Origin of the sequence: Sphingobacterium sp. GVS05A (genome assembly GCF_019969845.1) — a bacterium.
GTDB lineage: Bacteria > Bacteroidota > Bacteroidia > Sphingobacteriales > Sphingobacteriaceae > Sphingobacterium.
This window is the reverse complement of sequence record NZ_JAHXYR010000011.1, coordinates 115343-173013: the sequence shown is the minus strand read 5'-3', so window position 1 is coordinate 173013 and position 57671 is coordinate 115343. Positions and strand designations below refer to the sequence as shown.

At 44.0% G+C, this 57671-nt stretch carries 32 protein-coding genes (2 of these 32 running past the window's edge); 23 read left to right on the top strand and 9 right to left on the bottom strand.

Translation table 11 applies throughout. The features are described from left to right. The 4 genes from LC454_RS23880 to LC454_RS23865 form a co-directional block, all read left to right on the top strand. Positions 1-1198, top strand: the end of a protein-coding gene (locus LC454_RS23880) for a SusC/RagA family TonB-linked outer membrane protein (RefSeq protein WP_223584961.1). It extends 1892 nt beyond the left edge of the window; only the last 1198 of its 3090 coding nucleotides appear in the window; its start codon lies off the left edge, out of view; it ends in the stop codon at positions 1196-1198. Between the two features lie 15 nt (positions 1199-1213). Further along, positions 1214-2929, top strand: a complete 1716-nt coding sequence (locus LC454_RS23875; RefSeq protein ID WP_223584960.1) for a RagB/SusD family nutrient uptake outer membrane protein — start codon at positions 1214-1216, stop codon at positions 2927-2929. 102 nt (positions 2930-3031) lie between these two features. Further along, on the top strand, positions 3032-4933 hold the full coding sequence (locus LC454_RS23870) for a family 43 glycosylhydrolase (RefSeq protein WP_223584959.1): 1902 nt from the start codon (positions 3032-3034) through the stop codon (positions 4931-4933). Positions 4934-4966: 33 nt separating this feature from the next. Next, positions 4967-7468, top strand: a complete 2502-nt coding sequence (locus LC454_RS23865; RefSeq protein WP_223584958.1) for a sugar-binding domain-containing protein — start codon at positions 4967-4969, stop codon at positions 7466-7468. A 5-nt stretch (positions 7469-7473) separates the two neighbouring features. Here the strand turns inward: LC454_RS23865 and LC454_RS23860 are convergent, their stop codons facing one another. Beyond that, a complete protein-coding gene (locus LC454_RS23860; RefSeq protein WP_223584957.1) occupies positions 7474-9837 on the bottom strand; it encodes a glycoside hydrolase family 127 protein in 2364 nt (787 codons plus the stop codon). Between the two features lie 565 nt (positions 9838-10402). Between LC454_RS23860 and LC454_RS23855 the strand changes: the two genes are divergently transcribed. From LC454_RS23855 to LC454_RS23845, 3 genes are all read left to right on the top strand, one after another. Then, positions 10403-13510: a SusC/RagA family TonB-linked outer membrane protein gene (locus LC454_RS23855; protein WP_223584956.1), complete on the top strand. Its 3108-nt coding sequence runs from the start codon at positions 10403-10405 to the stop codon at positions 13508-13510. Positions 13511-13526: 16 nt separating this feature from the next. Further along, a complete protein-coding gene (locus LC454_RS23850; protein WP_223584955.1) occupies positions 13527-15131 on the top strand; it encodes a RagB/SusD family nutrient uptake outer membrane protein in 1605 nt (534 codons plus the stop codon). Positions 15132-15331: 200 nt separating this feature from the next. Continuing rightward, on the top strand, positions 15332-16966 hold the full coding sequence (locus LC454_RS23845; RefSeq protein WP_223584954.1) for an alpha-L-fucosidase: 1635 nt from the start codon (positions 15332-15334) through the stop codon (positions 16964-16966). 76 nt (positions 16967-17042) lie between these two features. Here LC454_RS23845 and LC454_RS23840 read toward each other — a convergent pair whose 3' ends face one another. The 8 genes from LC454_RS23840 to LC454_RS23805 all read right to left on the bottom strand — a co-directional run bounded on the left by LC454_RS23840 (position 17043) and on the right by LC454_RS23805 (position 32267). Next, positions 17043-17903 (bottom strand): sialate O-acetylesterase, encoded by an 861-nt coding sequence (locus tag LC454_RS23840; RefSeq protein ID WP_223584953.1) that lies wholly within the window; start codon positions 17901-17903, stop codon positions 17043-17045. 65 nt (positions 17904-17968) lie between these two features. Further along, a complete protein-coding gene (locus LC454_RS23835) occupies positions 17969-19699 on the bottom strand; it encodes an RICIN domain-containing protein (RefSeq protein ID WP_223584952.1) in 1731 nt (576 codons plus the stop codon). Positions 19700-19729: 30 nt separating this feature from the next. Next, positions 19730-21415 (bottom strand): endo-1,4-beta-xylanase, encoded by a 1686-nt coding sequence (locus tag LC454_RS23830; RefSeq protein WP_223584951.1) that lies wholly within the window; start codon positions 21413-21415, stop codon positions 19730-19732. Between the two features lie 23 nt (positions 21416-21438). Continuing rightward, positions 21439-22464, bottom strand: a complete 1026-nt coding sequence (locus LC454_RS23825) for a DUF5627 domain-containing protein (RefSeq protein ID WP_223584950.1) — start codon at positions 22462-22464, stop codon at positions 21439-21441. Between the two features lie 16 nt (positions 22465-22480). Continuing rightward, positions 22481-24244, bottom strand: a complete 1764-nt coding sequence (locus tag LC454_RS23820) for a RagB/SusD family nutrient uptake outer membrane protein (protein WP_223584949.1) — start codon at positions 24242-24244, stop codon at positions 22481-22483. 21 nt (positions 24245-24265) lie between these two features. Then, positions 24266-27145, bottom strand: coding sequence for a SusC/RagA family TonB-linked outer membrane protein (locus LC454_RS23815; protein ID WP_223584948.1), 2880 nt, complete (start codon positions 27143-27145; stop codon positions 24266-24268). Between the two features lie 27 nt (positions 27146-27172). Continuing rightward, positions 27173-29071 (bottom strand): RagB/SusD family nutrient uptake outer membrane protein, encoded by a 1899-nt coding sequence (locus LC454_RS23810; RefSeq protein ID WP_223584947.1) that lies wholly within the window; start codon positions 29069-29071, stop codon positions 27173-27175. Between the two features lie 13 nt (positions 29072-29084). Then, complete coding sequence (locus LC454_RS23805; protein ID WP_223584946.1) at positions 29085-32267, bottom strand: SusC/RagA family TonB-linked outer membrane protein; 3183 nt, start codon at positions 32265-32267, stop codon at positions 29085-29087. A 430-nt stretch (positions 32268-32697) separates the two neighbouring features. Here LC454_RS23805 and LC454_RS23800 point away from each other — a divergent pair, with 430 nt between their 5' ends. From LC454_RS23800 to LC454_RS23725, 16 genes are all read left to right on the top strand, one after another. Further along, a complete protein-coding gene (locus LC454_RS23800) occupies positions 32698-36774 on the top strand; it encodes a two-component regulator propeller domain-containing protein (protein ID WP_223584945.1) in 4077 nt (1358 codons plus the stop codon). A gap of 183 nt (positions 36775-36957) precedes the next feature. Beyond that, on the top strand, positions 36958-37626 hold the full coding sequence (gene fsa, locus LC454_RS23795) for a fructose-6-phosphate aldolase (RefSeq protein WP_223584944.1): 669 nt from the start codon (positions 36958-36960) through the stop codon (positions 37624-37626). A gap of 7 nt (positions 37627-37633) precedes the next feature. After that, the gene (locus LC454_RS23790; protein WP_262903141.1) at positions 37634-38491 is read left to right on the top strand and encodes a transketolase; all 858 of its coding nucleotides are present in this window, start codon (positions 37634-37636) and stop codon (positions 38489-38491) included. 28 nt (positions 38492-38519) lie between these two features. Further along, positions 38520-39485, top strand: coding sequence for a transketolase family protein (locus tag LC454_RS23785; RefSeq protein WP_223584943.1), 966 nt, complete (start codon positions 38520-38522; stop codon positions 39483-39485). A 48-nt stretch (positions 39486-39533) separates the two neighbouring features. Next, complete coding sequence (locus LC454_RS23780) at positions 39534-40367, top strand: alpha/beta hydrolase (protein WP_223584942.1); 834 nt, start codon at positions 39534-39536, stop codon at positions 40365-40367. A 210-nt stretch (positions 40368-40577) separates the two neighbouring features. Further along, a complete protein-coding gene (locus LC454_RS23775; protein WP_223584941.1) occupies positions 40578-42128 on the top strand; it encodes a glycoside hydrolase 43 family protein in 1551 nt (516 codons plus the stop codon). Between the two features lie 6 nt (positions 42129-42134). Then, positions 42135-43517, top strand: coding sequence for a glycoside hydrolase family 43 protein (locus LC454_RS23770; protein WP_223584940.1), 1383 nt, complete (start codon positions 42135-42137; stop codon positions 43515-43517). Between the two features lie 6 nt (positions 43518-43523). After that, positions 43524-45428 (top strand): sialate O-acetylesterase, encoded by a 1905-nt coding sequence (locus LC454_RS23765; protein WP_223584939.1) that lies wholly within the window; start codon positions 43524-43526, stop codon positions 45426-45428. A 127-nt stretch (positions 45429-45555) separates the two neighbouring features. Next, a complete protein-coding gene (locus LC454_RS23760) occupies positions 45556-47622 on the top strand; it encodes a hypothetical protein (protein WP_223584938.1) in 2067 nt (688 codons plus the stop codon). Positions 47623-47870: 248 nt separating this feature from the next. Beyond that, positions 47871-49283 (top strand): MFS transporter, encoded by a 1413-nt coding sequence (locus LC454_RS23755; RefSeq protein WP_223584937.1) that lies wholly within the window; start codon positions 47871-47873, stop codon positions 49281-49283. Positions 49284-49302: 19 nt separating this feature from the next. Next, positions 49303-50445, top strand: coding sequence for an endo-1,4-beta-xylanase (locus LC454_RS23750; RefSeq protein ID WP_223584936.1), 1143 nt, complete (start codon positions 49303-49305; stop codon positions 50443-50445). Between the two features lie 8 nt (positions 50446-50453). Next, positions 50454-51425 (top strand): glycoside hydrolase family 43 protein, encoded by a 972-nt coding sequence (locus LC454_RS23745; RefSeq protein ID WP_223584935.1) that lies wholly within the window; start codon positions 50454-50456, stop codon positions 51423-51425. A 35-nt stretch (positions 51426-51460) separates the two neighbouring features. Beyond that, positions 51461-53500 carry an alpha-glucuronidase gene (locus LC454_RS23740; RefSeq protein WP_223584934.1) on the top strand — a complete coding sequence of 680 codons (2040 nt, stop codon included), beginning with the start codon at positions 51461-51463 and terminating at the stop codon, positions 53498-53500. Between the two features lie 172 nt (positions 53501-53672). After that, the gene (locus LC454_RS23735) at positions 53673-54260 is read left to right on the top strand and encodes an RNA polymerase sigma factor (protein ID WP_223584933.1); all 588 of its coding nucleotides are present in this window, start codon (positions 53673-53675) and stop codon (positions 54258-54260) included. A 65-nt stretch (positions 54261-54325) separates the two neighbouring features. Beyond that, on the top strand, positions 54326-55519 hold the full coding sequence (locus tag LC454_RS23730; protein WP_223584932.1) for a FecR family protein: 1194 nt from the start codon (positions 54326-54328) through the stop codon (positions 55517-55519). A 91-nt stretch (positions 55520-55610) separates the two neighbouring features. Beyond that, positions 55611-57671 carry the 5' portion of a SusC/RagA family TonB-linked outer membrane protein gene (locus tag LC454_RS23725; RefSeq protein ID WP_223584931.1) on the top strand. Its footprint extends 1314 nt past the window's final position, so the window shows 2061 of its 3375 coding nt (coding positions 1-2061); the start codon lies at positions 55611-55613; its stop codon lies off the right edge, out of view.

Sequence of the window (57671 nt, the reverse complement as noted above, 5' to 3'; positions counted from 1 at the left end):
TGCAGACAAGATCGGATTTTTAGATGACCTAAAACTTCGCGCCTCTTATGGTACCCTTGGTAACGATAATGTCGACGGATTCCAATTCTACGATAACTATACCTTGGTAGGAAATGGCCTGGTCGCGCTTCTCAATGATAAAAGCCAGATAGAACCCAATGTTAAATTGTCCAAATTAGCAAATCCGGCGATTACTTGGGAGGTGTCCAAGAAGCTCGATGTAGGATTAAATGCACAATTTCTCAAGAATTTCACGATAGAGGCCATTTATTTCAAACAAAAGAGATCGGATATTCTGACGGAAAGAAATGCGTCGATTCCGGCAACTTCAGGTATTGTCAATCCATACAAAGAGAACAGCTCCAAACCGCTGGTCCCTTCGGAGAATATTGGCAAGGTGAATAGCGAAGGATTTGAAGGAACTTTTTCGTATCAAAAACCGGGCGATTTCAGCTGGGGAGTATCCGGTAATTTTACCTTTGCCAAAAGTAAAATTATCTTCATTGATGAGGCCAGCGGTACGTTGGATTATCAGCGCAAGACATCAAGACCGCTGGGAACCTATCTGCTCTATAACGCCATTGGATTAAACCGGACCGAAGCAGATCTCGCTGCGGCCCCACAGGCACCCGGAGCACAGGTCGGGGATTTGATTTATCAGGACTACAACCAAGATGGTAAGATAACGGCAGATGATATGATACGGACAAAATATGGAAATATTCCCCAGATTACATACGGCTTTAATCTGAATGCCGCTTATAAAAATGTAGATGTTTCCATTCTTTTTGCCGGGCAGGCTAAAGTAAGTCAGCACGTGCTTCCAGAGTCCGGAACAGTAGGGAACTTCTACAGTACCTGGGCCGACAATCGATTCAATGAAGTCAATAATCCGAACGGAAACTATCCGAAAGTACCTGAACGCGCCTCTTCGGCTGTAAGCGGTGGCTTGTATAATAGTACATTTTGGTTGAATAATGCTTCCTTTTTACGTTTAAAAAATGTCGAGATAGGGTATACATTGCCCAATGAGGTCTTATCGAGATTGAAACTGGGTGGACTTCGATTTTATGTCAACGGATTTAATCTATTGACTATCACAAAAGTGAAGGATTATGATCCAGAAGGGGATAGCGGTAGCGGTCAATTCTATCCGCAGCAACGTATTATTAATGTAGGTGCAAATTTAAAATTCTAAAGAGGAACTTAAGCAATGAAATCTATAACTAAGTATATTGTGCCTTTGGGCTTGGGACTGACAATCTTCTCCGCATGCAACAAAAATCTACTGGATGTTACGGCGACAGACAGAATATCGACAGAAGCAATTGAGACAGATACAGCTGTATTGGAAGCTTTTATTATCAACAGATACATCGGTGAAAAAATTATATCAAATGAGGCTGACGGGACTAATCCGGGGTTTGGACGTGGATTTGAATACGCCCTTTGGTCTTCACTGTCTGATGAATCCATGTACACCAATGATGATAATACTTGGCTCATTATTCGGGGGCAGTTATCGCCTGAAAATTTAGGCGCTGCCGGATCACTTTGGGCCCGTAGCTACCGCAGTATCCGTGAGTGTAATTATGCGAAAAAAGTACTAACTTCTATTCAGATGAGTTCTTCACATAAACGGCATCTGGAAGGTGAACTACAGTTTATCAGGGCATTTCGGTATCATGATCTCATTCGTAACTTTGGTCGGGTTGTCTTGATGGGCGATACCGTGTATGGTCTGAAAGATGACTTAAGTGCTGCAAGCCTTTTTGAGCGGAAGTCTATTCAGGAAGGAATGGATTATGTGATCAGAGAATTGGACGAAGCGATTGAAAAACTTCCGCTGGATAACAATGACAACAACTGGGTTACCGGCCGGGCTACGAAGGCTGCCGCAATGGCATTAAAATCAAGACTATTGCTGTATGCAGCGAGCCCGCTTTATAACGCGGGTACCTGGGCTGCTGCGGCTCAGGCAGCACAAGAGTTGATTGCGCTAAATAAATACAGCCTGTATACAGGCGGATACCAGTCTCTATTTTTGACTGACCGGAATCCGGAAACTATTTTCGCCCGTTATTATACCAAAAATGCCAATCATGTGCATTTAGAAATTGCTAACGGACCGAACGGCTATGGGGGTTGGGGTGGAAATACGCCTTACCAGAATCTGGTGGACGCTTATCAGATGAAAAATGGTCTAGCTCCCTTGAATGAGGATGGAACTGTCAATACTGCTTCAGGATACGATCCCAATAATCCCTATATAAATCGTGATCCACGCTTTGATGCAACAATCTTACATAATGGTTCAATGTACAGAGGGCGCGCGGTTGAAACATTTATACCGGGCGGACAGGATAGCAGGGAGGGAAGGGATAACTGGAACACATCGAAAACCGGTTATTATCTGCGCAAGTTTATGAATGATGCATATCCCCTGGAAAATCCTTGGGGAAATGCGGGATTTCAACCGTGGAATTATTTTCGTTATGCTGAGATCCTGTTAAATTTTGCAGAGGCGGCTAATGAAGCCTACGGTCCGGATATGCTACCCGCAGGTAGTAGTCTTACAGCTAGACAGGCGTTAAATCTAGTTCGGACAAGACCTTCTGTAGAGATGCCTGAAATCCCTGTTGGACAATCGAAAGATGAATTTAGAAAATTGTTGCGCTACGAGCGCCGGATAGAGCTGGCCTTCGAGGAACACCGTTTTTATGACGTAAGAAGATGGAAAATCGCCAACATAACAGAAAATGTACCAGCCTCGGGAATGACGGTGACAAAAGGAAACAATGGGCTTACCTATACGCGAAAAGAGGCATTATCGGGCCGCCGGTTTGAAGAAAAACATTATTGGCTCCCGATACCGCGTGCAGAGATTTTGTCCTCGAACGGACAACTGGAACAAAATCCCGGTTATTAATTTTAATTAATCAAAAAGAGACTTACTCGATGCGCTGGGACCCTTTTCGGAACCAGTGCATCTTTGTCAGATCAAGCAACCTTTTACTAAATTATTTTATACATGCGATTTACGATTATAGCATTTTTATTGATGAATATTGTGGTATCGGCATACGCGCAGGAATATAGGCAAGGGCCGACCGAAAAGGATTTTGCCGGTTATTTATTCGCTTATTTTAAGGGCAATGCTGTGGCAGATGAAGCGGTCTGTTTTGCCATTAGTACCGACGGCTATACCTACCGTGCGTTGAACGGTAATCGGCCGGTACTGGATTCGAAGACCATCAGTAAAACCGGGGGTGTCAGGGATCCGCATATTCTACGTGCTGAGGATGGAAAGACATTCTATATGGTGCTGACCGATATGACCTCCTCCAAAGGCTGGGATTCCAATCGCGGTATGGTGCTGCTAAAATCGCAAGATCTGCTGCACTGGTCACATCGGGCCATTGATTTCCAGCAGCGATTCAGTGGGCAGGAAGATCTGAAGCGCGTATGGGCGCCACAGACAATCTTTGATTCGGCAGCAGGAAAATATATGGTCTATTGGTCCATGCAGCATGGGAATGGTCCGGACATCATCTATTATGCCTATGCGAATAAAGATTTTACCGATTTTGAAACGGAACCAAAAGTGCTCTTCGTACCTAAAAATGGTAAATCCTGTATTGATGGCGATATTATTGAGAAGAATGGCCTCTTTTACCTCTTCTACAAAACTGAAGGGCACGGTAATGGGATCAAGCTTGCCATGACCGATTCCCTGACTTCGGGAAAATGGATCGAACAAGATGGGTATAAGCAGAAAACAAAGGATGCCGTGGAGGGATCAAGTGTCTTCAAGCGAAACCAGTCGGACCAATATATCCTGATGTATGATGTGTATGGTAAAGGAAAATACCAATTCTGTATTTCCGATGATCTCGATCGTTTTAAAGTGATCGATCAGGAGATTGATATGGATTTTCACCCCCGTCATGGAAACATCATACCCCTTTCCCGAGAGGAGCTTTTTCATTTGACCTCTCATTGGGGCAAACCCAAGGATATACCTTTTGCGCTGAAAAGGAACCCCATTCTGGACGGCTTCTATGCAGATCCCGATATTCTTTACGCCAACAAAACCAAAAGATATTATATCTATCCAACAAGTGATGGATTTGATGGCTGGGGTGGCTTCTATTTTAAAACCTTTTCCTCGGTCGATCTTATCCATTGGAAGGATGAGGGCGTCATCCTGGATCTTAAAAAAGATGTTGCCTGGGGACCACGGCATGCCTGGGCACCAACGATCACCGAGAAAAAAGTCAAAGGCGACTATAAATATTACTACTATTTTACGGCGGCGCAGAAAATCGGTGTCGCCGTAGCGGACCAGCCAACGGGACCCTTCAAGGACTCGGGCACCCCCATGATCGATTTCAAACCTCCCGGCGTAACTGGCGGGCAGGAGATCGATCCCGCAGTGTTCAATGACCCCCGCTCAGGTAAAAGTTATTTGTATTGGGGGAACGGCTACCTTGCCGTTGCCGAACTAAATAAAGATATGGTCTCCATCAAAAAGAATACAATAAAGGTATTGACACCCGACAAAACATTTCGTGAAGGGGTATATGTGATCTTTCGCAATGGAATATACTATTTTCTTTGGTCAGAAGATGATACCCGCAGCGAGAATTACCGGGTTCGCTATGGGACATCAACCTCTCCCTATGGGCCAATCCAGGTGCCTGAGAACAATCTGATCTTGCAAAAAGATCCGGCGAAAGGAATCTATGGTACTGGTCATAACTCGGTCTTGCAGGTGCCCGGAACCGACGAATGGTATATTGTCTATCATCGGTTTAATTATCCAAATGGGATCAGGATGGGGGATGCAGCAGGTTTCCATCGGGAAGTATGCATGGATCGGCTTTATTTCGATGCGAATGGCCAGATCGTACCTGTCATTCCAACCCATTAATAGCAATCAGATCAACCTAAACGACTACATAACATGAGCATAATAATTAAAAATATAGCGATCCTTGCGGCGTCAGTTTTAATCGGGCTGAGCTCCGTTTACGCACAGCCGGGTTTTGGTGTCGCGCAGCGTATCAATGCAGACTGGCAGTTCCAGTTAGAAACCGCAGGAGCAGGGCAAAGCGCAACAGCACTAAACGAGCAGGCCTGGAAATCGGTTAGACTACCCCATGATTGGGGCGTAAAGTACCCCTTGAGTCCAAATCTGGCCAGCGCCACGGGATATTTACCCGGCGGGATAGGTTGGTACCGAAAACAGCTGACCATACCTGCTGAAGACCAAGGAAAGAAGATCTTTCTTTATTTTGAAGGTGTTTACAACCGCAGTGAAGTCTTTGTCAATGGCAAATCTGTCGGTAAGCGCCCCAATGGCTATGTATCATTTTCCTATGATATCAGCCCGTATATTGAATTTGGGAAGGAAAATACCATTGCGGTCAAAGTCGACCATAGCAAAAGCGCGGATTCGCGCTGGTATACTGGATCTGGCATCTACCGGGATGTTTGGGTCGTCAAGGCCAATCAGGTACATCTGGATCAATGGGGGGTATACGCCTATCCGGAACTTAAGGGTGGAAAAGGAGTACTCAATACCGAAATTACGGTGGTCAACAGTTCGTCCTTGCGAAGCCCAGTTACCGTGCAGCAGGAGCTCATTGATGCCGAAGGCAGGCTCGTTGAGAAAAAATCCGGGCAGCTTACTATCGCTGCTGCTGATAGAGCACGCCTAGATCTGAAATTGACAGCATCAAATCCAAAGCTGTGGAACTTAACGCAGCCTATACAGTACACCTTGCGGACAACACTGTGGCAAAAAGGTAAACAGATAGATCAGTCCGAAGTAAAGACCGGTTTTAGGACCTTTACCTTTGATCCGGATAAAGGCTTCGCCTTAAACAACCAATGGATGAAAGTGAAAGGTGTCTGCTTGCATCACGATGCCGGCGTACTGGGTGCCGAGGTCTATACCGAAGTGTGGAAGCGTCGCTTACTCACACTGAAATCTCTTGGTGTTAACGCCGTGCGTACGAGCCATAATCCACAGGCGACCTCACTTTATAATTTATGTGATGAGCTGGGCCTGTTGGTCATGGATGAAGCATTTGATGAGTGGGAATTTCCGAAGCGAAAGTGGCTGCAGGGCTGGAATGCAGGGGTACCCGGTTTTGAGGGAGCTTACGACTTTTTTGAAGAGTGGGGGGAGCGGGATTTGGCCGATATGGTTCAAAGGGACCGGAATCACCTGTCGATATTTGCCTGGAGCATAGGCAATGAAGTGGATTATCCCAATGATCCCTATTCCCATCCGATTTTGAATGGCGAGAAAAAAGAAGGTGGTTTTACCCAGGCCTCTTATGGCGGTTATAAGAAAGATGCACCGGACGCCATGCGTTTGGGGGATATTGCCAAACGCCTGGTTGCTGTGGTAAAAAAATACGATCGCAGCCGGGCGGTAACAGCAGGCCTGGCGGGTGTAGCGATGTCTAATGAAACGGCCTACCCCGGAGCGCTTGATATTGCGGGATACAATTATACGGAGAGCCGATATCAGGAAGACCACCAGCGTTACCCAACGCGTGTCATATTTGGCAGTGAAAATCGGCATGATCTTCCGGCGTGGCTGGCTGTACGCGACAATGCACATATATTTGGACAGTTCCTGTGGACGGGGATCGACTATCTGGGCGAATCGGGCCGTTGGCCTTCGCGCGGTTTTTATTCGGGCTTACTTGATTTTGCTGGCTTTATCAAGCCCAGAGGATATTTTCGCCAGTCTTTGTGGGCAGAAAAACCCATGGCTTATTTGGGAACCTATCCATTGGCCGGGGCAACTGGTACAACAGATGTGTGGTCCGCTCTGGAAGCTCAGCAGGAACAACGAAAGAACGAAAGCCCCTCCATGGATGCCTGGCCGATCTGGAATTATCAGGACGGTCAGCTGATCCGGGTGGTCTGCTATACCAATAGTGCTGCAGCCCGACTAACACTGAATGGGCAGACCGTGGGTGATGAGAAAAAATACGATGCGAAAACAGGAATTATCTTTTGGGATATCCCTTATGCCACTGGTAAACTGGAAGCGATCGGGCTGGACAGCAATGGAAAAGAAGTTGTCCGCCATGCAATTCAATCTAGCCAGCGGCCAGCATCCATTCAGGCTATGCCTGTTGGGGATCCGTTGATCAAAGCAGGGGAGATGCTGCAGCTGATGGTGCAGCTTGTCGATGATAAGGGCATTCCCGTGGTTCTTTCGGAGGATGAAATTACCTGCGATATTGCCGGGAATGCGCGTTTATTGGGTATGGAGGCCGGAAATAATGCTGATATGGGCGATTATACGGATAATAAACAACGGGGCCATCAAGGCAAAATGATCGTTTATGTACAATCAACGGGCAAATCAGGTGACCAGATTACCATTCGGTTGAGCTCCCCCTGGCTGAAAGCCGCCACGGTATCCTATAGCGTTAACTGATGGGCTTATTCATCCGAGCGGAGTGTCCGTATTTCTAAAATTTTATGACTGGGGGACGTTAATGTCCCCTTGATTTTTACCTCTATTGTCGACATAGCGGTACTTCCTTTGGGAAGCTTTATGCGCGAGGTTGTAACAATAGCACTGCTATCGGTGCTCTTTAGGGTTTCAACAAGGATTCCATTGACGATGATTTCGGTACTTCGCAGCGCAGTATCTGTCATAAATTTCAGGTATAGTGCATTAGCGTCTGTATTTTTTAGCTGGTAACTGAACCAGCCGGTGGTTTCACGCCAGCGCGTATCGTCAGTGCTCCCGGCCTTGCTATTTTCTTCCCGAAAGAAGTGATCCGATTCCGGCTGTTGTTCACCCGCAATCACCTTGTCCACCGTGATTGCAGTGAGGGCAAGGCTTTCGCGTTCATCCCTTTCAATTTTATCCTGCAGGAGTTGAAGTTGGCTGGCAGTTGTTTGTGGCCAATACAGAATATATCTACTATCATGAAGACTATAGAAAGGTTCAAGTTCCATGTTTAGTGTGTCTTTCCCTTGACGAAGTCCTCTGAGTGTAAAATGCAATGGTCTGCCAGGGATCGGATGAATAAGTGTCGGGATCGCTTTAGGATCAGTGACAAGGATAGGGATATCGCGCAATGGGATCTGTTTTCCGGATGCGATATGACCCATCCGGCTATCGTCGGCCTTTAGTCCTGTGAGATCACTCGTTCCCGAACGTGCAGCGAGCACAACAGGCCCATAGGATATGCTGTAATAGTTACTCTGGTCAGGTAACTGTTCAATCTGGATTTCCATCGGCAATTCCATACGCAGGCGATCACCGGGCTTCCAGACTCGTTTTATGATGACATGTGTTTCCGTGGAATCCGTAGCGGGATAAGGTTTTCCGTTTATTGAAATTATAGGATTATCTTTGAGCCATTTAGGTTTACGTAGATAAAGTGTAAATTCATGTTTTCTTTTGGAATTAATGATCAGCGAGGTATACGCTTCTTTTGGAAAGTTGTTGTCCTGAATAATCTCGATGCCCTTTTCTTTCCAATGTAATTGGGAGGGAACAAAGAGATTGACGTACAAGTCATCCTGTTTGTGCGCATAAATCATTTCGCCATACTTGGCGTGGTTTTCCATGCCCGACCCAACACAGCACCACATACTCGTCTGCGGTTGCGAATAGACGCGATAATGTCCTGGACGGATCTGCGTAAAGTATACAAGCCCCCCATGTTCGGGATGCTGGCTCGACAAAATATGATTGTATAATGCCCTTTCGTAAAAATCAATGTACTTGGCCTGTGGATCTGTGCGGTATAGCATTTTCGTGAGCCGCAGCATATTGTAGGTGTTACAGGTCTCGGGGCCTTCGATGCTCTGAACCATCTTTGAGAAATCGTTTGTTGGATTAAAATGTTCACTGACGCTATTTCCGCCGATGGCAATGGATCTATGCAATACTACATTATCCCAGAAGTAGCGTATGGCGCCGGTCCATTCCACATCCTTGGAGAGTTCCCCAATCCGGGCGAAACCCAGGACTTTTGGAATCTGTGTATTGGCATGTAAGCCCGTTAATTTATCCTGGTGTTTTGTTAAGGGAACCAGGATAGACTGATGAGAGAATTTTCGCGCAAGCTCCAGGTATTTGGGATTTTGGGTAATTGCAGCAACATCCGCAAAACTTTCATTGAGTCCACCGTGTTCACTGCGCAGCATATCCTGTATCTGCGTGTCTGAGAGATGAGAAACTAATTTGCAGGCCCAATCAGTCATCTCGATAAGCATATTTTTAGCGCTTTGGTTGGCGGTCAGCAAGTAGACATCGCGCAGGCCAGCATAAGTCTTATGAATATTATACAAGGGTACCCATTTGCCATTTAGGCTAAACGTACTCGATTGGATATTTCCGGCATGAATTTCTTCCCAGATACGTTTGCCGCCCGGAACACCGCCTATATAGCCATTTCCATTTGCATCCTGACAGCGCTTCAGGTTTACAATCATGTAATCAAGCCGTTCTTTGATACGTAGATCTCCAGTGGAGGCATACATATTGGCGAGCGCGGAAAGATAATGACCACCAATATGTCCATCCAGGCCCGTATTTTCCCAGTTGGTATATGACTCTTTAACGACTTTTAATCCCGCTTCCCTCAAGAATGGAGCGAGGAGACGATCGGGATCCATATCCAATAAATACTGCAAATCAAGCTGTTGGGCGTGATAAAAGGGGCTTGGTAATAATCGGACATCCTGTAGATCGAAATAATTGAGCTCTTTGGAGGCCTGTGCAAATAAAGAGGAACAAAAGAACAATGCAAGGATCGTGTGGGAAAGACGGCTGTTTAATTTCATTTTAAATTTATGATATCTAATCAGCTGAATGATAAAAATATACAGCTATTTGGTTATTGGTTATGATGTACTAATGTACTGGTACTCCAAAGATATAAATTACGAAATTATTTTTAAGTGTTTTTTTTACATTTATTATTTTCCTATTTTTCAGGTCAAATACCGCCTTTTAATTTGTGGCAAATTTATCGGTGAATATGACCCAGCATCTATTGATGCGTTATTGGTTATGTCTCTTGTGGATCAAATTGGGGGAAGGGAATAACTTGCATTGAAAAAACCCGGGATTAATCTGTTATTTACTGGTTTTAGACATTTTTACCCTTCTTTTAATTATTTGTTGCAAGGTCATTTTTTTGAAACCTATAGCTTTGCTTAATAACCAATTGGCGAATAGCTAGCTCATTCTTATGAATGATCGGATAAAGGGAACAATGAATTTTTAGCGATGCATCTTGTATATTTTAGCGCCTACAGTCAGCATGCTAGTAATAACCAATTCGTGTAAATAAATAACCAAGTACTCGCCTCTAGGGGCAAAAAGACATTTATCTTAAATAAGATTATGAACAGAAATTATGTGTCTTCTTTCTTTTGTTTTCCTAAAGAAAGGAATAGGAAAGTGAAGTGGTTGTTAATGGCTTCCATGTTAATGTCCATTGGCCGACTGTCCGCTCAAGAAAAGGTCATCCATGGAAAGATCGTAAGTGATCAAGGGAAACCCATAATAGGGGCATCGATCAAAGTGAAGGACAAAACCCTCAGTACATCAACAAATGAGAAAGGCGAATTTGTACTCAAGCTCAATCCAGGCGAAATCATTATTGTATCCAATGTAGGGTATAACCATGTTGAATATGTAATCGGTAATTCATCAGAAATCAGTATCCCGCTTGTAGCCGCAGAAATTGCGGTAGATGAGGTTGTAGTGGTGGGATACGGTAAGCAGAAGAAGGTCGATCTGACGTCTTCTATTGCTGTTGTTGACACCAAAGATCTTGTAAAAGTACCCGGAGGAACAATTGCCACGCTTCAGAGTGCTGTGCCCGGGGTGCAGGTAACCAATGGTGCTATCCGCATCCGTGGCGTTGGATCCATTAACGGAACTGATCCGCTCTATGTGGTGGACGGAATGATCGGAGGAGCGATGCCCGACGAAAATAATATCGCTAGTATTCAGGTATTGAAAGATGCTGCATCAAGCGCTATTTATGGTGCCCGTGGGGCCAATGGCGTTATTTTGGTCACCACAAAACGCGGTAAAGCCGGGGATGTGAAGCTCGATTACAATGCTTTCGCCGGCACCAAAAATATTTCCCATAATGTACCCCTGCTGAACGGACAGCAACTGGCTGAATTGATTAATGAGGAAATGTACAATAAAGATCCTTCGCGCAAAGACTATCTGGACGCGCTGTCTAAACCGTCAGCCATCGGGCAAGGGTATAATATGATGGATGAACTGTTACAAACGGGCAATTATCAAAGGCATAATCTCTCGGTCTCGGGTGGCTCTCAAAATGCCAATTTTCGGCTGAGCGGTATTTATGCAACAGATAAATCCATTATTATTCAGGACAAGAACAAGTATTATGGAGCCCAATTCATCTCTGATTTTACCAAAGGAAAACTTAAGATAGGCGAAACACTTTCCTTAGGTTATACCCGCCGCAACTGGAGCGACAAAAATATCATCGATGCGCAAAAGTGGTCCTCCACATTACCGTTATATGATGCTAACAGTAGTACCGGCTTTGCTGGGGCTGGCAACGGAACTGATGTGCAGAGTGCTTTGGCAAATGCGTACCTCAACAAAAACGTCAATGACAATTTTTCGGTCAACGGCAATGCCTGGGCTACCTATGAGATCATAAAAGGACTGGTTTATAAATTTAATATGGGGGTAGATCTCAGCCGCGTACGTAATGAAGGCTATATAGGTAACTACTCCGTTGGTCAATATCAGAACCATAGCCCTGATGAACTCAATATTTCTAGCAGTCAGAATAACCGCTGGCTATTTGAAAATACGCTGACTTACGAAAATAATTTTGGTAAACATGCGATTTCGGCCTTGGCGGGGATTACTTCCGAAGAATCCAGGTACAATGCGGTCAATGCCGGTGCCCGTGGTTTGCCAAGTCCAGATGTTTTGATCCTCAATTCGGCTTCCTTGGCAAGTTCCCGCCTGGTGGGGTCGGGTGTAGGACAGTCGGCTATGTATTCCATGCTGGGCCGTGTCAACTATAATTATGACAATCGTTATCTCTTGACATTTAACATGCGGCGAGATGGATCGGCCAACTTCAGTAATCAATACCGCTATGGAAATTTTCCTTCGGTATCGGCAGGATGGCGGATCAGTCAGGAATCATTTATGAAAGCATTTCCTGCAATCAGCGAATTGAAGCTCCGTGGTAGTTATGGGCTTCTGGGTAATTCGGATATCGCACAATATCAGTATCAGCGGACGGTTAGTTTCGACCATGTCTGGTATTATCTGAACAATGTGATGGTTACCGGTGCGCTGCCGCAGACACCCTCCAATCCGAATGTAAAATGGGAAAGTCAGTACTCAACTGACCTTGGTCTCGATCTGGAACTCTTTGATCATAAATTGGCTCTGACTGTCGATTACTATAATAAAAAGACGGAGGACATGCTGATCAATGTACCCATTTCGTTCACAGCCGGGTATGTCAACAACTTTCCCGTGCTGAATGCCGGCAGCATACGGAATCGGGGCTGGGATATCCTGGCATCGTATAAAGATCAGGTCGGTAATTTCGGCTATCATATCGGTGCCAATATTTCTTTTGTGAAAAACCGCGTCCTGAGCCTGGGTAACAATAATGAAATTCTATGGGGAAGTATTTCGCCTGGGGGAGAAAATGTCACAAGGACCGCCGTTGGCCGTTCGATAGGGGAATTTTGGGGCTATACAACCAACGGTCTATACACCAGCCAGACGCAATTGGATGCCGATAAAGCTTTTGCACCCCATGCAGCACTGGGCGATGTACGCTTCAATGACCGAAATGGAGACAAGGTCTTAAATGATCAGGATAAGGACTTTTTAGGAAGCCCAATACCTGATTTTAGCTACGGTTTCAATGCTGATGTCAACTACAACAGTGCTATTGGGATCTTTGATCTGTCAATGATGTGGCAGGGGAGCAAAGGAAACGACATCTACAACAATAGCCGCTACTGGGGCGAGGGAATGTACCATTACTACAATAATTTTGCCTCAACGTTAGATCGCTACCGCGCAGAAGAACTTGTCTTCAAAAATCCGGTATCCGGTGAAACGACCGTCTATCCAAAAAATACAGACACCAATATTCCTCGTGCTGTACTCGGCGATCCCAATCAGAATTTAAGGGCGTCTAATAGGTTTGTGGAGGATGGTTCTTATCTGCGGCTCAAAGTCGTCAACATTGGCTACAGCTTTTCTAGCCCGAGGCTTGAACGCTGGAAGATCGACCGATTGCGGTTTTATGTCGGCGCAAAAAACCTGCTGACCTTTACCAAGTACTCGGGTTATGATCCAGAAGTGGGGTCGGGAGATACCCGCTCCAATCTGAGCCGCGGAATCGATGGACAAACACCATGGGGACTGAGCTTCCCAAATTCAAGAGAGTATTTTATGGGTATTCAATTTACATTCTAACCGCTTTATCGACATCATGAATAGACAGTATATAAAACTCGCAGCTGCTGCTTTGTTGATACAGTTTTCGAGCTGCAAGCCGAATCTGGATCTCTCCAACCCGCAGGAATTGTCGACAGACACCTATTATAAGACAGCAGATCAATTGGAAAACTCGGTCATACCTGCCTATCAGGCCCTGATCGGCCGTACGCAGGGGGGATATGCACGTAGTTTGTATTTTGAGCTTTTAGCGCCTGGTGATGATTACAATCATACCTTCAAATGGGAACCCATGTATCAGGATAGCTACAATACCCCTGCAAGCGATGGGATGACAGCCCAGACCTGGAGAGATTTTTGGAACGGTGTGTTTGCGGCTAATTTAGCCATCGACCGTATTCAGAAGTTTGAGGGCGAAATAGACCAGAATAGAAAGAATAGACTCTTGGGGGAAGCGCATTTTTTGAGAGCGCTGAACTATTTACACCTGGGAATGTTGTTTGGAGAAACTATTCCGCTAATGAATAAACCTGTTGAAACAAATGAAGATTATTATCCAGGCAACGCACCTACGGGTGCAGTATATGCGCTGATCGTGGATGATTTTAAGAAAGCATCAGAATTGTTGCCAACGCGCGCAGCACTTTATGCCGACAGTAAAATGATCGGTAGGGCAACCAAAGGTGCTGCTCAGGCTTATCTAGCTAAAACTTACCTTTATAAACCCATCCTAGCAAAAGGACAAACCGCGGATTTTGCAAATGCCGAAATCCAATTGAAAGGCGTTATTGAGAGCAAGGAGTATCAATTGATGTCTTCTTACAGAGATAATTTTTTGGAAACGAAAGAGAATAATCAGGAGTCTGTTTTTGAGATACAGCTTTATAATGGGCCAGGTTGGCTAGGGGACGATATTTCAAGTTCATGGCGCTGGCAGGAAATCGGAATGTTTGACGGAACAGGTGGTGCCTGGTGGAATCTGGCTCCCAATAAAATGGCTCACGATGAATTTGAAGATGGAGACCCTCGCAAATATATGACGTTATGGTGCGAGAATGGCGCAAAGTTTACACAACTGGATGGTAAGGTCACGAACTATACAGACTGGATGAAAAACCTGGCGACCAATAAAGATTACTTTGGTACACGGAAATATTGTCCGGATGTTCAGATAGCGGACTTTGATAATGGCAACAATGATCGTATTTTTCGCTATAGTGATGTGCTGCTACTGTATGCCGAGTGTCTCAACGAACGTGGCGACATAGCCGGAGCAAAGCAATACATCAACCTGGTGCGTAAACGCGCCAATAATATCGTTCCCGATGAGCAGCCACACCTGTGGTACCAAAAATCCAATGGGACGATCCCCGACGTAGACGGATTGATCGCGCAGGGTTTAGTAAAAAATGGTATTCCTTTAAATACGATCAAAAATATTATCGTGCATGAGCGATTTGTTGAATTTTTGGGTGAATATCAACGGTATTTTGACCTGTTGCGATGGGGGATGGCCAATCCAACCTGGCTGGAACCCTTAAAAAAAGGAGGCTGGTCCGCCAAAGCGATGTACTATCCTTTTCCGCAGTCCGAATTGGACAATAACAAAAATTTGAAAGGTAATGACATGAACAATTGATCTGGAAAATATATGTTTTATTTATTCGTAGTTAGTGTTAGGTGGGGGTGTCCTTTTTAGGGCACCTTCTTTGAAGAGCAATCGAATGAAAAGGTTCAATACAACTACTTTTGGTATTCAAAAAGATAACAAATTATAAACTAAATCTCTTTGTCGGGCACGTTTGGTGTGAGGCATTGTGATCAAAAAATCATCCTACAATGGACAGAAGAACAGCTATTAAGTTTCTCGGTGCAACTATTCCGACCCTTTTCCTTGGTAAATTTAGCGCTGCACATGCGTATCTGGGGAAAGCTCCTTTTCATCCCGACTGGCGCTCACTTGAAAACTATCAGGTACCTGATTGGTTCAGGGATGCCAAATTTGGTATATGGGCACATTGGGGGCCGCAGTGCCAACCCGAAAGGGGCGACTGGTACGCACGCGGCATGTATCAGGAAGGATCCGATCAATACCGCTATCATCTCGAAAAATATGGCCATCCGTCCATTTTTGGCTTCAAGGATGTGATCCATCAATGGAAAGCTGAAAATTGGAATCCCGAAGAGCTGATGGAGCTCTATAAAAGTGCGGGTGCCCAGTATTTTATGGCCCTGGCCAACCATCACGATAATCTGGATCTTTATCGTAGCAGTCATCATCAATGGAATAGTCTCAACGTTGGCCCTAGGAAAGATATTGTTGGCGGCTGGGAGCGTGCTGCTAAAAAACGAGGGCTCAAATTTGGTGTGAGCGTTCACGCAGCGCATGCCTGGACCTGGTACGAAACAGCGCAACGAAGTGATAAAGCTGGAAAGTTTGCCGGAGTACCTTACGATGGGAAGTTGACAAAGAAAGATGGCGCTGGAAAATGGTGGGCAGATTACGATCCACAGGAACTCTACGCACAGGATCATGAGCCTAGTTTGGATAGCAAAGACGACAACACGGTTCATCGGCAGTGGCATTGGGATGTCGCCTCCGGCGTGAGCGTACCTAACAAAGCGTACTGTGAAAATTTTAAAGCACGCACCCTGGAACTGATGGACAACTACAAACCTGACATGGTTTACTTTGATGATACTGTGCTACCACTTTATCCAATAAGTAATGTTGGACTGGAGATCGCGGCCGATTTTTACAATAAGAGCATGCATGCCAATAAGGGTAAGGTCAATGTGGTGATCAATGGCAAAATTCTGAACGAACAACAACGGAAATGCCTGGTATGGGATATCGAACGGGGTCAAAGCAATACTATTGAACCACAGCCCTGGCAGACCTGTACTTGCATAGGCTCCTGGCATTATGACCGCCGGATTTATGATAATAATCAATATAAATCGGCTAAAACCGTCATTCATATGTTGATTGATGTGGTCAGTAAAAATGGTAATTTACTATTAAGCGTACCCTTGCGCGGCGATGGTTCTATCGACGATAAAGCAAAGGAAGTGGTACAGGGAATAGGAAACTGGATGGATGTACATAAAGAAGCCATCATTGGAACGAGACCATGGTTTATCTTTGGCGAAGGACCCGCGCAGGAGGAGGCTCCTTCATTGAGTGTACAGGGCTTCAACGAAGGAAAGGGAAAGGCTTTTACCAGCGATGATGTCCGTTTTACGACAAGGGGAAATGTCTTGTATGCCTTTATTATGGGGATGCCGACCGAAAAACAAATTAAAATTAAGTCATTGGGCCGTTCGGCACCCAATTCCCGGACAATTAACTCTATTCGCCTACTTGGAAGCGCTGATAAAATAGGATTCAGACAGCTTGATAATATGCTGGAAGTCACTTTGCCGGATCATTTTATTCAAAACAACATAGCTACTGTTTTAGAAATCGCTTAGCGACCTGTAAGTTGCTATGTTGTTGTTTGATTGAACATAATTTTAACTGCGCCTGACAGCCTACCGCGTCCATGCTTTATTTTTTCTGTAGCAATTTAAGCATGCTTGCCGCGTAATTTTTGCCTAGCTGTCGGTACCCCGCAGGGCTGAAATGCAGTCCGTCGCCGATACCTTCACAGCCTGTGGAGGAGATGATATGGGCAGTTGGGATCGTAGCGGGCAGTGTTTGGATGATTGTATTCATGCTCGCACATTTACCTCCGGCTTCGGCCGATAGGAGTTCGCCGGCAAGTAGCGGAACATCTTTGGCTTTCAGGTGCAAATCGTGCAAGAGGTTTTCATAGACTTTTTTTACTTTATTGGGCCATTGCCGATCACCAGTGTTGGACTCGCCCTGATGAAGTAAAATACCTTTGATAACACCTTTCTGCTGTGCTATCCTGGCTAGCGCGACCAGTCTCTCATAGGGATTGTTGTCATAAGCAGCAAGCATGGATTTCATCCACTCCGGTGCCCTGGTGACATAGTTTGCCGTGCTATCCTGATCAAATAACTGAATATGGCAACCGCCAACCGAAACGTTGATGACACCGATCTCGATATTTTGGGGAAGGTTTTCCAAAAGCGTTCTGCCAAAATAATCTGCAGGTGTAAGTCCGGTGTGGCAACGCGTGAGCGGCGCGCGGGCGGGAGACCACTTGCTATACTGCCGTCCTAATTCGGGGCAGTCTACTGCCGACAGCACACGGAATCGCTTGCGAGCAATGGTATCCTGTGGTTCGAATTGGCCATGTCCCTCCATATTGGATTGACCAAAACAAAGATAGATATGGAAATTCTTGTCTTGGGCAAAGGTGGATGTACCCGAAAAAATGCATGCTATGAAGATCAATAGCAGAATTTTAAATTGTGTTTGCAGCATCGTGAAGCTTTTCATGTTTTAAAATTAAAGTATTTCGCGATAAGTAATACTTACCGCGAAAAAAGTGTAAGGGATGATAATTAGTTCATAGCGATAAATTTGAACTTAAACAACTGACAGGATGTGCCGTAATAATCCCAAAGCCGTAAGTTCGAATTGCCGTCCATGGTACAGTTGGGCACATCCCAACCACGTGTGGCATCTACCTTTGAGGTAATTTTGTAATAGCCGTTGGCTACAGCCGTTACCTTCCAGGCCTGAGCATCATTGCCATAGTCCTGCCAGAGCCGGATAGCCGTTCCGAGCGCATTGCTGTTACTCGCCAGATCAACGCATCGATTGCTCGCACTTGCTTTGGAAACAAAGCGCCAGTACCCGTTGCCCGCATCTATGGCTACCCAGCGCTGTGCATTTGCGCCATTTCTGGTCCAGGGTCTGAGTACTGCGCCGTTGGAATCTTCCCCTGATTTTAAATCAAGGACTTTGTTGGCATCGGTCTGAAATTCAATCTCGTAAATGCCATTATTGACCAGACTAGTGACGGTGCAGTTAGACATAGGATAATTGGAGGCGGCATATTGCTGAAACCACTGTTTAGCAGGAGCAGCGCAAGCCTCCCAATCGTTGTTATAGGCTGTGCCAGCATTGGGATCTCCTTTGTGAAGCAGATTGTCCGGAGCGAGAAGGTTCCAGCTCACATTGCCGGATTGATCGACGATATATTTTAGATTGGCACCAAAACCGTTTCCGCCCGCTGTACCAGTAGTTCCGGTACCGAAGGTACCGTATCCCTGTGGGGCCCAATCGGTTTCGGTAATGGCTATCGGGGCGATGTCAGCAATAGGCTTAACATTGGTATTCCATGCATTCTGAAAAGCTTGATAGGTATTGACACCACCCCAATATCCCGGATAGATATGTACGGCGTAGCCGATGTTGCCGCCGGTAATCTGATTAGTGACATAGCCCTGATAATGGGACTGCCAACCGGTACCTGGTATCCAGCAGACATTATTGGCACCGTTGTTACGGATGATATTGACCAATGGCTGAAAGAAATTTTTCAGCGCAGCAAAATGCTCATTGCCTGTCATCCCCCAGCTACCATTTGTTCCGAGGATTTCAACCGGTTCGTTGGCCAATTCAAACATCACGTTGTCTGCATTTTTCAATGCAGGATGCTGTGAAAGGAAAGTCCATACGGTTTTGAGATAAGTATGATAGGCATCATTTACTGCAATACGGTGCGGACATACACCCGGAGGGCGCAAGATAACATACATACCCCGGCTGCGGGCATGATTGATCAAAGGAATAATGACCTGGTCGGTGTAGGTAACCAGGCGATTGTAGTTGAACCTTGAAATATTGTCTTCGGGAATGGGAGCTCCCGGATCATTGGTCCAATAAGGATCAATGTGTAGACGAATGTAATTAAGATACCAGCCATCTGCAGCACTGCTCAGCTTGTCCATGACCGCTTTGTTGTAATTGAGTGCTCCCTGCACATTGTAGTTGTCCCAGGTGCAGTAGCCCGAGTTGGCGCCATACTGACAGCCATTGAACCAGGGGCTTGGCGTAATGGCTACCCCATGCAAGACAACGTTATTGTCGCAGGGATCTTTGAGGTACTTTCCGCCTACATGCAGGGTCGGGGTTGGCCGTGGCCAGCTTGCAACAGCTTGGGCGGAAACATTGGATTTAAGACTTCTTTCGGATTCGCTGGTTAGCGTTTTTTCTTCCAGCCGCGAACAGCTGGAAAAAATAGCTAATAAAAAGACCAGCAATAACCACATGTTGTTTGTTCTCATAATTTAAATATTTAAGGGTGATTAATGATCTTATTTTTTAGCCAACAATGCCTCAGCAACTGCCTGATAGGCTGGCTTTCGAACAAATCCTTCGGTCCATAAACCGATGGGCTCCCCGCGTCTCCAGAATGAACTTTCCTGGTCTGGACTATCCAATGGACTCCAGATGGTAATACCGTACTGCTTATCCTTGGGAATAATTTCGAGGTATTTCGCAACGACAAATTTGTACAGGTCAGCTTGTTTCTGATACATTTCAGCTGTGGCATTGCTGGTCATTATGCCGTTTCCAAGACCAATATCGAGCTCAGACACTTTGATCAGCTTGCCAGTGGCGGCCAATAGATTGAACATAGTGACGATATTGTCTTTGCTGGTATTGATATCGATGTGCATCTGGGTGCCGATCCCATCAACTTTGGCCCCTTTGCTTTCGATGTAGTTAACATAGGCGATCAGCCCTTTACATTTGTTGCCACTGCCTTCTAAGCCGTAGTCATTGATGAATAGGAGGTCATTGGCATTGCCATATTTGCGGGCAAACTGGAGGGCTTTGACGGCATAATCTTTTCCTAAGTAATCCTGCCAGTAGAATTCGTCATCGGCCAGGTCGGTTTTTCCGATGCCGGTCTTTAAGGCATATTGGTCCGGCCAGTCGGCCATCGGTTCGTTGACCACATCCCAGGCTTTGATGTAGCCTTTGGTTTTCTCAAGCATGCCAGCAATAAATGTCTCCAGCGCTTTGGTGAGTATGGCTTCTTTCTCGGCAGGAGTTTTCTCGATCGTACTGCCCCCAGGGCTGCCATAACCTTCACCATTGGCGGACTGTGCTCTTAAAGAATTGTTTCCCCAGCCAAACCAGCCGTCAATATTGCTTTCAAAATCACTGTTGGCAATAAGGCTTGCGGAACTACCTGTTTTTGTCAGCACGACCTTGTCGATGAAAATGGTACCATCGTATTGGCCAAAATTGATGATAAAACGATTCCGCGCAGCAGTTACGGTAACTTTGAGTTCGTATTCTTTGTAGCTTGTTGTTAATGCTAATGACCCCATATTGTCACCAGTATAATTGGAGGTGCTCTGCAGATCGATACCCATGTTGCCCGCTTTACTACCCCGGGCCACAATCTTCAATACATATTCTTTCCCTACTTCCGTCGGGTTAATGTCTGTGGCTGTCTGTGCTTCCCAGGCATTGACAACTGAAGGATTGCTCATTTTTAACGCATGACCAGCGAGGGCTGGTCCCCCCGAACCGGGTATCACCACAGGGGCGATTAACTTATTCAGGTAAGTGGCATTCTGTCCCGAATGCCAGCACAGCGTGTGGCCATACAGTGCCATATTATTTTCCTGTGCGGCCGCGATAAGCTGCTCTACGCGCGCCAGATTAAGGCTTCCGTCGGCCTGTACAATGGAGCCATGCTTCATTTCATAGCCCATGACCATCTCTTCAAAATTACGGTTGGCCAGACGGTAAAGAACCCCTTTGTTAAAATAGTCGTTCATATTGAGCGCCACACCAAGCTTAAAGCCTGGGTTTGCCTGTTTATCCAAATAACTTTTCAGGGGATCGTAGGCGTTTATATCTTCCTGCGCCAGCACTTTCTCCGGTTTTTCGACGGCATATTCCAGAGGTTGATATTTGGAACAGGAACTCCAGACGGTGCCGAGAGAAAGTAGCATGACGATAGTTTTATTGATTTTTTTCATCGTTGTTCTTTATTGAATTGATACTACTTTTTGATGGGCGTAAAAGTTTCCATTTTGACGGATCTGTCCCGCATTACCAGAGTATCCTTGCTTGTGATGCTCATTTGTGCCATATCGATCGTATAGGATAGATAAAGTGCATCTCTGTCTGTATTGCCCCAGCTGTTTTTTTCGCCCCGTTTGACAAACTTTCCAGTTCCTGTAGCGGATATGCCCGCACTTGCCGAGCTAATGCTGCAATTGTTGTCGTCATCAAAAGATAGGTTCAGATTGACATTGATATTGATATCACCAGCTCCCTTAAAAGATAGCGGCAAGATCGATTTCTTAAGTGCGGCCGTACTGATGTTTTTGACTTCATCTTTTTCGACATAGGCCTGATGTCTGACAACATTTTTAGTCAAGCTGCTATTGACTCCTTTGCCAAGGATCTGATCGGTGCCGCGGCGAAGGTAATTGCCATGCCAGGGATTGATATATTTGAGGGCATAGAAGATAAAATCTTTCGGCGCGGCATCCCAGTCGGATGCTATCGCCCTATTGGCGGTCTGTAAGGAAGTTTTACCGGAGAGGATAGAATCGGCATTGACAACCTTTGTCATCCGGAGCGGTAAAACGTAATAGGTTTCCAGGGATTTGGGATCGGCAAAAAATGCGTCAGTCAGTTGCACCTCTACGCCGCCTGTGAGACTACCACTCGGAATGCTGATCTGGTTGCTGGCAAGCTGATAATAACTATCAGGCAACGCGGTAACTGCCTGGCCATTTGGGTAGCTGAGTCCACGCGTGAGACTGTTGTCGACAACGAAGTCAATACGAATGTCTTTCTTGTTGTTATAGACGCCACCCGTGGTTGCCATGACTTTGACCTTATGTTGGTTGTCAAGGCTGTTGTCAAAGATGTCTTCGCCCAGAGTTACTGTTCTGACGGGTGTCTGATAAGCGAAGTATACCGATTGAAATTCAAAGTCCGGGAACTCCCAGTCATTATTTTTGCAGGACGCTAGGCTTACTAAAGCCATCGCGTACAGGATATTGATCTTTTTCATCGTGTGCATGTTAAGTTTAATTCCAGCCTATATTCTGTGCAAGATTGCTGTATTTGAGTACTTCACTGTAGGGGATCGGACCGTAATTCATATAGGTTTCATAAAGTCTATTCTCTACAGGTATTTCGGTATAGTTGTTATTGGTGATACTAATTCCCTTTGCGGCGACATTGATATCCATTTTCCAACGGCGGAGATCCCAAAAGCGGAACCCTTCAAAACAAAGCTCCAGTCGGCGCTCGTTTCGGATCAGCTGCCGCATTTGATCTCTATTGTTTTTTACCTGCTCTAGGTAAGGATCGCCATTGTTGGTGCCTACACCTGCACGTCTGCGAATAGCTTTGATGATATCGTAGGCCGAGAACGTAAAGGTACCCATACCCGTAGGACCCCAAGCTTCATTAGCCGCTTCGGCATAGGCCAGATACATTTCCGTCATGCGTATACGTGCATTGAAATGCATTTGCTGGGTAGAAGATGACGGATTGAGATTGACGTCCTGACGCAGAAGCTTTTTCAGGTAATAACCCGTCCGTGTGGATGTTTCGACTTTGTTCAAGCCGTCATTTGTCGGACTATTGGCTGTGGTATTGATCGCTGTATTGCTGACACCTGCTGTAGCACCATTGACAATGATATAGGTCTTCAATCGGGGATCCCGTTTATCGTAGGGATTGGCTTTATTGTAGGCCGAATTGGCATCGGCAATGGGATAACCATTCTCCATGGGGAAGGCATCGACCAGGTTCTGCGTTGGGTTGAGCCGCCCTCTGCCGAATAAGGTGGGCGGAAAATGATCTTGCTCCATGCTATTGCTATTTCCTTTGTCTGTACGCCAAAGAATTTCGGCCGGATTGGATCCTGAGGTTAAACCGTCGACCACCTCTTTATTGTACCATGTAAATCCTTTGGGATCGATGCCACTGGGACCACCTTTGGCCTGGATGACCTCTCCCGCATAGGTAGCGGCTTGCTCCCAGGTCGTTTTACTGCCCTCACTATAGGCCGGACTTGCTGCTAATAGCGCTGCTCTGGCACGAATAGCCTGGGCGATGCGTTTGGTCATCCGCAATTTGAATGTGGAGCCAAATACACGATTGTAATCATTAGCGTTTATGGATCCTGCATATTTGACCGGAACCTGGCTATCGTTACTGATATTTTCATAATCCATCGGCAATAAATCCGCTGCTTTTTTGATATCATCGTACAACTGTTGTATACAGGCTTCAAATGAAGCTCGAGGTTGATTGAAATCCGAATTAACGGTCTCGGGAGTCAAATGAATTGGTACCCCCAGTATTTCTCCTGTGCTTGACTTGCCGGCATGCGCCTGTAGGAGATGGAACATAAACAGCGCACGAAGGCCATAGGCTTCACCCTTCATCCGGTCGTTGAACAGGACGCTGACTTTTGGCTCCATAGCCCATTCGACCTGATCCGTTAAGGACAGAAAGTTGTTCAGATATTGTATGGCTGCATAACTGTTGCGCCATTGGTCGAAAGGGTTGTTTATACTTGTCCACTGACCGGTTGCCGTTTTTAGAAAACTATTATTTTTATCGTTGCTCACCGCATTGTCGGTCGCGACGTCATCAAAGCTGTAGCTATTGCTTGGAATACGGTTGTACCCATTTAAAAGCAGTCCCTGGGCGTATAAAGGACGGCTATTGGCTGTTTCAATTTCAAGATTATTCTCTAGAGCGGGCTCAAACATATCTTCGCAGGAAGAAAATAGCAGGCTGCTCAGGATAGCTACGGTTAATATTTTTTTCATCATTCTCATTTTAACTATTCATGATTAAAATAGAGCCTTTAGCCCGACGTTGAAGAATCGGGTTTGCGGCGCTTGTCCAATATTCAGTTGCATTGTTTCTTTTTCTTTTGCAATCATCAACAGATTGGATCCATTGGCATAGATTCCCAGTTCATGGATAAATTTGGAATTGAGTATACGTTTGGGAAAATCGTAGGAAAGCTGCACTTTGGACAGGTTGATGCGATCGGTCTTATATAGCCAAAAGTCTGAGCTTCGAAAGTTGTTATCACTATTGAAGGTGGTCAGGCGCGGATACGTTGCGGTTTCCTTGGTGGACTCTGTCCAGCGGTCACGGACGACCACCGAATATTTATCTTCCGCATCTACCCAAAAGTAAGAACTATTTTTCATGGCCTTGGCACCGAACTGGCCTGTAGCGGCAGCAAATAAGGTAAGGTTGTTCCATTTGACCGTCAGGTTGAATCCGAGTGTAAGCGGCGATCCGGACCATCCACCTTTGCCCAGATAAACCTCGTCGCGCGTATCAATCGTGCCGTCCCCATTTTGATCTTTATACTTCATATCACCGGGTTTTACTTCACCAAATGAAGAGAAGGCCGAATTGTCAATATCGGACTGACTCATATAAAAACCATCGTGCTGCAAACCCCATAGTGCATCAAGCGGTTTTCCGGCTCTATTTTGATAGCTAAACTGATAGAGCTCGTCCCTTTTTACTGCTTTTGTCGTATAATACATCCCATTGAACCCCAATGATACAAAAGTCTGGTTTACCTGTTTGTTCAGATTGATGCCAAAGTCGATACCCCGGCGCTCGTCACTGTTGTAATTGATGTAGGGGAGATCCGAGTAAACAGGCCAACCTGTCATAAAATACATCGGATATTGCGTTTGCGCTTGTACCAAACCGCCACTCATACGATTAAAAAAGTATGAGGTATTGAAGGTGATCAGGTTATTGTAAAGTCCACCTTCAAGGTTGATGTTAAATTCCTTGCGTTTTGGAAATTTCATGTTTGGATTGTCGCCCCTCCGTCGGTCAAAAGAGTGTACTAATGCGCCATCCGCCCAGCTATACCAGGCCCCGTTGTTGTAGGTATAATAGCCCTGATACAGGAAATAATCGCTAATGTCCAGGTCGGTGTTTAAGATACCTGCCGAAGCAGATAACCTTAACTCATTGACAACGCTACTGTTGGCGAGAAAATTTTCTTCTGACAGGCGCCAGGCGAGAGCCAGTGTAGGGGAGAGGGCTCGCCTGTTTCCCTCCGGTAATTTCGCCGAATGGCTATAAGCGCTACTAAAGTCAACATAATATTTACCTGAATAATTGTAACCTAGCTGTAGCCCTAGGTTGGCATTGCTGACTTTATGGTAGCTGCCGGAGGCAGCAACCTGAAATGCATTGGCCAATAGGATTGCCGAAACATGATGGTTGCTACCGTAGATACGGTTAAAGTTTAGGGATCCATTAAGCCCGATGGTCTGCCGATAGGTGCTGCCGCTGATATTTTGGATGCCCGATATGCGGTCATCGCCATATTTTGTGAGGCCACTGATCCGATCTTTTCCGTCGTAGTTGTTCCATGAAGCTTGATACACCGCATAATTATTGTTGTAAGACTGATTGTAATTTGACTGATAATCCACGGCTAGGTTGGTTTTGAACACGAGGCCTTCCAGGATATTTTTTAAGTCGAAATTCAAACCTGTATTAAATTGAAACTGCCGGTTGAGATAGCGGTTGGTGCCGCCTGCATAGACATTTGCAAAGGCATTGGTCTGGTCGAGCTGACTTCCTCCCAGGAGGTATTTGCCATCGATGAGAAAATTACTGTTGTTGACATACACCATCGAGTTGACGTCGCCTTCCTCGATCATATCGATCGGGATGAGGGGGGAAAAGCGATGTGGCCGTATGTTGGACGCTGCCTCCCAATAGTTCGCATTCACCCCCTTTGAAACATAGAAACTGGCGGCAGCATCTACATTTAATGAGATGATGTCGCTGACTTTGACATCTATATTACCACGCATGTTAAATCTATTGGCACCACCATTTTTTTTCGCCTGCCCAAAGTTGAGCATGGATCCTTCTGACCAAAATCCAAAGTTGGTATAGTACTGCGCGCGCTGATTGCCGCCCGAAATTTCGGCAGTCGCGTCGTAGCGGTTATAATGATCTTTGATATAGTCCGATGAATAGTAATCGACATTGGGGTAGCGAAAGGGATTTGTCCCGGCTGCATGCTGATAGATGGTTTCGGCACTGTAGAGCGGTGTTAGTCCATCATTTTGGCGGGCTTCGTTATATAAGGTCATATATTCTGCTGAGCCCAGGTATTTTGGATAACTGATCGCCGCATTGATTCCGGCATTAGCCCTGATTTTTATTTTCTGAGCACCGGCTTTTCCGCGTTTTGTGCTAATGTTAATCACGCCCTTGGCGGCCCGGCTCCCATAAAGTGCAATGGCATTGACTCCTTTTAGTACACTGATCTGCTCGATCTCTGTCGGCATAACATTATCAGCATCGCGTGGAAATCCATCCACGAGGACCAGATAACCGCTCATCCCCCAGATATTACCGTTAAAACCAGGAATAAAGGCATCTAGATTTTCCAGACTGTAGGTGCTGTAGCTCTTGTCGAGCAATTGAGGGATATTGATAGCCTGAACATTTCCCATGAGGTCATTTTTCTGAACTTTGCGGAAAGCGACTTGTACAAGCGCCGTACTGTCTATGCCGATACTGTCCTGAAGACTAGTTTTGGAAAATGTTGAAAGTGTATTTTTATATTGTCCAATGGTTGGATCAAGAGACTCTTTGGCCATCCCATCAAAGGCGGCTATCCAGCTTAATCCAAGACATAACGCTATTCTTAATTTTTTGTACTTCATTTTTTGAATGATTAAATGAAAAACTTGTTACCAGCCTGGGTTCTGATAGAACTCGGGATACATATTGACATCTCTGACCTTTAGTGGCAACCAGTAATGTTTGCTCGTAAATTTGCGTTCCAAAATGATATTCTCCTGGATATTGACAACGCGATTTTGAGATGGATCTTGGTTGTTAAATGTTCCTGCTCGATCAAATGAAACGGCTTTCTTTAAAGTGTAAGGCGATTCGGTCAACAACAACCAGCGACGCAGATCATTAAAACGGTGCCCTTCGAAGGAAAGTTCCACAGCCCGTTCGCGACGTAGCTCGGGGAGCAGGGAGGCCGCGGAGCCGATAAATTTGCTATCTACATGGCCCACGCCAGCGCGATCGCGTACGACATTGATTGCCTCAACCGCCGTTTTACCGTAATTGTCTGCTTTACCCGTGGCCGAATTGGCCCCCATCATGGCAGATTCGGCATACATCAAATAGACATCAGCAAGGCGCATATAAGGCACGTAAATATGAAGATTGGTACCATAGCTATAGGCTTGATCATATTTATTGGAAGTTAAAGGGATAAATTTGCGTAGGACGTAGCCTGTCTGACTGCCCGTGCGGGTATCCCGATAGCTTCCGCCTGTGTACAGATTGGCGTTGCGATTTTTTTCTTCTGAAGCCGACATATTGCCCTGAACGACTTTAGCACCGTCAAAAATAATGTCCTTGTAAAAGCGCGGATCCCGATCTTTCCAGGGATATTCGGCATTGTATCCCGACTCCGCATCGGACTGGGTAATGTCTTTGATCGGTAGGCCACTTTTCATGCCATAGTAGTCGACATAATTTGCGGTTGGATTGAACTTAAGGTCGCCATCTCCAACCTCCAGTGGAATATATTGCTTGCTCGTACCCCAATTAGATACCCATGCATCAATATAAGGGCCTCTAAAAATAGCTTCTGTGCTGCCTGGCATGGCCCAGTTTTGCCCCGTTGTATAAAAGTTTAAATGGATGTTGGCCATGGGTACCAGCGCATAATTTGTCTGGCCACTTTCAACAAGGGATAGCAGTTCGCCAAAGGCTTGGGCTGCTTTTTTACAATAATCTGCCTGATATGTTTTACTCCCGGTAGACTGAAAATTCATCAGTGGACTTCCTGCCCAAAGGTAGTTTTTGCCGAGATAGGCCAGCGCCATGATCTTATTGATGCGCAACTGGTTTTTGCCCAGTGTACGCTTTCCTGCGGTTGTATTGTCCCAGTCGATCGGTAAGAGATCGGCCGCTTCTCTAAAATCGGCTGCGGCAAGATCCGCACAAGCCTGATAGCTAAGTCGTGGTAACCGAAGCTTTTCGTCGCTTGGAAGTACATAGTTTATATACGGCATACCGCCAAAATACTCCATCAGTCGGTGGTGAAACCAACCTCGGAAAAATAACAATTGACCCTTGATCAGGTTCTTTTCTTCTTGCGTCGCTTCGTTCAGTTTGTCGATATTTTCTAAGCCAAGGCTTATTTTCCGAAGGCCAAACCAAGCGGCGCACCATAGATCGCGGAAGGCACGGTTGGCGAATACATCGTCGTTTCTGGTGGTAAAATCTCCCTGATCCATCCAACCAGCACCCCAGCCATCAGATTCCCTTTGCCAACCCCAAAAATTGCCTTGGTCTATTTTGTTTACAAAATGAAAATTGTTTGCTGTGGAGGTTATTTCATCCTCCCCCCAGTTCCAGGAGTTGGTCCAGTAGTTGTTGCTGAAATTGACTACGCAATTGTAAAGTTCCTCAGTGTAACCCTGGAAGTTGATAAAGTTTTTAAATGCTTCTTTGGACGATACATTGGACTGTTCCTCTTTATCGAGATATTTATTGCAGGAGAGTAATGATGTAGACGACCAGAGCACACCAGTTATAAAGATTACCTTGAAATATTTTTTCATTTGTCTAATTGCTTTAAAAAGTAATGTTTGCACCTAGATTAAACCGTTTTACAGTAGGATAAGCTCCTTGAGAAGCCCACCCTGTACCTGCGTAATTGGATTCTCGGTCATCGGGCATTTTCGACCAGAAGACCAGGTTGTTGCCATTTAGGAATAGGCGAAGATTTTGAAGACCCAAGCGCTTGATCATACTGGATTCCCTGTTAAAATTATAGGCAATTTCAGCTGTCTTCAATCGGATGTATGAGCCATCAAACATATACCTGTTGCCAGGGGTGTAACTGCTCGATTGAGATAGCCATCGTGGGAGTGGCACATCGGCATTAATATTGTCCTTTGACCAATAAGAACCCTCATCGTAGGCCAGATTAAGCTGTCCCGAGAAACTATTGAACACAACCTGACGGGTGACATTATTGACGGCATACCATTGTGTCATTACACTGAAATTATTCCAGTCAAATCCAATCGTACAATTGTATGTATTTTGTGGAACAGAGGGAAAGGCATATGGAATATTGTCCTTGGCATCAATGATACCATCACCGTTATAATCCAGGATGTGATAATTGCCGGGGAGCTTAGCAAGGTCATTGCTTTCGTGTATGGTACTGCCATAAAGTTCATCCCAGGTATTGTAATACCCGGAGCTAACATAGGAATAGGTTTGACTCACCTGCTTATTGTCCGGTTTCTGATATTCGGGAAGCAATTCTGGAGCATCAGCATTGATGACTTTGTCCTTGGCATGGGTGAAATTAATATCTGCCCATATTCGCCAATTGGGGCTAAGTTGCTTATTGAATTTCAGTTCGACTTCATAACCTTTATTTTCTACCTCTCCGAGGTTGGCCGTTGGGGCCTCAACACCGAAATAGGAGGGAATAGACCTTCCGCCACCCGTGATAAGTACATTCGTCCTGTGATCTTTGAAAAAGTCTACTTTTCCGGAAATCTGTCCGTTGAACAGTCCAAAGTCCACGCCGAAGTTTAACTTCTTAACTTTTTCCCAGCGGATATTTGGGTTTCCAAGCACATTTTCTTTATACCAGATGTATGGACTGGTATTTCCATCGGAGTAAGAAAACCGACCGTCGACACCCATCCCTGAAGTACCACCGTAAGCCCATTGCGTTAAATAAAGAAATTGTCCACCACCACTATCGTCGCCAATATCCCCATAAGAGCCACGCAGCTTTAATGTGTTCAAAAAGGATAAAGGTTTCATAAACTCTTCTTCCGAAACTAACCAGCCGATACCACCTGAATTAAAAAAGGCAAATCTGTTTTCAGGAGCGAATTTCTCGGATCCTGTATATGCGCCATTATACTCAAGCATATATTTGTTTTTATAATTATAGGTGGTGCGGAACACCCAGTCTTCCCGATAGGATGGAACGGTGCTCCCTCTTCCGTATTGATTGCGGTTAACTAAACCCATGGCTGAAATATTGTGGTTTTTAGCCAAGGTAGTTGCGTAATTTAATTGCAACTGATAAAATAATCTCCTGTACGTGAGCGCGTTGTTTACGGTTCCTCCTTCTATCGTCCAGTCAATACCTTCGGCAAAATCAAATCTATTGGTTCCATCAAAAGGTATTTGATAGGTTGGAAGTCCGGTTTTGGGATCTATCCACTTGCTTTGGGTGCTATTATTGGCATCATTGATACCACGCCTGCCCTCTACAAATGTATTATCCAAAGAGATTGTTCCGCGTAGATTAAGACCTTTTGTTAAAAATTTGAGGTCCTGTTCAAGCGTAAAATCTGTTGTGATACGACTTGTGGTAATATACTCGGTTCCGCTGATGGCCAATACACGGGCAGAGTTTATGCCGGCATTTGGGTTTGGCGCATTGAACCCCCAGGTGCCATCTGAATAACGTGGATAGATAACATCCGGTGCTACGGTGTAAGCTGCAATCCAATAGGAATAATCGTTGCCACCCCCAAATGGGCTTTTTCGGACGCCACGTGAACCTGCGAGATTTGTTGAAAATTTGGTTGTTGGCGTCAATTGGAAATCTAGATTCGAACGCACATTAAGACGGTTAAATCCGTAGCCGGCTTTATAGCCCCTTGCGTTTTCAAACTGGCGAAATAGATCACCTTCATACAGATAATCCGCGTTGGCAAAGTATTTGACAAATGGTGTGCCGCCGGCAATATTCACACTGCTGTTTTGCGAAAATGCTTGGCTTCTAAAGAGTTCTTTTGCCCAATCGGTATTTACATAACGCTCCCGTTCGGTTTGGTCGGCCGGGAAACGGTATTTATTGATAATATCCTGCGGTGAATAATCGGCCCAACTTGCAGGATTGATACCCAATTCGTACTCAATCACTTTATTACGTAGCATCAATGCATCGTACGAATCCATTTTACCGGGTAGTTGTGAAACAGTTTTAACGATGTTGTTGACGGTACCACGTATGAGCATTTGCCCTTCTTTACCGCGTTTGGTAGTGATCAAGATAACCCCATTTGCTCCTCTGACACCATAAACAGCGGTAGCCGATGCGTCTTTAAGTACTGAAATCGTTTCGATAGAACTGATGTCAACTGCTGATAAAGGTCGCTCGACACCATCGACCATCACCAGCGGATCTGTGTTGTTCCAGGTACTGCGGCCCCGAATGACAATACGCGGGTCTTCCTCGCCGGGCATTCCCGTACTTGCAGTCGTGATCACACCCGGTACATTGCCCGTTAAGGCTGCACCTACGCTGGATACGCCACCGGCGCGCTCCAGGATTTTTCCCGAAGTTTGGGCAATAGCACCCACAACTGTTTCTTTCTTTTGCCGACCGTATCCTACAACGATGGTTTCTTCTATTTCAAGAGTTCTATCAGTCAGTTGGACTTCTATCGTAGTTTTCTGAGCAATATCAACCTCGGCCTGATTATAGCCTAGTTTGGAAATGGTCAGAAGATTTTTATCAGCAGGGACCTGAAGTGTAAAGGTGCCCTCATCATCACTCGAAGTTGCCAAAGATGTGCCTTTTATTTTTATTGAGGCACCGCTTACGCGCTTATGGTTGCCGTCAACAATAACACCCTTTATTTGTCTTTTAGCCTGGGCATGTAATATTGACTGTCCAACAAAAATAAAGAGCAGCAGTAAATAGAATGGTCTAGCTATACCCCATAGCTTCTTCCAATGCCTTACAAGAGTGATACTAAATGTAGTCATCATAGCTTTTGTGGATTGATAAATAGGTTTAAAAATTTGTTGGTTAATTTGTTTGTAATTGGTTGGTATGGTAGCACCACAGGTTATTTTTGATCATAATGGATCATAGATTATGGATCATCCAATGTTGTCATATGCTTTAAATAATAATTGGTTAATGTTTTACTTTGAAAATTTAGCAACCGGTTGCATTTTTCGGATGTTGACTATCCTGCTTGGAATACCATTTCAAAGCGGTTTATAATTGCACATCAAAACTAGCTAATGAAAAATTGGGGGGATAGCAAGAATGTTTAAATGAAGGATAAGAATGTCAAATATGTTCGATTATGGGTACAAATCGTTCTCGAGACTCGTTGGATCGGGATTAATTTAATAAATTAGTTGACAGTACACGACGTTATTTTTTATAGCGAAGATTACACCTAAATATATGACACGAACTTTACTGCTATTATGCTTGGCATTGCTAACATTTTTTTGCTATGGGCAGAATCAGCCTGTTACATTTCAACGGTATTCGTCGAAAGATGGACTTTCCTCCAATACCATCTATAGCATTTATCGCGATAGTGATGGTTTTCTCTGGTTGGGAACAGAAGATGGGCTTAATCGCTTTGACGGCCGCCATTACACCGTCTATCGTTATGATGCAGACAAAGAAAACAGTTTGATGGCTAATCATATTTCGGCGCTCTGTGAAGATAAAAAAGGTCGGATATGGATTGGCACAAATGGTGGTGGCTTGAGTTATTACGATCGCGAGGCTGACCGCATTCGTTCGTATAATCTCACTCCAGACGGTAAATGGCTTAGTACAGCTATAAATGCAATTGATAAAGATGCAGATGGAAATATTTGGATTGCCTCCTATGGGGCATTATCTATTTTGGATGTTAACGACCTGCAAAAAAAATCAGATCCAAAATATAAATATGTTATCCAGACCTTTGCAGGAAAAGTGACCAGTTGCGTCTTTCGGGATAAACAAAATAACATGTGGGTTTCATCGGAAAATGCGGTTTTTCGAATTTCAAAGGATCTAAAAACGGTAAAGCGTTTTGAGGTTCTTTCCGAACAAGAAGGTTACGGAAATGGAATTGAAATGACCTCCATCATAGAAGATGATAAAGGCCGCATCTGGATAGGTTCGATGCTCGGACTTAAATACCTCAATCCGGGCGAGCTCCACTTCAATAAGTTTATTGCACAGCAGGGCAAAGGAAATCTGAGCAGCCCACGTATATATACCATGTGTTATAGTGAAAAGCAGGGATTATGGATCGGGACAGATAACGGGCTCGATGTGCTTAATACAAAAGATCTTACAATCCGTACCTTTAGGCCTGATCCAAGCAATGTGCATAGCTTATCACATAAATCTATCCGATCTATATTCGCTGATAACAGTGGCATTTATTGGATAGGCACATTTCAAGGAGGCTTGAATAAGTACGATACCAACTTAAGCCAATTTAGGTTAAAGAGTCTGGACTTCTTGGAGGGAATGACCGGTGATCCTGCCATGATAACCTCGTTTGCTGCTTATCAAAACAAGATTTTTCTGGGTGTTGATGGTGGAGGTGTTTGGCAATACGATAGGAAAACAGATGGAATCTCATCGCTGAAACTACCCGCTAGCCTGCCTTCGGATCTTACTGTATTGACTTTGGAAAGAAAACTTGATCAACTTTGGATCGGTACCTATCAACAGGGCGTACTTTGTTATGATTTTATGACTGGAAGTGTAAAGCGATATACAGCGGGCACAAAGGAGATTAATTTAAATAATAATGACATTTTTTGCCTAAAAAGTGATTTTGAAGGAAATGTTTGGGTAGGGACCAACGGTGGCGGCATCAATGTCATTCAAAAAGGCACTGGCATTGTAAAGAAATATAAACGAGATGATGGCGGAGTAGATGGAGTCCAGCTGCCCGGCAATTTTATACGTGCCCTGGAAGAGGACCAAAGTCACCATATGTGGATAGGTACCTATGGGGCAGGACTTGTCATGTATAATCCCCTGACGAAGCGAACAACAACTTTTGATAAAGCACATAATAAACTGCCTAGCAATTACATACTGGCACTGCATAGCGACAATAATGGAAATCTGTGGGTAGGGACCAATGGCAATGGCGTAGGGATACTCCGAAAAGGAAAAACACAATTTGAAACCCTTTCCGAAAAAGATGGCCTAACGAATGGTGCGATACAGAGTATCGTCGAAGACGATAAAGGACGGATGTGGTTTTCAACGAATAAAGGGTTAAGCTGTTATGCTCCAGCCGAAAAAAAATTTAAAAACTATTCAAATGCGGTGGGATTACAGGAGGGCGCTTTTATGCTCGGTGCATCCCTAAAGACCGCCGACGGGGAAATATACTTTGGTGGACAAAAGGGTTTTAATCATTTTTATCCGGCATACCTAAAGACAAATGGCAATCCTGCTAAAGTGGCTCTGACAGACCTAAAAATTGATAATGTCAGCATTCAACCCGCAGATAAAGGACCAATACAACAATCGTTGTTGACCGCAGATCGTATTCGGTTAAAGTATAAACAAAATTTTTCAATTTCTTTTGCGGCATTAAATCTTACCGTGCCCGAGGATAATCAATATGAGTATCGGCTGGTTGGCTTTGATAAAAACTGGATTCGGAATGGGAAAGAAAATAATGCTTATTATACCAATCTGGATCCCGGAGATTATATCTTCCAGGTGCGTGCCAGCAATAATGACGGAATTTGGAACAAGGAAATCAAATCCATTGCCATACACGTTGCCCCACCATTCTGGCGTACAGTTTATGCCTACATTTTTTATGTGCTTGCAATAGCGGGAACACTGTGGTGGATGCGGCATCGCGGAATACAAAAATTAAAACAAAAATTTGCCATCGAACAGGAGCGTATAGAAGCGAAACAACTTATTGAACAGCAGAAAAGAGATGCCGAAACCAAACATCAACTTGATGCGATGAAAATAAAGTTTTTAACAAATTTAAGCCATGAATTCCGTACGCCAATTTCATTGATCATGGGGCCTATTGATGCCTTGGTTTCCAAAAATAAGGATAGTAAACTGGGGGATCAGCTTGCGCTCATCAGCAGAAATGCGCGAAGATTGTTAAATCTCGTAAATCAGCTGCTTGATTTCAGAAAAATGGAGTACCACGAGCTGAAACTGCAGGATGAAGATGGCGATTTGGTATCTTTTGTGCAGGAAACGTATCGGTCATTTCAGGATATGGCACTGCAAAAGGGGATTGATTACTCTTTTTTGCCTTGCCAAGAGAAGGTATATTGCCGTTTCGACCGCAATAAAGTCGAACGCATTCTATTTAATCTAATCTATAACGCCTTTAAATTCACGAAGAAGGGCGGTGATATCGCAGTAAGTATTTCATCAGTAAACATCGCGGACAAAAAATTACATGTCTATCTGGAGGTACGGGACACAGGAATAGGAATTCCTCAGCAGTTACACGAATCTATTTTTGAGAGTTTTTTTCAATATGACAATGATGGCAAGGTCGCTAGCCAGGGTTCGGGCATTGGTCTATCGATCGCGCAGTCGTTTGTACAAATGTATAATGGAAAGATCGCGGTGGACAGCCAGCCAACAAAAGGCAGTGTGTTCACATTTGATCTATGGTTAGATCCTGCAGAGCAGGATCATGAAATCGCATTCGAACGGGAGATCATGACTTCAGCCGAGCCCATCGAAGTAAGACAGAACCCACTTGTGCTGATTATCGAAGATGATGAAGATTTTAGGTATTATCTCAAAGAATCCTTAAGTGAATACTATCAGATCATCGAGGCTACTAATGGGAAAGACGGCTGGCAAAAGGCCCTTTTTCATCACCCTGACCTTGTCGTAAGCGATGTACAAATGCCTTATCTCAACGGAATGGAATTTTCACAGAAACTGGCGCAGGACAAGCGCACAAAACATATCCCTGTCGTTTTATTGACCGCTTCACAGGTAGATAATGGACTTGTCTGCGGATTGGAATCCGGCGCGGTAGGTTACCTTACAAAACCTTTTGATATGCAAGTGCTTGTTGCAAAGGTTAATAGTTTGCTCCAGTTAAATCAGGCATTTAAAGAAGTTTATAGTAAGCAGGTGTCAATTGTAGCTCCCGAATTGACCGTCGTCTCCGAAAAGGATAAGTTTTTGCAAAAAGTATTAAACTACGTCCACGATAATATCGATAACCCACAATTGTCGGTTGAAGCACTGAGTAGCCACACCTCAATGAGTAGAGCGTCTTTGTATAATAAACTACTGGAAATCACGGGAATGTCACCTGTGGATTTTATCCGCTCAGTAAAATTGGAGAAGGCCGCGAGCTTGCTGGAGAAAAGTGATAAGTCTATTTCTGAAATTGCCTACGAAACGGGATTCGCAAATCCGAACTATTTTACCAAGGTTTTCAAAGCAAAATATCAGATGACGCCAAGTGAATATATTCATTCGCAAAAATGTACTTCGATATAACAGCCATATAATTGCTGTATAAATAGCTGTTTTAGGTGCTATTTTTCGGAAGGGTAATTTGTTTTATACATTTTTACCCTTCTTTTTTTTATTTGTTGCAATCCTCACTTATTGAAAACGATAGTTTTGTCTTATAACCAATCACCGGAGAACCGGTGACTATTCAACTAATCAATTTAAAAAATGAAATTTTTTATCGATACAGCAAGTCTCAGTGAGATTCGTATAGCTCAAAATTTAGGGATATTGGATGGTGTAACTACCAACCCCTCACTGATGGCTAAAGAGGGAATCACAGGGACAGAAAATATCCACGCTCATTACCGCGCAATCTGTAGCATCGTCGAAGGCGATGTCAGTGCGGAAGTGATTTCGACCGATTATAGCTCTATGATTGAAGAAGGTTTGCTATTGGCGGCCTTAGATCATAAAATCGTTGTTAAGGTCCCGATGACTGAGGATGGTATTAAAGCGATCAAATATTTTAATACCCATCAGATTAAAACGAACTGTACTTTGATCTTTTCTGCCGGGCAGGCACTTTTGGCTGCCAAGGCCGGCGCCACATATGTGTCGCCGTTTGTTGGAAGGCTTGATGACATATCTGTCGATGGCTTGGCCTTGATTCGTGAAATACGTACGATTTATGATAATTATGATTTTCCGACGCAGATTTTAGCAGCTTCGGTTCGTCATAGTGCCCATATCTTAGGCTGTGCTAAAATTGGAGCAGATGTAATGACCGGGCCTTTACAGGCTATATATGGACTATTGAAACATCCCTTGACCGATAGTGGACTGGCGCAATTTTTAGCTGATCATAAACGTGTGGCTACACAAATTAATAAATGAGATGGTGATGATTAAAAATAGTGTACACAATTTAGAGGCGATCGTTGCGCAAGTGCGGCGGGATATCATCCGTATGGTTCATGGTTGTCAATCTGGGCATCCCGGTGGATCGTTGGGTTGTACCGAATTATTGGTCTGCCTGTATTTCGAATTGATGCAGCGAAATGAACAATTTGATTTAAATGGATCCGGAGAAGATCTGTTTTTCCTTTCCAACGGGCATATATCGCCGGTGTTTTACAGTGTACTGGCGCGCGCAGGATATTTTCCCATTGATGAACTTGCAACTTTCAGAAAACTCAATTCGCGTTTGCAGGGCCACCCAACACCCAACGAAGGTTTGCCGGGTATCCGTATTGCTTCGGGATCATTGGGGCAGGGGCTTTCCGTATCGATCGGAGCTGCTCAAGCCAAAAAATTGAACAACGATAACCGATTGGTATATGTGCTTATGGGGGACGGCGAATTACAAGAGGGCCAGATCTGGGAAGCAGCCATGTATGCAGCTCACAATAGGATAGACAACTTGATTGCGATTGTGGATTATAACGGCGCCCAGATTGATGGCGCTACTAACGATGTGCTCTCATTGGGCGACTTACCGGGCAAATGGATAGCATTTGGCTGGAAGGTTATTGAAGTTAGGCGCGGCAACGACATCAGCTCGGTCATCGCCGGTTTAAGAAAGGCTCAGGATGCTACCAAAAAACGATTTCCGGTCATGGTATTGTTGCACACCGAAATGGGTAATGGTGTCGACTTTATGATGGGCTCGCACAAATGGCATGGGGTAGCGCCAAATGATGCGCAATTGGCATTGGCGTTGAATCAGAATACCGAGACATTGGGAGACTATATCGCTTAAGAAATCATAAATTTCCAAATTGATTAAAATGAAAAAATATACCTATACAGAATCGAAAGATACACGTTCCGGTTTTGGTGCAGGACTGGTAGAAGCTGCAAAACAAGACGAGAATGTGGTTGCGCTCTGCGCAGATCTAATTGGTTCCCTCAAGATGAATGATTTTATCAATGCCTATCCAGAACGATTTTTTCAGATTGGTATTGCCGAAGCTAATATGATGGGGATCGCAGCTGGGCTAACCATCGGTGGTAAAATTCCTTTTACGGGTACATTTGCCAACTTTTCGACGGGAAGGGTCTACGATCAGATTCGGCAATCAATTGCCTACTCGGATAAAAATGTGAAGATCGCAGCCTCTCACGCCGGACTTACTTTGGGTGAAGATGGCGCGACCCACCAGATCCTGGAAGATATCGGATTGATGAAGATGCTTCCGGGCATGACAGTGATCAATCCCTGCGACTATAACCAGACCAAGGCAGCAACAGTTGCAGCAGCCAGACATAAAGGGCCTGTTTACTTGCGTTTTGGGCGTCCGGTTGTCCCTGTTTTTACAGATGAAAATCAAGAGTTTGAGATCGGAAAAGCGATCATGATCAATCCTGGGACTGCGGTTACCATCCTTGCAACAGGACACTTAGTATGGGAGGCAATCCTGGCGGGTGAGGAATTGGAGAAATTGGGAATTGACGCCGAAATCATCAATATACATACGATCAAACCCCTGGACAACGAGGCTATACTGGTCTCGGTCGCAAAAACAGGCTGCGTGGTGACAGCCGAAGAACATAACCGTATTGGTGGTCTAGGTGACAGTGTCGCGCAACTCTTGTCCGTGCAGATGCCTGCACCTCAGGAATATATTGCTGTAGATGATAGTTTCGGCGAATCGGGAAGACCACAAGAGCTTATGGACAAATACGGGCTAAATGCCGATGCTATTGTAGCGGCGGTACTTCGGGTACTCAAAAGAAAACTAATCAACTCGTAAAATAAAGTGGTTTAACACTAATATTGATTACTATTTAACTAATTATAAATGAGAAAGATTATTTGCACAGCACTATGGATTTTTTCGTTTAGCCTTTTATCGCAGGCACAACAGACTGCACCTAAGGGATTTGATATCGAACAGAAACTTATGTCGACCGGAAAAATAGATTCTATTATTTATCCGTCCAAAACAGTTGGCGTATCTCGAAAAGCATTGATATATACTCCGCCGGGATATGATATCCAAAAGAGATATCCTGTATTGTACCTCCTGCATGGAATCGGAGGCGATGAAAGGGAATGGTTGCGACACGGAAATCCGCAAGTTATTTTGGATAACCTGTATGGCGAAGGAAAAATAGAACCAATGGTGGTAGTTATGCCTAATGGTCGAGCCATGAAAGATGACCGATCTGGCGGAAACGTCATGGCACCGGATCGGGTGGCTGCATTCTCAACTTTTGAAAAGGATTTGATTAACGACCTGATTCCATATATTGAACAACAATTTTCAGTTGTCCGTGACCGTGAGCACCGCGCAATTTTTGGTCTATCTATGGGCGGTGGTCAGGCGCTGAATTTTGGTCTGGGACATATTGATACATTTGCTTGGGTAGGTGGATTTTCTTCTGCCCCCAACACCAAGATGCCACAAGAGCTATTGCCAGTTCCCAAGGAAGCGAAAGAAAAGCTAAAATTGTTGTGGATATCCTGCGGGGATCAAGACGGCTTACTGCATATTAGCAAAAGGACACACGAGTATCTTTTGGCTCATGAGGTGCCCCACATATACTATTTGGAACCAGGAGGGCATGATTTCAACGTGTGGAAGAATGATCTTTATCAAATTGCTCAATTACTATTTAAGGTGGTTAAATAGACTTGTAAAAAACTCAACTATAATGGGTTAACCAAGTATTGGAATAACCGAGATTTAAATAGCGAACTTCGTTTAATAAGTAATTTGGGAACTGGATCAGAGCAGCAAATGAAAAATGCTATTGTAAAATATATACGTGTATTGGCGTTTCCTTAACTGGATACACCACCAATGAAACCTCTTTTAATATTGATAATCAATAAAGTAACGATGAGAATATATGTGCTCGTTTTCTCTTTTTTTGCCGTATTTACTAGTGCTTCGGCACAACAGGCAAAAAACCCGATCATTTTTGCTGATGTGCCCGATCTATCAATGATACGTGTCGGCGATACCTATTACATGAGTAGTACGACCATGCATATGAACCCCGGACTTCCGATTATGAAATCCAAAGATCTAGTCAATTGGGCATTGATCAACTATGCGTACAACAGTTTGGGAAATACCGAAGAACTGAACCTGTGGCAGCAAAAAAACGCCTATGGACAGGGTTCATGGGCAAGCAGTTTACGTTTCCATGATGGTAAATATTACGTCAGTACATTTTCTGCTAACACAGGAAAAACGCATATCTACACAACGAGAGATCTGGAAAATGGTCCCTGGGAAGCAACGGAATTTAAGCCAATGCTACACGATCACAGCTTATTTTTTGAAAATGGGAAGGCATACATGCTGTGGGGGGGAGGGCGTTTACATTTGGCCGAACTACTTCCAGACCTTTCGGGTTTGAAACCAGGAACGGAACGGATTTTGATCGAAGATGCTTCTTTGCCAAGTTTACCTAAAGCAGGAAGGATGGGGCTGCCTGCAGAAGGTTCACAACTGTTCAGGATAAATGGTATGTATTATCTTTTTAATATTTCCTGGCCGGTGGATGGAATGCGTACCGTGATCGTGCATCGTGCTGCTCGACTTGAAGGACCTTATGAAGGTAAGGTGGTCCTCCAAGATCAGGGCGTAGCACAAGGCGGCTTGATCGATATGCCGAATGGGCAATGGTATGCCTACCTTTTTCAGGACCACGGCGCAGTGGGCAGAATTCCATATTTGGTACCTGTCAGCTGGGAAGATGGGTGGCCCGTCTTGGGTGTTCAAGGGAAAGTACCAGCTTTATTAGCCCTACCGGCTAATAAAGCGCTCATGCCGGGTATTGTCAATTCTGATGATTTCAATAGAAACGAAAATCAACCGGCTTTGCCCTTGGTCTGGCAATGGAATCATAATCCTGACCCAGATCTGTGGTCAGTAACTGAACGAAAGGGCTTTTTGCGCTTAAAAACCGGAGCGATTACAAACGACTTCTTACAAGCCAAAAATACACTGACACAACGAACGATTGGGCCTACCTGTAGCGCTTCTGTTGCTATAGATGTGTCGCAGATGAAAGATGGTGATTTCGCAGGCTTGTCCCTCTTGCAAAAGAATTATGGTCTCCTGGGCGTTCGAATGGAAGGAAACAAAAAATCATTGATTATGGTCAATGCGATGACGGGAATTCCGGAAGAAGTCGCCAGGATCAGCCTGCAAGATCAACATATATTTCTAAAAGCGAGTTGCGATTTCGCCAATAAAAGAGACACCGCAGATTTTTTTTACAGTACTGATGGACGCCATTGGATTGCAATCGGTAATCCATTGAAAATGAGCTACACCATACCGCATTTTATGGGGTATCGGTTTGGACTTTTTAACTACGCCAGTAAAGCGGCTGGAGGATTTGTTGATATTGATTATTTCCACATTACTACAGAGTAAGACGATATGAGAAGACAATTTTTTACGGTGTTAATTTTTGGATTTTTGATGATGTTATTGGTGACGATTAATGTACTAAGGGCCCAGAATCCGATCATACAAACCGCCTATACTGCAGATCCCGCACCTCTAGTTTATAATAATCGCCTGTATCTCTACACAACACAGGACGAAGAAGAATCGACCTGGTTTAATATGAACAATTGGCGTGTATATTCAACGGATGATATGGTCAACTGGACGGATCATGGTGCAATTTTGTCCTATACTGATTTTGAATGGGCCAAAGGCGATGCCTGGGCTGCACAATGTGTGGAGAAAAACGGCAAATTTTATTTATATGTGCCTGTTATTTCCAAATTGAATAATCGGGGAGCAATTGGCGTGGCCGTAGCGGACAGCCCATTGGGACCGTTTTATGATCCTTTAGGAAAACCACTTGTGCAAAGTGAGTGGGGAGATATTGATCCGACCATATTTGTTGATGACGACGGACAGGCCCATATGTACTGGGGGAATCCACAATTGAAATATGTAAAACTTAACGCAGACATGATCTCGTATCAGGTTGATATTGTAGATGTTCCGATGACAGCGGCATCCTTTGGTAAACGTGAAGGAGATGCCAAACGACCGTCCAATTATGAGGAGGGACCATGGCTGTACAGAAGGAATAGTCTATATTATCTTTTTTGGCCCGGAGGTCCTCTACCTGAATTTATTGGTTACTCGACCAGTAAAAATGCAGCAGGTCCATGGAAATATGGTGGAGTGGTGATGCCAGCCGAAGGGCGAGCTTTTACCAATCATCCCGGTGTGATCGACTTTAGGGGAAAAAGTTATTTCTTTTACCACAATGGCGCTTTGCCTGGAGGAAGTGGTTTCACGCGCTCGGTCGCTGTACAGGAATTAAAGTTTAATCCCGATGGTAGCATTCAGCCAATGAAAATGGCTACAGGGATTACAGAGGCACTCAAAACTGTGAATCCCTATAGTCTAATGCAGGCCGAAACAATATCCTGGTCCGCACATGTTAAATCGTTTCAAAATAATAAAGTGGGGGTTTTTATCAAAGCGCTCAAAAATGGAGCATATACAAGCATAAAGAATGTTGATTTTGGCAAAAAGGGAGCAATGAATTTCTTTGCGCGAGTAGGGACAACTCACAACGGCGGTGTCAGTATGGAAGTGAGGTCAACAGCTGTCGATGGTCCTCTTTTAGCTACGATAGCGGTTCCAATGACGGGCGGCGATGACCGATGGACTACGGTTGATACTCAGCTTTCTAGTAGGGTAACGGGAATCCACGACATCTATTTTGTTTTTAAAGGTAAGGCTCCGACGAATATCCTATTTTTTGATTGCTGGAAGTTTGGGGAAATAAAGTAAAATTAAATGACTGATCAAACTGGAGCTTTATTTTTTGCCTCAAACTATTTGCGCTATGTGCTGCTGACTGTTGTGTTGTCGTTGGCACTGCAGCCAAGTTTTGGTAAAATACGCCTTCCTGCACTTGTGGGCGATAAAATGATACTGCAACGAGATATTGAACTCAACATTTGGGGCTGGGCTGCAAAAGGTGAAAAGGTGACCATTCGTTTTCGTGATGTATATTATTATACGGAGGCCGGAAGTGATGGTAGATGGAAACTGACTATTCCGCCGCAGCACTATGGCGGTCCATATATCATGGAGATCAACGAACTGGTCATCCGCGATGTTTTGATCGGCGACGTATGGCTCTGCTCAGGTCAGTCCAATATGGAAACACCCATCCAACGGCTCGTTGAGCGATTCCCAGAAATCAACGTTTCCAATAATCATATGATACGTTATTTTAAGGTCCCGACGCAAAATAGCGCATTCGACGTCAAGGATGCTATTCCTTCGGATGCAAGATGGCACTCGGCCATAGCCTCAGATGTAATGAATTGGACGGCATTAGCTTATTTTTATGCACAGGAAGCTTACCAGCATACTGGTGTGCCAGTCGGAATGCTCGTTTCCAGTCTAGGTGGGTCGACAATAGAAAATTGGATTGACCAGCAGCATTTAATAGATTTTCCTGACTTATTGATTGACCGGACGGCCGTGGATAGCCTCAAAACGGTTGAAAAAGACCGCGGGGCAGACTTATGGACAAAAGAAAACTTTAATGATACAAACTGGTCTATCGTGCAGGTTCCAGAATACTGGGCTAAACCTAGTATATCCAACAGAGGCGTTGTTTATTACCGTAAGCATTTTGTGCTGCCGGCAGCCAAGAATGGCAGGTATGCAAAGTTGTACTTGGGTACTTTAATTGATAGTGATTCAGTCTATGTTAACGGCCATTTCGTAGGGACTACCGCTTATCGCTACCCACCACGGATTTACGATGTACCAGCAGGGATTCTCCATGAGGGAAACAATACGATAACGATCCGCTTGCGGACAGCAGGTGTAGATGGTGGTTTTACGCCAGATAAACCGTATAAGTTGCAGGTTGATGATACGATAATTGATCTCGCCGGGGATTGGCGTTGGAAAGTGGGACTTGACCAAGATGCAATAGACAGGTATAAAGAACGACTGAGGGATGCTGGCCAGGTTGGTTCAGGTCTATACAATGGTATGATTAACCCATTGAAAGACTATGGTGTTAAAGGTGTCATCTGGTATCAAGGTGAAGCAAATACAGCAGATCCAAAACCTTATCAAAGGTATCTCGCCCTACTGATCGATAGTTGGCGAGAGCTATTCCAGCAACCTAAACTTCCCTTTTTGCTTGTGCAACTTCCTAATTTTATGGCGAAAGATGCCGTCCCGAAAGAATCAAGTTGGGCGTTGGTTAGGGAAGCTCAGTTTCAGATCAGTAAAGAAATACCTATGACGGCACTAGCAGTGACTTATGATATTGGCGAGTGGAACGATATCCACCCCCTAAATAAAAAAGACCTGGCGAAACGACTATTCTTGGCTGCACGCAAGCTAATTTATGGCGAGCATATCGTCGCAGCTGGACCTCGATACAAAGCGATACATATAAACGGCGATGAGATTGCGGTTTCCTTTGATCAGATCGGAAAAGGACTGGCCATTGCTCATGGGACAACACTGCAACATTTCGCGATAGCTGGAGAGGACCAAAAATTCTTTTGGGCAGATGCTGTCATAAGGGGGAGAGCAATTATTGTGAGCCATCCTAAAATTAAACATCCCAAAGCGGTGCGCTATGCTTGGGGCGATAATCCTGTAGATGCAAATCTGATAAATAAAGAAGGTTTTTTGGCGATACCATTTCGTACCGACAATTGGTAGAATAACGCATATTTAATCACTATAAATCAATTCAAACAACTAAGGATCAGTATATAATTCATCAATTTAAGTAACTAATTTATTCAATTTTATGAAGGGACTAAATATTGTCTTAAAAAAAAGGACAATGGCATTGGTATTGTCCATCACAGGAATCTTGTCGACGACAACAGTTATAGGGCAAAAGCAACAAAATGTGCTGAAAGATTTAAGTAAAGGATTTGTACATCAATCTATCGGCAATCCTTATCTGCCACTTTGGGAACATCTTCCAGATGGCGAGCCCCGGGTTTTTGAGGATCCGGATCAGCCCGGGAAATACCGCGCCTATATCATTGGTTCACACGACTTGCGTTTTACAAGTTATTGTGGACCTGACATCAGAATGTGGTCAGCGCCTATTGAGAATTTGACGAGCTGGCGTGATGAGGGAGCTATTTTTACCTATCCAATGGATGGAAAATGGGATGTCATGTATGCACCGGATATCGTGGAGGTCAAACGAAAAGATGGAAAGAAAGAATATTATTTGTTTCCACACAGCAGGGGAGAACATCGTGAAGCCATGGTCGTTAAAGGAGATAGACCCAACGGCCCATTTAAACCGGTGAATCTGACCGCGGATGGACAACGTACCTTGCCGGGAAGTATCTTGGGATTTGATCCGGCAGTCTACATTGAATACGTTACCGATCCGAAAGATCCCGATTTCGACATTGGATTCAGAGCTTATGGCTTTTGGGGATTTCAACGATCCATGGCCGCCCAGTTAGACCAAAAAACAATGTATTCGCTTAGACCGGGAACGGAGGTTATCAACTACCTGCTACCTGCAAGTGCGCGATATGGAGAGTTGCGTGATCCCAAAGGAACCACTTACCCCAATATTTTTGCTGGTGAAGATCTGGGGACCTTTAATTTCTTCGAAGCTTCATCGATTCGTAAGGTGGGAAATAAATTTGTCACAGTATACAGTGGCTATTCTGGACCCGAATATGGCGTCAGCAGCTCCAACTCAACCTTACGTTATGCAGTCGCCGATTCACCACTGGGACCATGGAAAAGTGGTGGCGTGTTGGTCGACTCGCGTGCTCCGGTAGTGAATAGGGATGGCTCAGGCATTGAAACCAGCAATGCAGGTCACAATACCCATGGTAGTATTGAGTTGATCAATGGACAATGGTATGTATTTTATCATAGACCACCACGGGGCTTTGGATTCGCAAGGCAGGCGGTAGTGGAGCCCATTAAAGTGCAATGGGACGAAAAAAGTGTGAAAGAGGGTGGGATGGTTTCTATTCGTGCATTTAATCCTTTCCAAGAGAGTCTGACGACCAAAGATAAAAATGGGAAGGAATATAAAGGTGCGGAGGTTACATCTGAAGGATTTCATTTTTATGGACTAGATCCCTACAGGTACTATTCTGCTGGATATGCCTGTTATCTTTCAGATATCAGCTTACAGCAAGATTCCTGGGATGTCTGGGACAATCATATGCCAGTGACCAATATGAAAAATGGAAATATTGTCGGCTTTAAATATTTTGGATTCGGCGGGCTTGATCAGGACAAATTTGGATTGAAAGCTTTTAATGGTACGAAAGCGGGAAATCAGACGGCCTTTGATCTATTTATTTCCCCACAAACACAGGCTGCGTTTAAGGTCAATGTGTGGTTGGATGGTCCTTGGGAAAATGATGTCTGGAAGGGGAAAAAGATTGCCCAGATCGTAATTCCGGCTAATGCTAAATCTGAGGTGACACACTTCACAGCTGATGTTTCGAAATATGTTGATCATTTGGGGGGCAAGCATGCGCTATATCTGGTGGCCGAAGGGGAAGAGGGTAAACCTCTCTTCGATTTTATCGGATTGGGGTTTAGTTCAAAAAACCAAAAAATTGTACGTCCAATATCGCCGAAGGTCGATATTACCGTAAATGGTAAAAAACTTGCTTTACCCTCTATTCCGATCAGATCCACAGATGAGAATGGTATCATTGGTTACAATACCTATGAGGTCATTTCTCCCTTGGAAATAAAAGGTAAAAAAATTCCTGTTGTAAAAGCATTCGCGACTAATCCTGACGTGAAGATTACGGTCAGGCAGGCGAGTTCGTTGACAGGTCATGCTCAAGTTGATTGTGTTTACAAGGGACAGACGAAAAGCTATCTGGTCAAATATGTTACGAACTGAATAGATCAAAGGTAGGTGCGGTTTGAAATACTTTGTAAAAAGAGGGGATCTATTTCAGATTCCCTCTTTTTTTACCGGCAGTAGGTACAGTAGGTACCTACGTAGTCCTCATCTTTTGTCGGTTATTTCTCGTATAATGCGCCTTTTTAAACATTTTTATTGGAATATAAAACATTTGTATCGGGTGCCGACAGCATAGTTCTTGTAGTTTTACCACAGTAATTCAATATTAGAATAACCAATTATATATGGACCAAATTATAACAGAGGCAAAGCCTGTCAAAGGCTTTTATAAGCTCTCAATGAAGCAACGGGTAGGATTTGGCGCAGGCGATCTGGCACAGAATCTTATCTATCAGACTGTTTCAATGTATCTATTGATTTTCTACACTAATGTGTACGGAATTTCAGCTGCTTCAGCGGGGGTCATGTTTCTGATTGTCCGGATCGTTGATGTGATTTGGGATCCCATTGTTGGTGCATTTGTTGATAAAAGCAATCCCCGTCTGGGTAAGTATAGGTCATATCTGGTTTTGGGCGGAATTCCGCTTACAGGTTTTGCGGTGCTGTGTTTTTGGAATGGATATTCCGGCTCATTGACCTACGCATATATTACCTATGTTGGGCTATCTATTTTATACACATTGATTAATGTTCCGTATGGTGCTTTAAATGCTTCCCTAACCAGAGATACCGACGAAGTGACAAAGTTGACTTCCACGCGCATGTTTATGGCGAATATTGGGGGGCTCGCCGTTGGTTATGGTGTACCTATTGTCGTCAAATATTTCTCTCCCGATGGAAAGATTAACTCGAAGGATTCAGCCGGTGCCTGGTTTACGACAATGCTTATTTATGCTTTGGTTGGTTTAATCCTTTTATTTTTTTGCTTTTCACAAACAAAAGAACGCGTTATTATGGATGAAAAAGAGACGGAAAATGTCCAAGTGTCTGATCTTTGGCAGGAATTTAAACATAATCGACCATTGCGCATTCTTGCATTTTTCTTTATTACTGCTTTTGCCATGATGGCCATCGGAAATTCGGCGGGTTCCTATTATATGATCTACAATGTCAATGCACCTGATATGCTTCCATATTTCATGGCTTTGGGATCGTTGCCTGCATTTATATTCATGCCGCTTGTACCTGCTATTAAACGCGCGATCGGAAAAAAGCAAATGTTCTATGTTTTCTTGGGGATAGCTATCCTGGGCATGATTATGTTATATATTATTTCAACTAACGAAACACTTAAAGGAAATACTTGGCTGGTATTGAGTGCGCAATTTATCAAATCCACAGGTGTGATCGTCGCGACAGGATATATGTGGGCTCTGGTCCCGGAAGTGATATCTTATGGTGAATATAAAACTGGTAAACGTATATCCGGAATTGTCAATGCATTGACAGGCATCTTTTACAAAGCTGGTATGGCACTGGGCGGAATTGTTCCGGGACTGGTGCTGGCGTATGTTGCATTTGATAAAGATAATGTAACGACGCAATCTGCTATGGCCGAAAAGGGGATCCTATGGCTGGTGGCTGTTATTCCCGCAATACTTTTATTGTTAGCCATGTACGTCATTTCAAAATATGAATTGGATGATGCCACCATAGATAAAATCAATCGCGATATCGAATTCAAAGCTAATTATTAATCAAAAATAAACCACGCATATGCTAAAGACTATTGTTTTGGCCGTAACAGCCCTATTGGGATCTCATGCTGTTGCCGCAACTACACAACACATGAATCAAGCGCCTGATTCACTGACCTTGAAAGAGGCATTTGAAAATAACTTTTTTATAGGTACTGCCCTCAATCTTGATCAGATATGGGAAAGGGACACTCAGGCTGTAGCAGTTGTCAAAAAGCAATTCAACTCCATTGTCGCCGAAAACTGCATGAAAAGCATGTTTCTGCAGCCTCAGGAGGGACAATTTTACTTTAACGACGCGGATCGTTTTGTAGCATTCGGTGAACAAAATAAGATGCAGATTATAGGTCATACATTAATCTGGCATTCGCAGACACCAGCTTGGTTTTTTGTTGATAAAAACGGGAAAGATGTCTCGCGGCCGGTATTGATTGAACGCATGCGTAAACATATACAAACAGTTGTTTCCCGGTATAAAGGCCGCGTGTTCGGCTGGGATGTTGTGAACGAAGCCATACTGGATAATGGTGAATGGCGTGAAAGCAAATTCTATAAAATTATTGGGCCTGAATTTATACAATTGGCTTTTCAATTTGCCCATGAAGCCGACCCTAATGCCGAACTGTATTATAATGATTACTCAACGGCCATTCCCGAAAAGCGAAAAGGAATTATGACGATGGTACAACAGGTGAAGGCTGCGGGTGGAAAGGTAAGTGGCATAGGTATGCAAGAGCATAACGCTTTGGACAATCCATCATTGGGCGAAGTTGAAAAGACCATTCTCGGATTTGCAAGCCTGGGTGTGAAGGTGATGATTACCGAAATGGATATCTCGGTGCTCCCACATGTGCGCCCCAATATGGGAGCAGAAATTGGCGAGCGCTATGCTTACAGTAAGGAGACTAATCCTTATGAAAAAGGTCTGCCGGCTGGTAAAATGGCTGAGCTTGGCAGGCGATATATTGACTTTTTTAATCTTTATCTCAAACATCAGGATAAGATATCCCGCGTGACCCTGTGGGGGGTTGGGGATGGAGATTCATGGAAAAACGGATGGCCTATTCCCGGACGCACGGATTATCCTCTTTTATTTGACCGTCATTATCATCCCAAACCATTTGTAAAAGATATTATAGCATTGACTCAAAAAAAAAAGTGATAAAGAAAATGAAAAAAAGTAAGTATTTGTATCCAAGTGATTACATGGCTGATCCATCAGCGCATGTTTTTGAAAACAAGATTTATATCTATCCGTCTCATGACCGCGAGAGTGGTATTCCCGAAAATGATAACGGTGATCATTTCGATATGCAAGATTACCATGCATTTTCACTGACTGATCTGCAGAGCGAAGTATTAGACCATGGGAAAGTATTGGATGTAAAAGATATTCCTTGGGCTGGTCGACAGCTTTGGGATTCGGATGTTACCGAGAAAGATGGCAGGTACTATATGTATTTTTCCATGAAAGACAAAAATGACATTTTTAGACTAGGTGTCGCTTTATCGGACAAACCTTATGGTCCATTTGTGCCCCAGAATAATCCGATAAAAGGGAGTTACAGTATCGATCCCTGTGCGTTTAAAGATAATGATGGATGCTATTACCTCTATTTTGGTGGTATATGGGGCGGGCAATTGCAGTTTTATCGAAATAATAAAATTGTTTCACCCAACGAATTACCGAAGGCGGATGAACCTGCATTAACTCCAAAGGTTGTCAAGATGTCAGCAGATATGCTTGAATTTTCTGAGCAACCCCGTGATCTCGTTATCTTAGATAAAAATGGCTTAGTCTTAAAACAGGGGGATACCGATAAACGATTTTTTGAAGCATCCTGGATGCATAAATATCAGGGTAAATATTATTTTTCATATTCGACCGGTGATAGCCATTTAATTTGTTATGCAATAGGAGAGAATCCATATGGACCATTCACCTATCAGGGGGTTATTTTATCACCGGTTATTGGCTGGACGACACATCACAGTATCTTAGAATTTCAGGGCAAATGGTACCTTTTTTATCATGATTCCGTCCCATCGGGAGGGAAAACTTGGCTAAGGAGTATGAAAGTCATCGAAATTGAATATGACGAAAACGGACACATCAAGCCTATAAACGGTTTATCTTCTTAAATAATGATTTTGACAGTTCGCTAATGACTTATATCATGCGTTTGAACCTTTTCCTGTTCATAGTTTTATGTTGCTTACCGCAAGGGGTAAGATCGGAAGATGGTAGTCAACTATGGCTGCGATTTTCCAAACAGGAGAGAGCCGGTCACACTATAAATATCAGGGGCATATCGCCTACCGATGCGACAATAACGTTGGCCAAAGAGGAGCTTTTGAATTATTGGAACGGGGTCGATGTGACACTTCAACTTGATCGCAAACACCAACGGCTAAAAGGTGGCTACCAGATTAGTCAAGACCCTAAAGGAATCCATGTGGTTGCCGGCCAGGCAATAGGTTTGTTATATGGTGCTTATCATTTGCTGCGGCTTCAGGAGACAGGGAGGCAGCTACCTCATTTGCCAATCATCGAAATACCTTCTTATGATATTCGCATGCTAAACCATTGGGACAATTTGGATGGTACCATAGAACGTGGTTATGCCGGTCATTCGTTGTGGAAATGGCACGAGCTGCCACAAAAGCTTTCTCCCAGATACGAAGAATATGCGCGAGCGAATGCATCTATTGGTATAAATGCCACTGTCTTGAATAACGTAAATGCCGCTCCTCAACTATTGGAAGCAAACTATCTCATTAAAGTGAAGGCTCTAGCTGATATTTTTCGCAAATATGGCATCAAGGTGTATTTATCGGTTAATTTTTCTTCTCCCCAAATTTTAGGTGGTCTACCGAGTTCGGATCCCTTAAATAAAGATGTCCAGCACTGGTGGAGGTCAAAAGTAAAACAAATTTATAGATTAATTCCAGATTTCGGCGGTTTTTTGGTCAAGGCAAATTCTGAAGGTCAGCCGGGACCGCAAGATTACGGACGCACACATGCTGATGGAGCCAATATGCTCGCCGACGCACTTAGCCCACATGGCGGTATCGTATTTTGGCGAGCTTTTGTTTATCAGCCAACCAAAGATGACCGCGCAAAGCAGGCTTTCCAGGAGTTTGTACCCTTAGATGGAACATTTAAAGAAAATGTTATTCTCCAGGTAAAAAATGGACCGATAGATTTTCAGCCACGAGAACCATTCAATCCCTTATTCGGTGCCATGCACAAGACTGCGAAGATGCTTGAATTTCAGTTGACACAGGAATATTTAGGCTTTTCCAATCATTTGGTGTATTTGGCTCCCTTATTTAAAGAGGTATTGGATGACGAAACCTTTGCCTATGGGGTGGGCTCTACAGTGGCTGAAATGACGGGCAGAAACCGACGCTTAGGTTCCAAAACAGCTATTGCAGCAGTGGCGAATATCGGTCATGATACTAACTGGACAGGACACCATTTTGCACAGGCCAATTGGTATGCCTTTGGACGATTGGCCTGGGGCAACAGTCTTTCGGCCGAACAGATCGCCGATGAATGGATACAAATGACTTTCACACGAGACCGGGAGTTTATTAATCCGGTTAAAAAGATGATGTTGGAATCACGCGAGGCTGCTGTAGACTACATGATGCCCATGGGTTTACATCACCTGTTTGCCTTTGATCATCATTATGGACCCGAACCTTGGGGAAATATTCCTGGCGGCCGTCCAGATTGGATGCCTTGGTATTACCATAACGCAGACAGGCTGGGACTGGGCTTTGATCGGACTATTGATGGAAGTAATGCCATATCCCAATATAATCTACCATTGCGCAATATATATAACAATAAATCGACCTGTCCTGAAAATCTTCTTCTGTGGTTTCATCATGTTTCTTGGAATTACACAATGAAAAACGGTAATACACTTTGGAGAGAACTATGTTACCGTTATGATCATGGTGTCCAAAAGGTGCGTGAATTTCAGAAAGTTTGGGATTGTATGGAAAAATTTATAGATCAATCTCGTTTTCATGCGGTACAATCCAAACTTAGAATACAGGTCCGGGATGCAATTTGGTGGAAAGATGCCTGCTTGCAATACTTCCAACTGTTTTCGGGTCAGCCTATTCCTTATGAATTAGAGCGACCAGTTCATGATTTAGAAGAATTAAAAAGAATCAAACTGCCTATGGGGCATCATAATTAGGTGACCCATAAATTGCGCTAGTTTTCAGTTGGTTGCCAAATTACGGTAGGTTAATTTCCTTTAAGCCAAGATTTACTCCCTGCAATGAACGAATCATGTGGTGGCAACTATCGATTCTTTTTTGTTATCTTTATGGACTGAAACGATCAACCTGAGCTAAAGTAATCTATCCATGAACTATACGAGCGAAAAACAACTGCTTGAGGAATTCCTAAAGGGAGAAGAGCGGGCGTGCGCGCAGGTATATAATCGTTATTTCAGTCGTATTTGTTTGTATGCCTCGAGTTTTGTGGATGAAAGCAAAGAGGCAGAGGATATTGCAGAGGAGGGATTTATTCGTTTATGGCAGGGTAAACGTAATTTTGAAAGCTTAGCACATCTAAAAGCCGCTCTTTATCAAACGACACGTCGAATTGGACTTAATTATCAGACGGCTCGGCAGCGCAGATTGAATCGGATAGATGTGTACACGGCCCAGCAAGACCAAAATCAAAATTCCTATTTGCAAGACATCGTTTATGCCGAGGCAATGGCTGAATTATACGAAGCGATTCAAAAGCTTCCACCAAAGGCACGGGAAATTATTCAGTTGACCTATTTGGAGGGGAATAGCAACCAGGAAGTTGCCGACCTTTTACACATCAGTATCCAAACAGTAAAAAATCAGAAAATGCGTGCATTGAGCCTTCTTCGCCAGCATTTAAATAGAGAGTCTTTTAGTTATCTCCTTTCATTAGCCGTCCTTTTTGGAAAATTTTAATTTTTTTTAAGTGTCTTTGGTACTTTTCTTAATCGGTGTGGTATCTATTATTGAAATAGCTCAACATGGATTTTATCGAAGAAGAAAAACTTATCCGTATCAGTGCACTTGTATTAAAGGAAATGCAGGGCCGGCTAACAGGTGAAGAACGAATTTTCCTGGATAGCTGGCTGAAAGAATCGGCACTCCATACAAAGATCTATCAACGTTGTTTGAGTGGACATAAACAGCGCGAAGCATATGCAAGTCTCCGATATTTCGAGACCCAGCGTAATTTTGATGGACTCAAAGCCAAAATAGCATTTCCGTCCAAGACGAGGACAGTTGTACTAAGAAGACTATGGCCCATTGTTGCAGCAGCAAGTGTACTCATCGCTATCAGTGGAATCTGGTTTTGGAATAAGGGGGCCAATCAACAGTTAAATGAGCGATTGGTATCTATAAACGATCGACTACCAGCCTCCAACCTAGCAACCATTACGCTTTCAGATGGCCGTCAATATCAGTTAAATAAAACTGAAAACAAGGTTGTGATCGATAGCGGGGGAATTCATTATAGCCATGGAGACCAGGTTGCAGCAATCAACGCTGCAGTCTCTGCCAAAATAGAAACACCGCGCGGTGGCACATATGATGTGACACTACCTGACGGAACAAACGTTAAACTGAATGCGGGAACAATACTTACTTATCCGACTGTTTTTGCGAAAGACAAGCGCGAAGTAACACTCCTTGGAGAAGCCTATTTTGAGGTTGCGAAGCGTAAAGATCAACCCTTTATTGTCCATAGCAAAAATCAGCAGGTCAGGGTATTGGGCACACATTTCAATATAAACGCCTACCAAACATCAGCTAAAATAAAAACCACATTGCTTGAGGGTAAGGTGACTGTGAAAGAGCTAAATAGAGGTCATCAAGTAACCTTGTTACCTGGCGATCAGGCCGTCAATAGTGCTGCGAATTTTTCTAAGCGGGCAGTCAATGTACAACAGGAAATGGCTTGGGTGTATGGTAAATTTAACTTTGACGGGAAATCTCTTCGTGAGGTTATGGATGAATTGTCCCAATGGTATGCCATTGATGTGGTCTATAAGGGCGACATACCTGAGGTCGAATTTTTCGGAGGAACATTCAGAACAAGTAAATTGTCCACGATATTGAAAATATTGAAAGATCAGGATTTGTCCTATCAGCTGACGGATGACGGTAAACTTATTATTGAAAAAAATGCATCTAACATACGGAAAGGAGGACAATAACGAAGAAAAAAAATACATAACACTGCGTATATGAATTAACAAATTGGACAGTAGATCCCGCAATCTAACCTAACTAAACTAACTAGAATTAATGAAATTAAGTTGTTTTTCACAAGCGACCAAACCCTTATTATGGCTATTTTTTGCTGTCTTACTCCAGATCAGCCATCGGGTCAACGCACAAACTGTAACTTACTCTGGGCATAATGTTTCACTTGAGGACGTGCTCCAGACAATCAAGCTTCAGACGAACTATGAGGTACTCGGAGCGAAAAAGATATTGGAGGCGGCACGGCCAATTTCAATCAAAGCCGAAAAAATGCCTCTTAAATTATTCCTCAATAAAATTTTAACCAATCAGGAAATCGGGTATACCATTGAATCGAAAACGATCTTCCTGGAAAAGAAAACAAATCCGCGCAAGATTGAACAGAAAGCCCGTCCTATGACGGAAAAATCATCCCAAATACAAATCAAAGGCCAGATCTTCGGAAAAGATCGCAAGCCACTATACGGAGTGAATATCACTCAGGGGGGCAATGCGATTGCCGCGACCGATAAGGAGGGCAGGTTTACAACCGTTGGAAACATGCAACCGCTTACAATGAGTATGGTAGGCTACAAAAATTTTATACTCAATTTAGCAGAGAACAAGGACGAATATATAATACAGATGGAAGCAGAGGCAAATTCCTTGGAACAGGTTGTTGTTACTGGTTATCAGACGCTTAAAAAGGATTCCTTTACCGGAACCGCCATTACCAAAAGTGGAGATGAACTGCGGCAGGTCAACCCACAGAATGTGCTACAGGCTATGCAGGTATTTGATCCATCTTTTAAGATATTACCTAATAACTTAGCGGGCTCCAATCCGAATGCGCTGCCTAATATTAATGTACGTGGATCCTCGGCATTACCTAGTGGAAGCACGGATGTGTTACGTCGAGACAATGTCACGACGACTATGAATTTACCTGCTTTTATCTTGGATGGTTTTGAAGTGAGTCTGGAGAAAGTAATGGATCTGGATATGACGCGTATTGAGAGTGTCACCACATTAAAGGATGCAGCAGCGAGTGCTATCTACGGTTCGCGTGCAGCCAATGGGATAATGGTAATCGTTACAAAGGCTCCTAAAGAAGGTAAATTGCAGCTTACGTATACGCATGAAACAAATGTAAATGTACCAGATTTGTCAGGCTATAACCTATTGAATGCACCGGAAAAGCTCGCTTATGAAAAATTAGCAGGGCTTTATGATGGTCAGAAACAACGTCAATCGCAGGACGTATTAGACGAATTATACTATCATAAACTTGCAAATGTGCTCGGGGGAATAGATACCTATTGGTTATCACAACCGGTACGTACAGCAATTGGGCAAAAACATGGTGTATTCTTGGAGGGTGGTGCACAGACTTTTCGTTATGGCGTAGATATGCGTTACCAAACTCGCCCTGGTGTGATGAAAGGTTCTGGGAGAAACCAGTATTCCGGTGGGTTAAATTTTAGTTACAATCCCAAAAATAAAATCCGTTTTCAAAATGAGCTCTCCATTACGGTAGTCGATGGCAGGGAATCTCCTTATGGTAGTTTTGAGAATTTTGTTAAAATGAACCCTTACTATAGGCTGAAAGACGATCAAGGTAATATCACACAATTATCGGATCGTTGGACCAGAGTAGATGCCTCCGGAAATAGAAACGAGGAATATGTACTTAATCCTGCATATGACGCTACATTGAGCAGCTACAACAAATCGGGCTATACCGAACTATTGAATAATCTTTCAGCCGACATTGATCTAGGTCAGGGATTGCGCCTACGTGGATTGCTATCTTTACTGAAACGCATGAACACGGGTGACGATTTCCGTTCACCCTTGTCTAACGAGTTCTATTCCTACGAAACCTCGAGAGCAGATGAAAGAGGGAGCTATGGAAGCTATAGTAACAATGAACTGTATTGGGACGGAAATATACGATTGAATTGGGACCGAAATATAGGGAAGCACTATTTTAATGTGATCGCTGGAGCCAATATAAGGACAGAAAGTTATGATGAACGCTACTTCAAAGCGATTGGTTTTCCCAATGACCGTTTCACCGATATTGGTTTTGCTAAAGGCTATGAGGAGGGGAAAAGTCCAGAA

Excerpts from the sequence above, each read along its gene's own strand:
- LC454_RS23875 (WP_223584960.1), top strand. The coding sequence starts at position 1,214 with ATGAAATCTATAACTAAGTATATTGTGCCTTTGGGCTTGGGACTGACA.
- LC454_RS23870 (WP_223584959.1), top strand. The coding sequence starts at position 3,032 with ATGCGATTTACGATTATAGCATTTTTATTGATGAATATTGTGGTATCG.
- LC454_RS23865 (WP_223584958.1), top strand. The coding sequence starts at position 4,967 with ATGAGCATAATAATTAAAAATATAGCGATCCTTGCGGCGTCAGTTTTA.
- LC454_RS23860 (WP_223584957.1), bottom strand. The coding sequence starts at position 9,837 with ATGAAATTAAACAGCCGTCTTTCCCACACGATCCTTGCATTGTTCTTT.
- LC454_RS23855 (WP_223584956.1), top strand. The coding sequence starts at position 10,403 with ATGAACAGAAATTATGTGTCTTCTTTCTTTTGTTTTCCTAAAGAAAGG.
- LC454_RS23850 (WP_223584955.1), top strand. The coding sequence starts at position 13,527 with ATGAATAGACAGTATATAAAACTCGCAGCTGCTGCTTTGTTGATACAG.
- LC454_RS23845 (WP_223584954.1), top strand. The coding sequence starts at position 15,332 with ATGGACAGAAGAACAGCTATTAAGTTTCTCGGTGCAACTATTCCGACC.
- LC454_RS23840 (WP_223584953.1), bottom strand. The coding sequence starts at position 17,903 with ATGAAAAGCTTCACGATGCTGCAAACACAATTTAAAATTCTGCTATTG.
- LC454_RS23835 (WP_223584952.1), bottom strand. The coding sequence starts at position 19,699 with ATGAGAACAAACAACATGTGGTTATTGCTGGTCTTTTTATTAGCTATT.
- LC454_RS23830 (WP_223584951.1), bottom strand. The coding sequence starts at position 21,415 with ATGAAAAAAATCAATAAAACTATCGTCATGCTACTTTCTCTCGGCACC.
- LC454_RS23825 (WP_223584950.1), bottom strand. The coding sequence starts at position 22,464 with ATGAAAAAGATCAATATCCTGTACGCGATGGCTTTAGTAAGCCTAGCG.
- LC454_RS23820 (WP_223584949.1), bottom strand. The coding sequence starts at position 24,244 with ATGATGAAAAAAATATTAACCGTAGCTATCCTGAGCAGCCTGCTATTT.
- LC454_RS23815 (WP_223584948.1), bottom strand. The coding sequence starts at position 27,145 with ATGAAGTACAAAAAATTAAGAATAGCGTTATGTCTTGGATTAAGCTGG.
- LC454_RS23810 (WP_223584947.1), bottom strand. The coding sequence starts at position 29,071 with ATGAAAAAATATTTCAAGGTAATCTTTATAACTGGTGTGCTCTGGTCG.
- LC454_RS23805 (WP_223584946.1), bottom strand. The coding sequence starts at position 32,267 with ATGATGACTACATTTAGTATCACTCTTGTAAGGCATTGGAAGAAGCTA.
- LC454_RS23800 (WP_223584945.1), top strand. The coding sequence starts at position 32,698 with ATGACACGAACTTTACTGCTATTATGCTTGGCATTGCTAACATTTTTT.
- fsa (WP_223584944.1), top strand. The coding sequence starts at position 36,958 with ATGAAATTTTTTATCGATACAGCAAGTCTCAGTGAGATTCGTATAGCT.
- LC454_RS23790 (WP_262903141.1), top strand. The coding sequence starts at position 37,634 with ATGATTAAAAATAGTGTACACAATTTAGAGGCGATCGTTGCGCAAGTG.
- LC454_RS23785 (WP_223584943.1), top strand. The coding sequence starts at position 38,520 with ATGAAAAAATATACCTATACAGAATCGAAAGATACACGTTCCGGTTTT.
- LC454_RS23780 (WP_223584942.1), top strand. The coding sequence starts at position 39,534 with ATGAGAAAGATTATTTGCACAGCACTATGGATTTTTTCGTTTAGCCTT.
- LC454_RS23775 (WP_223584941.1), top strand. The coding sequence starts at position 40,578 with ATGAGAATATATGTGCTCGTTTTCTCTTTTTTTGCCGTATTTACTAGT.
- LC454_RS23770 (WP_223584940.1), top strand. The coding sequence starts at position 42,135 with ATGAGAAGACAATTTTTTACGGTGTTAATTTTTGGATTTTTGATGATG.
- LC454_RS23765 (WP_223584939.1), top strand. The coding sequence starts at position 43,524 with ATGACTGATCAAACTGGAGCTTTATTTTTTGCCTCAAACTATTTGCGC.
- LC454_RS23760 (WP_223584938.1), top strand. The coding sequence starts at position 45,556 with ATGGCATTGGTATTGTCCATCACAGGAATCTTGTCGACGACAACAGTT.
- LC454_RS23755 (WP_223584937.1), top strand. The coding sequence starts at position 47,871 with ATGGACCAAATTATAACAGAGGCAAAGCCTGTCAAAGGCTTTTATAAG.
- LC454_RS23750 (WP_223584936.1), top strand. The coding sequence starts at position 49,303 with ATGCTAAAGACTATTGTTTTGGCCGTAACAGCCCTATTGGGATCTCAT.
- LC454_RS23745 (WP_223584935.1), top strand. The coding sequence starts at position 50,454 with ATGAAAAAAAGTAAGTATTTGTATCCAAGTGATTACATGGCTGATCCA.
- LC454_RS23740 (WP_223584934.1), top strand. The coding sequence starts at position 51,461 with ATGCGTTTGAACCTTTTCCTGTTCATAGTTTTATGTTGCTTACCGCAA.
- LC454_RS23735 (WP_223584933.1), top strand. The coding sequence starts at position 53,673 with ATGAACTATACGAGCGAAAAACAACTGCTTGAGGAATTCCTAAAGGGA.
- LC454_RS23730 (WP_223584932.1), top strand. The coding sequence starts at position 54,326 with ATGGATTTTATCGAAGAAGAAAAACTTATCCGTATCAGTGCACTTGTA.